Annotated in this window: 51 protein-coding genes, 1 pseudogene and 1 other annotated feature (1 of these 53 only partly in view); of the genes and pseudogenes, 41 read left to right on the forward strand and 11 right to left on the reverse strand. The window is 26.9% G+C overall.

Translation table 11 applies throughout. The features are described from left to right. Positions 1–54: 54 nt before the first annotated feature. The 9 genes from KGF45_RS00250 to KGF45_RS00290 all read left to right on the forward strand — a co-directional run bounded on the left by KGF45_RS00250 (position 55) and on the right by KGF45_RS00290 (position 12,277). Complete coding sequence (locus KGF45_RS00250) at positions 55–684, forward strand: endonuclease/exonuclease/phosphatase family protein (protein WP_227829516.1); 630 nt, start codon at positions 55–57, stop codon at positions 682–684. Positions 685–921: 237 nt separating this feature from the next. Then, the gene (locus KGF45_RS00255; protein WP_227829515.1) at positions 922–2,181 is read left to right on the forward strand and encodes a VanW family protein; all 1,260 of its coding nucleotides are present in this window, start codon (positions 922–924) and stop codon (positions 2,179–2,181) included. A 183-nt stretch (positions 2,182–2,364) separates the two neighbouring features. Next, on the forward strand, positions 2,365–3,342 hold the full coding sequence (locus tag KGF45_RS00260) for a protein kinase domain-containing protein (RefSeq protein WP_227829565.1): 978 nt from the start codon (positions 2,365–2,367) through the stop codon (positions 3,340–3,342). A 251-nt stretch (positions 3,343–3,593) separates the two neighbouring features. Beyond that, positions 3,594–4,661, forward strand: coding sequence for an RNA ligase RtcB family protein (locus KGF45_RS00265; RefSeq protein ID WP_227841575.1), 1,068 nt, complete (start codon positions 3,594–3,596; stop codon positions 4,659–4,661). A gap of 512 nt (positions 4,662–5,173) precedes the next feature. Next, on the forward strand, positions 5,174–7,090 hold the full coding sequence (locus KGF45_RS00270) for an endonuclease MutS2 (protein ID WP_227829513.1): 1,917 nt from the start codon (positions 5,174–5,176) through the stop codon (positions 7,088–7,090). Between the two features lie 150 nt (positions 7,091–7,240). Continuing rightward, the gene (locus KGF45_RS00275) at positions 7,241–7,990 is read left to right on the forward strand and encodes an ABC transporter ATP-binding protein (protein WP_227829512.1); all 750 of its coding nucleotides are present in this window, start codon (positions 7,241–7,243) and stop codon (positions 7,988–7,990) included. A gap of 25 nt (positions 7,991–8,015) precedes the next feature. Further along, a complete protein-coding gene (locus tag KGF45_RS00280) occupies positions 8,016–9,995 on the forward strand; it encodes an FtsX-like permease family protein (protein WP_227841576.1) in 1,980 nt (659 codons plus the stop codon). A 112-nt stretch (positions 9,996–10,107) separates the two neighbouring features. Continuing rightward, a complete protein-coding gene (locus tag KGF45_RS00285) occupies positions 10,108–11,694 on the forward strand; it encodes an ATP-binding protein (protein ID WP_227841577.1) in 1,587 nt (528 codons plus the stop codon). Positions 11,695–11,698: 4 nt separating this feature from the next. After that, positions 11,699–12,277, forward strand: coding sequence for a response regulator transcription factor (locus KGF45_RS00290; protein WP_304521140.1), 579 nt, complete (start codon positions 11,699–11,701; stop codon positions 12,275–12,277). 138 nt (positions 12,278–12,415) lie between these two features. Here KGF45_RS00290 and ytaF read toward each other — a convergent pair whose 3' ends face one another. Next, a complete protein-coding gene (ytaF, locus tag KGF45_RS00295; protein WP_227829509.1) occupies positions 12,416–13,039 on the reverse strand; it encodes a sporulation membrane protein YtaF in 624 nt (207 codons plus the stop codon). 183 nt (positions 13,040–13,222) lie between these two features. Here ytaF and KGF45_RS00300 point away from each other — a divergent pair, with 183 nt between their 5' ends. The 20 genes and pseudogenes from KGF45_RS00300 (at position 13,223) to KGF45_RS00395 (ending at position 32,952) form a co-directional block, all read left to right on the forward strand. Further along, positions 13,223–13,870 (forward strand): helix-turn-helix domain-containing protein, encoded by a 648-nt coding sequence (locus KGF45_RS00300; protein ID WP_227829508.1) that lies wholly within the window; start codon positions 13,223–13,225, stop codon positions 13,868–13,870. 204 nt (positions 13,871–14,074) lie between these two features. Next, positions 14,075–15,133 carry a potassium channel family protein gene (locus KGF45_RS00305; RefSeq protein ID WP_227829507.1) on the forward strand — a complete coding sequence of 353 codons (1,059 nt, stop codon included), beginning with the start codon at positions 14,075–14,077 and terminating at the stop codon, positions 15,131–15,133. 103 nt (positions 15,134–15,236) lie between these two features. Next, the gene (locus KGF45_RS00310) at positions 15,237–16,421 is read left to right on the forward strand and encodes a D-alanyl-D-alanine carboxypeptidase family protein (protein ID WP_227840977.1); all 1,185 of its coding nucleotides are present in this window, start codon (positions 15,237–15,239) and stop codon (positions 16,419–16,421) included. 206 nt (positions 16,422–16,627) lie between these two features. Next, complete coding sequence (rpsB, locus tag KGF45_RS00315) at positions 16,628–17,341, forward strand: 30S ribosomal protein S2 (protein ID WP_003424537.1); 714 nt, start codon at positions 16,628–16,630, stop codon at positions 17,339–17,341. A gap of 78 nt (positions 17,342–17,419) precedes the next feature. Next, the gene (gene tsf / locus KGF45_RS00320) at positions 17,420–18,331 is read left to right on the forward strand and encodes a translation elongation factor Ts (RefSeq protein ID WP_021384993.1); all 912 of its coding nucleotides are present in this window, start codon (positions 17,420–17,422) and stop codon (positions 18,329–18,331) included. 83 nt (positions 18,332–18,414) lie between these two features. Beyond that, positions 18,415–19,119: a UMP kinase gene (gene pyrH, locus KGF45_RS00325; RefSeq protein WP_227829506.1), complete on the forward strand. Its 705-nt coding sequence runs from the start codon at positions 18,415–18,417 to the stop codon at positions 19,117–19,119. 25 nt (positions 19,120–19,144) lie between these two features. Next, positions 19,145–19,702, forward strand: coding sequence for a ribosome recycling factor (gene frr, locus KGF45_RS00330; RefSeq protein WP_227829505.1), 558 nt, complete (start codon positions 19,145–19,147; stop codon positions 19,700–19,702). A gap of 2 nt (positions 19,703–19,704) precedes the next feature. Further along, positions 19,705–19,908 (forward strand): hypothetical protein, encoded by a 204-nt coding sequence (locus KGF45_RS00335; protein ID WP_227829504.1) that lies wholly within the window; start codon positions 19,705–19,707, stop codon positions 19,906–19,908. 28 nt (positions 19,909–19,936) lie between these two features. Next, the gene (locus tag KGF45_RS00340) at positions 19,937–20,671 is read left to right on the forward strand and encodes an isoprenyl transferase (RefSeq protein ID WP_227434789.1); all 735 of its coding nucleotides are present in this window, start codon (positions 19,937–19,939) and stop codon (positions 20,669–20,671) included. A 12-nt stretch (positions 20,672–20,683) separates the two neighbouring features. Beyond that, a complete protein-coding gene (locus KGF45_RS00345) occupies positions 20,684–21,463 on the forward strand; it encodes a phosphatidate cytidylyltransferase (protein WP_227434788.1) in 780 nt (259 codons plus the stop codon). A 618-nt stretch (positions 21,464–22,081) separates the two neighbouring features. Next, on the forward strand, positions 22,082–25,117 hold the full coding sequence (locus KGF45_RS00350; protein ID WP_227841578.1) for a diguanylate cyclase domain-containing protein: 3,036 nt from the start codon (positions 22,082–22,084) through the stop codon (positions 25,115–25,117). A gap of 119 nt (positions 25,118–25,236) precedes the next feature. After that, positions 25,237–25,556 (forward strand): annotated as a pseudogene (locus tag KGF45_RS20345) (EAL domain-containing protein); the annotation flags it as partial. 487 nt (positions 25,557–26,043) lie between these two features. Beyond that, complete coding sequence (locus KGF45_RS00360) at positions 26,044–26,619, forward strand: TetR/AcrR family transcriptional regulator (protein ID WP_227841580.1); 576 nt, start codon at positions 26,044–26,046, stop codon at positions 26,617–26,619. 1 nt (position 26,620) lies between these two features. Then, a complete protein-coding gene (locus tag KGF45_RS00365; protein ID WP_227841581.1) occupies positions 26,621–27,724 on the forward strand; it encodes a 4Fe-4S dicluster domain-containing protein in 1,104 nt (367 codons plus the stop codon). A gap of 192 nt (positions 27,725–27,916) precedes the next feature. After that, positions 27,917–28,120 carry a helix-turn-helix domain-containing protein gene (locus tag KGF45_RS00370; protein WP_227830419.1) on the forward strand — a complete coding sequence of 68 codons (204 nt, stop codon included), beginning with the start codon at positions 27,917–27,919 and terminating at the stop codon, positions 28,118–28,120. A gap of 258 nt (positions 28,121–28,378) precedes the next feature. After that, positions 28,379–29,533 carry a 1-deoxy-D-xylulose-5-phosphate reductoisomerase gene (locus tag KGF45_RS00375; protein ID WP_227841582.1) on the forward strand — a complete coding sequence of 385 codons (1,155 nt, stop codon included), beginning with the start codon at positions 28,379–28,381 and terminating at the stop codon, positions 29,531–29,533. Between the two features lie 12 nt (positions 29,534–29,545). Next, positions 29,546–30,550 carry an RIP metalloprotease RseP gene (gene rseP / locus KGF45_RS00380; protein WP_227841583.1) on the forward strand — a complete coding sequence of 335 codons (1,005 nt, stop codon included), beginning with the start codon at positions 29,546–29,548 and terminating at the stop codon, positions 30,548–30,550. 177 nt (positions 30,551–30,727) lie between these two features. After that, on the forward strand, positions 30,728–31,783 hold the full coding sequence (ispG, locus tag KGF45_RS00385; protein ID WP_227841584.1) for a flavodoxin-dependent (E)-4-hydroxy-3-methylbut-2-enyl-diphosphate synthase: 1,056 nt from the start codon (positions 30,728–30,730) through the stop codon (positions 31,781–31,783). Between the two features lie 345 nt (positions 31,784–32,128). After that, positions 32,129–32,281 carry a hypothetical protein gene (locus KGF45_RS00390; protein WP_227841585.1) on the forward strand — a complete coding sequence of 51 codons (153 nt, stop codon included), beginning with the start codon at positions 32,129–32,131 and terminating at the stop codon, positions 32,279–32,281. A gap of 140 nt (positions 32,282–32,421) precedes the next feature. Then, entirely contained in the window at positions 32,422–32,952 is a 531-nt protein-coding gene (locus KGF45_RS00395; protein ID WP_255647156.1) for a DUF5780 domain-containing protein, read from the forward strand. Between the two features lie 394 nt (positions 32,953–33,346). Here the strand turns inward: KGF45_RS00395 and KGF45_RS00400 are convergent, their stop codons facing one another. Further along, complete coding sequence (locus KGF45_RS00400) at positions 33,347–34,471, reverse strand: DUF3810 domain-containing protein (RefSeq protein ID WP_227829434.1); 1,125 nt, start codon at positions 34,469–34,471, stop codon at positions 33,347–33,349. Positions 34,472–34,668: 197 nt separating this feature from the next. On the opposite strand from KGF45_RS00400, the gene KGF45_RS00405 reads away from it, so the two are divergent. Together KGF45_RS00405 and KGF45_RS00410 are read left to right on the forward strand one after the other, a co-directional pair. Then, positions 34,669–34,893 carry a hypothetical protein gene (locus tag KGF45_RS00405; RefSeq protein WP_227829433.1) on the forward strand — a complete coding sequence of 75 codons (225 nt, stop codon included), beginning with the start codon at positions 34,669–34,671 and terminating at the stop codon, positions 34,891–34,893. 49 nt (positions 34,894–34,942) lie between these two features. Next, positions 34,943–35,467, forward strand: coding sequence for a GNAT family N-acetyltransferase (locus KGF45_RS00410; protein WP_227829432.1), 525 nt, complete (start codon positions 34,943–34,945; stop codon positions 35,465–35,467). Positions 35,468–35,582: 115 nt separating this feature from the next. On the opposite strand, the gene KGF45_RS00415 is transcribed toward KGF45_RS00410, so the two are convergent. Both KGF45_RS00415 and KGF45_RS00420 read right to left on the reverse strand, forming a co-directional pair. Then, positions 35,583–35,729 carry a hypothetical protein gene (locus tag KGF45_RS00415; protein WP_227829431.1) on the reverse strand — a complete coding sequence of 49 codons (147 nt, stop codon included), beginning with the start codon at positions 35,727–35,729 and terminating at the stop codon, positions 35,583–35,585. Positions 35,730–35,867: 138 nt separating this feature from the next. Continuing rightward, a complete protein-coding gene (locus KGF45_RS00420; RefSeq protein ID WP_227829430.1) occupies positions 35,868–36,794 on the reverse strand; it encodes an AEC family transporter in 927 nt (308 codons plus the stop codon). Between the two features lie 192 nt (positions 36,795–36,986). Between KGF45_RS00420 and KGF45_RS00425 the strand changes: the two genes are divergently transcribed. Next, complete coding sequence (locus KGF45_RS00425) at positions 36,987–38,858, forward strand: tetratricopeptide repeat protein (protein ID WP_227829429.1); 1,872 nt, start codon at positions 36,987–36,989, stop codon at positions 38,856–38,858. A 92-nt stretch (positions 38,859–38,950) separates the two neighbouring features. Here the strand turns inward: KGF45_RS00425 and KGF45_RS00430 are convergent, their stop codons facing one another. Then, positions 38,951–39,886 carry a magnesium transporter CorA family protein gene (locus KGF45_RS00430; RefSeq protein WP_227434774.1) on the reverse strand — a complete coding sequence of 312 codons (936 nt, stop codon included), beginning with the start codon at positions 39,884–39,886 and terminating at the stop codon, positions 38,951–38,953. 518 nt (positions 39,887–40,404) lie between these two features. On the opposite strand from KGF45_RS00430, the gene KGF45_RS00435 reads away from it, so the two are divergent. Beyond that, positions 40,405–40,917 (forward strand): flavin reductase family protein, encoded by a 513-nt coding sequence (locus KGF45_RS00435; protein ID WP_227829428.1) that lies wholly within the window; start codon positions 40,405–40,407, stop codon positions 40,915–40,917. Positions 40,918–41,223: 306 nt separating this feature from the next. Here the strand turns inward: KGF45_RS00435 and KGF45_RS00440 are convergent, their stop codons facing one another. The 3 genes from KGF45_RS00440 to thrC all read right to left on the reverse strand — a co-directional run bounded on the left by KGF45_RS00440 (position 41,224) and on the right by thrC (position 44,793). After that, positions 41,224–42,282: an NAD(P)H-dependent flavin oxidoreductase gene (locus KGF45_RS00440; protein WP_413840491.1), complete on the reverse strand. Its 1,059-nt coding sequence runs from the start codon at positions 42,280–42,282 to the stop codon at positions 41,224–41,226. A 126-nt stretch (positions 42,283–42,408) separates the two neighbouring features. Beyond that, positions 42,409–43,302, reverse strand: a complete 894-nt coding sequence (gene thrB / locus KGF45_RS00445) for a homoserine kinase (protein WP_227829427.1) — start codon at positions 43,300–43,302, stop codon at positions 42,409–42,411. A gap of 9 nt (positions 43,303–43,311) precedes the next feature. Next, positions 43,312–44,793, reverse strand: coding sequence for a threonine synthase (thrC, locus tag KGF45_RS00450; RefSeq protein WP_227841586.1), 1,482 nt, complete (start codon positions 44,791–44,793; stop codon positions 43,312–43,314). A 106-nt stretch (positions 44,794–44,899) separates the two neighbouring features. Continuing rightward, positions 44,900–45,129 (reverse strand) — a binding site (T-box leader). An 855-nt stretch (positions 45,130–45,984) separates the two neighbouring features. Here thrC and trxB point away from each other — a divergent pair. After that, positions 45,985–46,893: a thioredoxin-disulfide reductase gene (gene trxB / locus KGF45_RS00455; protein WP_227829425.1), complete on the forward strand. Its 909-nt coding sequence runs from the start codon at positions 45,985–45,987 to the stop codon at positions 46,891–46,893. 93 nt (positions 46,894–46,986) lie between these two features. Here the strand turns inward: trxB and typA are convergent, their stop codons facing one another. Continuing rightward, positions 46,987–48,810, reverse strand: coding sequence for a translational GTPase TypA (typA, locus tag KGF45_RS00460; protein ID WP_227829424.1), 1,824 nt, complete (start codon positions 48,808–48,810; stop codon positions 46,987–46,989). Between the two features lie 214 nt (positions 48,811–49,024). Between typA and KGF45_RS00465 the strand changes: the two genes are divergently transcribed. The 6 genes from KGF45_RS00465 to KGF45_RS00490 all read left to right on the forward strand — a co-directional run bounded on the left by KGF45_RS00465 (position 49,025) and on the right by KGF45_RS00490 (position 55,084). Further along, positions 49,025–49,267 (forward strand): hypothetical protein, encoded by a 243-nt coding sequence (locus KGF45_RS00465; RefSeq protein ID WP_227829423.1) that lies wholly within the window; start codon positions 49,025–49,027, stop codon positions 49,265–49,267. Between the two features lie 118 nt (positions 49,268–49,385). Beyond that, complete coding sequence (locus tag KGF45_RS00470) at positions 49,386–49,577, forward strand: DUF1450 domain-containing protein (protein WP_227829422.1); 192 nt, start codon at positions 49,386–49,388, stop codon at positions 49,575–49,577. Between the two features lie 310 nt (positions 49,578–49,887). Next, complete coding sequence (locus KGF45_RS00475; RefSeq protein WP_227829421.1) at positions 49,888–52,386, forward strand: heavy metal translocating P-type ATPase; 2,499 nt, start codon at positions 49,888–49,890, stop codon at positions 52,384–52,386. A 155-nt stretch (positions 52,387–52,541) separates the two neighbouring features. Then, a complete protein-coding gene (locus tag KGF45_RS00480; RefSeq protein WP_227434765.1) occupies positions 52,542–53,210 on the forward strand; it encodes a response regulator transcription factor in 669 nt (222 codons plus the stop codon). Further along, on the forward strand, positions 53,194–54,471 hold the full coding sequence (locus KGF45_RS00485; RefSeq protein ID WP_227829420.1) for a sensor histidine kinase: 1,278 nt from the start codon (positions 53,194–53,196) through the stop codon (positions 54,469–54,471). Before KGF45_RS00480 ends, KGF45_RS00485 begins: the two co-directional genes overlap by 17 nt. Positions 54,472–54,862: 391 nt before the next feature. Continuing rightward, complete coding sequence (locus KGF45_RS00490) at positions 54,863–55,084, forward strand: hypothetical protein (RefSeq protein ID WP_227434761.1); 222 nt, start codon at positions 54,863–54,865, stop codon at positions 55,082–55,084. 273 nt (positions 55,085–55,357) lie between these two features. On the opposite strand, the gene KGF45_RS00495 is transcribed toward KGF45_RS00490, so the two are convergent. Further along, positions 55,358–56,122 (reverse strand): DeoR/GlpR family DNA-binding transcription regulator, encoded by a 765-nt coding sequence (locus tag KGF45_RS00495; RefSeq protein WP_227829419.1) that lies wholly within the window; start codon positions 56,120–56,122, stop codon positions 55,358–55,360. Between the two features lie 286 nt (positions 56,123–56,408). Here KGF45_RS00495 and fsa point away from each other — a divergent pair, with 286 nt between their 5' ends. Beyond that, positions 56,409–57,083, forward strand: coding sequence for a fructose-6-phosphate aldolase (gene fsa, locus KGF45_RS00500; RefSeq protein ID WP_227829418.1), 675 nt, complete (start codon positions 56,409–56,411; stop codon positions 57,081–57,083). Positions 57,084–57,212: 129 nt separating this feature from the next. On the opposite strand, the gene KGF45_RS00505 is transcribed toward fsa, so the two are convergent. Next, positions 57,213–57,671, reverse strand: partial view of an SLC13 family permease gene (locus KGF45_RS00505; protein WP_227829417.1) — the 3' end only. The gene runs 936 nt beyond the window's last position; only the last 459 of its 1,395 coding nucleotides appear in the window; its start codon lies off the right edge, out of view; its stop codon occupies positions 57,213–57,215.

The following is a 57,671-nucleotide window of genomic DNA, read 5'->3' on the forward strand; positions in this document are numbered from 1 at the left end:
AAAATAAATGAGTTTAAATCTCAAGGGCATAATACTGCATAAGAGGTGATATTAATGAAAATAGTAACCTACAATATTCATAAAGGTATGGATTCAAATAATAAATTGACATTACCTAAAATGGGAATGTATTTAAAACAATTAAATTGTGATGTGGTTTGTTTGCAGGAAGTACTATACCCTCAATTTTTAGCTTTAAAGGCTGTTTTAAATATGGATGGTGTATTTGCCACAAATGTAAAAAAGGTAAATATGATATATGGAATTTGTACATTTACAAAATTAAAAATATTAAACAATAATCATTTTTTTTTAACTAGTAAAAAAGAACAGCGAGGAGCACTTTGTATAACTGTAGATGATTATGGAGGAATTATAAATATTATAAACACACACTTAGGTTTAGATAGAGAAGAGAGGACAAAGCAACTAGATGAAATAATAGACTACAGAAATAGATTAGTAGGGGCTGTTGTTTTATGTGGTGATTTCAATGAAAAAAATATCTCTTTAGATATGTTTAATGATATGGCTGTTTGTTTAAATAAATCTCACTTAGCAACCTTTGAAAAGTCAAATTCTAGGATAGATTATATTTTTGCTGATAGAAAAACTAAACTAAAAGGATATATAGTAGAAAAGATTTATTTATCAGACCATTATCCAGTAATAGGATATATTTAATTTTTAATGTAGATTAATCAATATTCGTAAATAAGGGGTAAATTTTTTATTAAGGTATAATTAAAAAGTGTCAAAAAGAAATCTAATTATAAGACATAAATTTACAATAAAGTTACATTTGCTTAAATGCCTTGTTTAAAAAAAGCTATTCAAATATAATCTAAAGTAGTTTTGAAAGGGAAACTTTAATAAGCAAAATTAAGATAAATTAAGTTAGTGTTAAAATGAGGTGAATTTATGAGCAGAAGTACAACAAGGGTTTCAAAATTAGGAAAAGAAAAAAAACGAACTTTCATAATAGTATTAGCAGTTTTAGCTGTAGCAATAGGTGTGTCTACTTATTTTTTTAACAACAAATTTCTATATAATGGGAAAATAGCTAAAAATGTATATATAGAAGATATAAATGTATCTGATATGACCAAAGAAGAAGCATTAAAAGCTATAACAGATAAGTATACTCCAGAAGACCTGAATCTTACTTATGATGGAAAAGATTATAAAATATCTCCAAATGATATTGATTTAAAATATAACACAGAAGAAGTTGTAAAAAATGCTTATGAGAGTACAAAAAAAGGTTCTTACTTTCAAAACTTAAAGAAGTATATCGATATAAGAATAAATAAGCTAGCCCTAAAAATAGAATCTGGATATGATGAGGCAAAACTTAGTGCTCAAGTATCTTCAGTAGCTGATAGTATCAATGTTAAAATGAAAAATGCTTCAATTAGTGTTGGAAGTGGTGGATTAAATTACACAGAGTCTGTTGTAGGTAGAGAATTTGACTTGGCATCAAATAAAGAATCTATATACAACATGATAAAAAATAAAGAGTACAAGTCTTTAGAACTAAAAGTAAATCTTCAAAAACCAGATATAACAACAGAACAAGTAAAATCTGTGAATTCTGTTATAGGCCAATATTCAACAACATATTCTCAATCTGTATCAGGTAGAGCATATAATGTGGCATTGTCAGCAAGAAAAACTAGTGATGTTTTACTAATGCCAGGTGAAGAATTTTCATATAATAAACTTACAGGGCCTAGCAATAAAGCTAATGGTTACAAAGATGCACCAGTTATAGTTTATGGGAAATTAGAGCAATCAGCAGGTGGAGGTGTTTGTCAAACATCTTCAACAGTTTATAATGCAGCTCTCCTTTCAGGTATGGAAATAACACAAGTTACAAATCACTCATCTGCATCTACTTATGTGCCAAGAGGTAGAGATGCTACAGTAAGTGATGGAGGATTAAATTTAAAATTTAAAAATCCATATAACCATCCCGTATATATTAAAAATTATGCAGGTGGAGGAAGTGTATCATCTATAGTATATGGCAATTCTGGTGACAAACCAAATATATCTATAGAAGTAAAAAACACTGGAAAAGATAAATATTCTACATATAGAGTGTATAAAGACTCAAGTGGGAAAGTCATAAAAAGAGAACATATATCAAATAGTTCTTATAAAGAATTGAAAAAATAGATTATTTTTTAGATTAATATTGAATTGATACAAAAAACAAGAGAGTTGAGAACTCTCTTGTTTTTTGTATAAGAGTAGACTTATTAATTGTCGTTTTGATATTAGAATCATTAATATATAGAAAATATTCCTATATATTGGTATAATTATAAATAGATTTAGTTATATAAAATGTATGAGGAGGTGACAGGGTTGAATTTTATAGGCAATAGGTATGAGGTAGTAAATTCTGATGACGTTTTAGAAATTAACAAAATCTATAAGGCTAGGGATGTTTTTTACAGAAAAAATGTGTTGATAAAAGTTATAAAACACAATAACTATATTTGTGAAGATTTTGTATCAAATTTAATTGATGAAAGTACTGCTTTAGATGAAATAAACTCTCCTTATATACTAAAAATAATTGATGTTGGGATTCATTGTACAGAAGAAACAACATTGTATTATATTGTAAGCGAAGACTTTGATGGTATTGGCCTAGATGAATTAATTCTAGGTAATTATCTTCATCTAGAAGCAATTATAAATATAATGATACAAGTTTTAAAGGCTTTAGAAATGATACATAGAAATTATTCATATCATGGCAGTTTAAAATCAAGTAGTATAATGGTGAATACAGAATATAATATTAAAATTTGTGATTTTGGAATTACAAGAGCAAATAATGGGGTTAATACAAGAAGCTATGGAAATAGAAAGTATTTATGCCCACATCAACTATGTATAAACTATACTGATAGAGAGAGTGATTTTTTCGCAACAGGTCTTATTTTGTTTGAGTCTATATTTAAGAAATTACCTTTTGGAGAAGCAAATTCAGAAGAAAAGATGTTACAATTGATTGATAAAGGACTAGACTGGAATAGTATAAGAGCAATTAATGGAAATATAGAACTTATAAATGTTATAAAAAGGCTGCTTGGTAGAAATAATAAGTATACTAGAGCTAATGATATTATTGTTGACCTTAGCAAGGTAATGTATGAAAAAGCATATATAGAGGTTGAAGATAAAGTAGAAGAAGAACCAAAAAAAATTGTTCAGGTCAAAAAAGAAGATAAAAGTAAAGTGAGAAGAAAATTACATAAAAAAATTGTTGTTGCTGGTTTAGCAATAGTTATGATTTCAATGATTATTATAGGTTCTATAATATAAAAATTATATATTGTACATTTTAAAATAAATGTCTATAAATAATATACATATAGATTAAAATTTTAGTATTGTTTTAATTATGAGAGGAAGTGGTTATTATGTTAGCAAAAAATGATGAGGTATTAAACGTTTAAGAGTATTTTAACAAATAGCCACCTGCTTTTGTAGTTTAAAAATAAAAAAGCTGTGGCTAAAAGTCACAGCTTTTTGCTACTTTTTAAAGGCAGGAGTATATTAAAAAGGAGCAAAGTATGAGTGAAATAAAAGTAATAGCAAATAACAAGTGTTGGATTGAAGATATAGCAAAGAGACAACTTGAAGATATTTCAAAATTAAATGGAATTTTAAGAATAGTAGGATTGCCTGATTTACATGCAGGTAAAATACCTGTGGGTCTAGCAGTTGAAACTGAAGGTATTATCTATCCACATATAATTGGAAATGATATAGGTTGTGGAATGACTTTATTTAAAACTGGAATCTCCAAAAAGAAATTTAAAAAAGATAGATGGATTAAACGTCTTTCTGAAATTAAAGATTTATCTGATATAAAAATAATGAATCCACATGAAGAGGAATGTCCAATATCAAATTTGGGAACTATTGGAAGTGGAAATCATTTTATAGAATTTCAATGTGTAAATGAAATTCACAATAAAGAAAAATTTGAGCAATTAAGATTTTCATCTGATGACATAATGATGTTAGTTCATTGTGGGTCAAGAAATTATGGAGAAACTATACTTAAAAAGTTCTACAACAAAAATGGTATTGAAGTTGGAAGTGAAAAAGAAAGAGATTATATGATAAATCATGATAAAGCTTTAATCTGGTCAGAGCGCAATCGTGAAATTGTTAGCAAAAAAATTATGCAATCAATAGGTATATCTGGAAATATTGAAAAAATATTATCTATAAATCATAATTTTATAGAAAAAAGAGAAGATAAATTCATACATAGAAAAGGTGCTGTTTCAAGTGAAAGAGGAGCTGTAATTATACCTGGTTCAAGAGGAAGTCTATCATATATAGTTATGCCTACTGAAAATACAGAACAGTCTTTATATTCTCTATCACATGGAGCTGGTAGAAAATGGTCTCGTTCAATTTGTAAATCTCGTCTTAAAAACAAGTATAATAAAGACACTATAAAACAAACTAAATTTAAAAGCTATATTCTATGTAATGATATAAATTTATTATTTCAAGAAGCTCCAGAAGCATATAAAAATATAGAACAAATTATTGAAAGTTTGATAGAATATAAACTTATTCAAGTAGTGGCAACTATGAAACCACTAATTACTTATAAAGGGTAATTTTAAAAATTAAAAATATATTAAATTAAAAATAGCTGATTTTGTTAAAGCATATAAGAATGTTTTGATACTATCAGCTGTTTTTTATATTTTTTTAGGTATGATAATTTAAAGAGATGAACTCTATGATGTGTAATCTTTATAAAATTAGACTCTATAAGAAATTATGGATATAAATGAAAGAATAAGCATTATTTTTGTTTTAATAGTGAGCATTATAGGGTTTTTTATTATGTTAAAAGATAAATAAATTTATTTATATTGACACTAGGATATAATTTATGAAATAATGTTAAAGTGACTAAAATAGTTAATTGAAAATAGAAAAGGAGCAGTGTTTTATGAAAAAAAATACTAACATTAGTGAGTCCGGGGTTAGACTTCTTAATAAATAAGGAGTTTAATGCATAATAATTCCTTATTTATTAAGTCGATTACAAATAATTATTATAAAAGTAAGTGGAATAGTTATTTAAAATTCATGACTTATAAATAAAGGAGAAAGTAAAATAATGAATAGTAATACAATTGAAAGACTACAATTAAATGAAGTTAAAGAATTAATAAAAATACATTGTGTAAGTTCACTTGGAAGAAATCTAATAGACAAATTAACTCCTAGTGGAAATATTGAAGTAGTAAGAAGAAAATTAAAAGAAAATAAAGAAGCTAGAAAAATAATTGAAAACAGTAATCATATACCACTTGAAGGATTGTTTAATGCAGGTTCTACAATAGATAAAATTGAAAAAGGAATGATAATAGAACCTATTGAACTTGTAAATATAGAGGATTTTTTAAGAGGTTGTAGGAAGATGAAAGCTTTTATGTTAGACAAAGAATTTTATTCGCCTACATTAAGTTCTTATGCTTTAAATATAACAGAATGTAAAAACATAGAGGAAGAGATAAACTACTGCATAAAATCAAACAAAGTTGATTCTAATGCAAGTAAAGAATTAAAAAAGGTAAGAAGAAATATAGAAATTACAGAAGGAAAAATAAAAGATAGATTAAATAAGTTTATAACATCAAGTATAAACAAAAAGTATATACAAGAGTTTATAATAAGTAAAAGAAATGATAGATATGTAATACCGATTAAATCTTCTTATAAAAATGAAGTTGATGGTACTATATTAGATACTTCATCAAAAGGAAATACTGTATTCGTTGAACCAATAAGTGTGTCAAATTTAAGTACAGAATTGACTATGTTAAAAGCCGATGAGACTATTGAAGAATACAAGATATTATCTTATTTAACAGAGCTTATATTTGATAAAATAGTTCAGATAAAGTTAAATATAGAAATACTTTCTGAATATGATATGGTATTTGCAAAAGCTAAATATAGCCAAAAAATAAATGGTATTACTCCAAAAATAAACAACAATGGATATATAAAAATAATCAAAGGTAAGCACCCACTTTTAACAGGAGATGTAGTACCTTTAGATTTTGAAATAGGTAAAAATTATAGAAGTCTTGTAATAACAGGACCTAATGCAGGTGGAAAAACTGTAACTCTTAAGACTGTTGGTCTATTAACTTTGATGGTTCAATGTGGACTTGATATTTCTGCTAAAGAAGACAGTGAACTAAGTGTATTTGAAAAAGTATTTGTAGATATAGGAGATAATCAAAGTATTGAAAATGCTCTAAGTACTTTTTCATCACACATAAAAAATATTGCAGAAATTATGAACTCATCAAATAATTCTACACTTGTTTTATTTGATGAGATAGGTAGTGGAACTGAACCTAATGAAGGAGCAGGACTAGCAATATCATTACTAGAAGAGTTTTATAGTATGGGATGTATAACAATAGCATCAACTCATTATGGTGAGATAAAAAAGTTTGCTAACTTGCATCCAGAATTTGAAAATGCAGGTATGATGTTTGATAAAGAAACTTTAGAACCATTATATAAGTTAACAATAGGAAAATCTGAGGATAGTAATGCTCTTTTTATTTCTAAAAAAATGGGAATAAAAAATAAGGTATTAAGTAGAGCTAAAGAATATATAACTGATAGAAACTACAATTTAGATTTAGTTAAGAGAAGTAAATTACAATCCAATACTGAAAATAAAGATAATATTGAATTTATTTCCCATTATACAGAGTATGATACAGGTGATAAAGTAAAATTATTGGATGAAAATGACTTTGGAGTTGTGTATAAACCTAGAGATAAGTTTAATAATGTAGAAGTATTATTTAAAGACAATTTTGTATTAGTAAATATAAAAAGATTAGAACTTAGTATAAAAGCAGAAGAGTTATATCCTGAAGGATATGATTTAAATTCATTGTTTACTAGTTTTAAAGATAGAAAATTGGAAAAAGACATTCAGAGAGGTTCAAAAAAAGCTCTTAAACAGATTCAAAAAGAAATTAAAGAAAATAGAAAACAAATATAAAAACACAAATGACTATTTAAAATGTAAATAATTATTTTACAAAACATGAGTAATAAATGCGATTATTTTTGCGTATTTTACTCATGTTTTTTTGTGTGTAAAAATTTATACTTTAAACATAGATGAAATAATATTAAAGGAGGTATAAATATGGATGTTCTATTATCTGTAAAAGATGTAACAAAGATTTATAGTAAAAATAAAAAGCCAAGTTTGAATCATGTTTCATTTGAGGTGAATTGTGGTGAATTTGTTGGAATTATGGGGGCGTCAGGTTCTGGAAAAACAACTTTACTAAACGTATTATCTACAATAGATAGTGTAAGTAGTGGTGAGATAGTAATTAATGGTGTAAATTTAAAAGAATTAAATAATAACTCTACTGCAGATTTTATAAAGGATAATATTGGATTTATATTTCAAGAATACTTTTTGATTGACAGTTTGAATGTTTTTGAAAATATAGCTGTACCACTTACTTTAAAACATATGCAACCAAGTGAAATTGAAGATTCTATCAAGTTATTGACAAAACGATTTGGAATAGATTCAATTTTGTATAAATATCCAAATGAGTTATCTGGTGGTCAATGTCAAAGGGTTGCTGCAGCAAGAGCGATTATAAAAAAACCATCTATAATACTTGCAGATGAACCAACTGGAGCACTTGACTCAGTATCAGCAAATGAGTTACTAAAAACACTAAGTGATGTAAATCGAGAATTAAAAACTACTATATTGATGGTAACGCATGATGCTTATGTAGCTAGTTTTTGTAATAGAATTTTGATTTTTAGAGATGGTAAAATTATAGATGAACTTCAAAAAAATGAAAAAAATCATAAAGATTTCTTTGAAGCTATAGTTAGTAAGACCACTAAACTAGAAGAAATATATTAATATACATTAAAAGGAGGTAATAAAAATGAATATATATAACATTGCTAAAAAGAATCTTAAGAAAAACTTTTCGTTTTATTCATTGTATTTGTTTTCTGTAGCTTTTATACTCATGATATTTTTTAGTTTTGTATCTTTTTCTATGAATGATATTATAATGAATAAAATTTCATCTGATGGAAGAGTCGAAACTATGACAAAAACTATTTCAATTTTTATAATTTCATTTGTATTGTTCTATATGCTTTACTCAAATAGATTTTTTATAAGACGTAGAATGAGAGAGCTTGGCATATACACCTTGATGGGATATAGAAAATCAAATATATTAAAATTAGTTATGATAGAAAATGTATTTATTTGTATAATTGCTTTTATTATAGGTATTTTAACTGGCTCATTATTACATAAGTTTATTATATATATAATAGTGTATTCATTAAATTTAAATATAGATAGTTCAAAGATACTCTTTTTTAATAAAAATGCTATTATTTCTAGTCTATTATTTTTAATTGTTATATTACTTGTACTATATTTTTCAAATTGGAAATTGATTCGAAGAAATTCTCTTCTTAATTTAGTAAAAATAGAGCAAAATGAAGAAAAACAGATTAGAATAAGACCTTTGATAGCTTTTATAGGTATTTTTATGCTTGTATTAGGATATGTACTAGCTTTTGATATGACTAGAGGAAAGGATTCTGTTTGGTATAGTATTGGATTTTCTCCAATTGCTATATTGACCTTACTTTGCGTAGTTGTTGGAACTATTTTTTTTATAAATTCATTTTTACCTTATATTATTAGAATATTAAAGACTAAAAAAAATCATTTTTATAGAGAAATACAGATTATTACAATTCCTAAGTTTATTTACTCCATACGTTCTAATGCAAAAACATTAATTTTATTAACTTTACTGTCAGCAGGAACATTATGTATATTTGCGTCTACTGTTTTATCAATTTATTATCCTGTAGTAGCAGTTTCTCGTATAGTACCTTCTGCTATCGAATTTAAGGTAGAAGAAAAAATTAATGTTGATAAAATTATTAATGCTGTAAGAGATTATGAACTAGTAGAAAATTTTAAATACAATGAAACAAATATTATAAAGGTAAATTCTTCATCAAAGAATTTACCGATTGAGTATTCTATTGGCAAAGATAAAGGAAGAATCTCTGGATTTGATTGTATATCAGAGTCTGATTATATAGAATTAATTAAACAACAAGGGAAAAAACTTGATTTTAAACCTCTAGATTATAATGAAAGTATATTAGTAAAATATAGACCAAGTAAAAAAAATGTGGACAAAGGGAAAATCCTTAATTTAGATTTATATTCAGATAAAAAAGCAGATGTAGTTATAAAAGATACTACATTGAATAATCCAATTAGTTTCTCTAATAGTATTGGGACATTAATAGTGTCAGATAAATTATACAATGAAATATCTAGATATAATAATCTATCAAGAAATTCTATCATAAGTATTGATGGAAAAGGTATGAGAGATAATAAAGAAATTTATGAAAAACTTAAAAATTTATTAAAGGATAATCCATATTTTATAAGTGCTTACCAAAGAAAATTTGAAATTGTGCATGAGAGTAGTTCGACTTTTTTATTGATTAGCTTTCTTTCTGTTATATTTTTTATTGCTACAGGAAGTATGTTGTATTTTCACAGTATTTCTAATGCCATTTATGATAGAAACAGTTTTAATATATTGAGTAAAATAGGATATAGTCAAAAAAATATAAAGAAAATAATTAAGAATCAGATTTTAGTGTTTTTTTCTATACCATATATATTAGGGATGTTACATAGTATCTTTGGATTAATTGCTTACAAGTCTGCTTTAATAGATAATATATTAGGAAGTAATACACCTGTAATAATTCCAATAGTATTTGCAATTGTAATATTTACACTCGTATATGTAGGATATTATGTCTTGACGAAGTATTCTTGTTATAAAATAGTACTTAAAAAATAGTATTAAAAATTTTATAAAATATTTGGAAAATAGAAGATAAGCATCGTATGTATAAATTAATTTACAAGTTATGTAATGTTATCATATAATTAATTATCAGAAAGGAGTTAATATGTTCAAAGGCAGTTATAATAAAAGAAAGATTTTTATATTAATAAATCAATTATTGATAGTATTATTTCTAATTTATGAATTTTTTAATGATAAAAATATTAAAAGTATTTCCATTTTCACTCTTTTACTTGTATCTATTATAGTTGTTGATATAATGTACATTGAATTAATTAATTTGAAACAAAATAGAGTGCTTGTACAATTTACAAACTTGCTTGTTTTGATTTCTTGGTACTTTTTATTTTTACTTGATAACAATAAAATATCTTCTGAATTAATTTTTTTTCTAAGTCCCATTATTGTTTTTGAAAGTGTAAGATTCTTATTTGTATTTTTCTTTCAAGATTACAAATACAACTACCAGAAAAGCTTAGAATTTATATTGAAACTTATGTGTGTTTTGACAGTCGTTTCAAAATTTATTGATAATCATCTGTTTGCACTACTTTATTTATTACAAATAATTATAAGTTTTATAAGCTTTATATTCTTAATTATCTTATATAAAAAGACTGTGATACTTGTTTTAAAGTGTGAGAAAAGAAATTTTATATATTCAGCTATTTTATTATTTATATTTCTTGTATATGCTATAGTTTTTGCTAAAAAACAGGAATATGTTGAGAATCTAGGAATGTATTTAATTGTATCATTAGCCATATTTAGTATCCATAATATTGCTATAAAGGATAAGGGTGATATAAAACAAACTACTATGCTAAATGGTAAAAAAAGATTGATTTTTATTTCTCTAATAAGTGTATTTTTTGTTGGAATTGGAAAACTATTAGACCTTAATATAATTACATGTTTTATAATAATACATTGTATATTTTGGTTTACTTTACTTTATTTTATTTTAATTTGCACAAATATTGATGATATCATCTGCAATAAAAATTCAGTAGAAAAATTTAATGTACAAGAAAGTAATTTAATAAATAATCTAATGCAGATATATAATGAGGAAGAACTTAAAAAGGATTTTTCCAATTATTTACATGACGAAATATTACAAGATTTACTGTCAATTAAAAATATGATGAAAAAATCTGAAAAGCCAGATGTCAAATATATAATCGTAAGTACATTAGAAAAATTAAATTTATCTATTCGTGACCAAATGCAAAATTATCATCCAATATTATTAAAAACACTTACATTAAAAGAAAATATAGAAAATATGTTTGTTATGATTAGAGGCAATTATTTATCTAAAAATATAGAAATTTGTTTTACATGTGAAGATAATATATTTTTGGCTGAGCCATATAATTTTATTATATACCGTATATTAAAAGAGTTAGTAACAAATGCTTTTAAACATTCAAATTGTTCTAAAATCGAAATTTCACTAATTCAAAAAAATAAAGATATAATTCTTTCGGTATTAGATAATGGAGTAGGAGTGGAAAGTGAATATGATTTAATAAGACATCAAAATAATGGGCTATCATCTATTCAAGAACAATTACATAGGTTAAATGGCGTTCTTAATATTGATAAGACAGCTTCTGGATTGAGTATTAGTGTAAAAATTCCTATGGAAGGAGAGAACTATTATAAATATTTTATTAATAGATGACCATGTGTTATTTGCAAAAAGCTTAGAAATTGCATTGGAAGATTATACTGAAATAGAAAAATTTATTTATATTAAAGATATTTCCCAGGTAATTTCAATAATTAAAAATGAAAAACCCGATATAATTCTTATTGATATTAATTTAGGAAAGATTGATAATGATGGGTTGTCTCTAGCAAAAGACATTATAAGAATGATACCTAAAGTAAATATAGTCATGTTAACGGGTTATGATTTACCTGTATATAAGTATGAAGCTCAAAAAATGGGTACTAAAGGCTTTATAAATAAAAATATCGAGCCAGATAAATTTATTGAAATATTAAATCAGATTCAAAATGGATATAATTATTTTCCAGATGAAATAAAATATATTGAAGAGCTAACGGATAGAGAAAAATTAATATTGCAATTTCTATATAATGGAGTTAAGAGAAAAGATATAGCAAGTCAATTATATTTAAGTGAGCGAACAGTGTCTAATCATATCCAAAATATTTTTGATAAACTAAATGTATCTTCTTCATTAGAAGCTGTCACAAAGGGAGTTCAGCTTGGATATATTAAACTTAATATGCAATAAGAAAAGTTTGTAATTTAGTAAAGGTATTTGATTGTCAATTTTTATCTAATATAATAATTAAATTTAAATAGAAGTTTTTATCTTTTAAAATATATATAAAAAGGCTATCTAAAATAAAATTTTAAGATAGCCTTTTTGTTAACATATTTTCATAAATCCAATAATTAGTAAAATCAAACCACTTAACCAAGATAAATTTAGATTTATATTTTTAACAAATACATTTCCTAGTAAACAACCAAATGATACTGCTATTACATTTGAAATTAGAGAAAACAAGATAACTTGTATATAATTTACACCTACAAGACCACTCCCAAATCCAATAGCTAATCCATCTAAGCTTAAAGCAAGTGCAAGTGTAAATGCTTCAGCAGATTTAAGAATTTTAGATTTATTTGTATCTAAAGTATCAGGTTCAACACTGACATTAAAATTTAATTTAAGGTCTAGCATATTAAATTTGTAATCTTTTGAATGTATGGATTTTTTCTTAAAATAAGATTTAAAGAAACTCTCAACTAATCGAGCACTTCCTAATAAAAATAAAATTAAAAAACATATTAACATTGTTATATTTTGAGGTAAGAAGTCTCTGGCTATTGTACCTGCAAAAAGTGAAATTGCCAAAATTGCTGAACAAACCACACTAATAATTATATTCGAATATAAAGGAACTTTAACTTTATTTACGCCATATCCAAAACTTGTTACGAAGGCATCTATACAAAGAGAAGTCACTAATAAAATTGATTCAATCACAGTAGATTAACATCCTTTCTCTTAAATTTTGTACTTATATATTTATAGTATTGTAAAAAGAGATAAATTGTTACAGATAAACCAATAGAGTGTTGATAAAATTTCAACATTTTGCAACACCTAAAAAACAAAAAACTCATATTATATAATATAAAACCAAACATAATAAAGCAGGTGAAAATAATGGAGCAACATAGTGAGGTTGAGAATTTTGGTAATCTATTGAAGACGTTATTAAAAGAAAAGTCAACATCAATGGGAGAATTGAGCAAAAAAAGCGGAATTGATAAATCTACTATATCTCGAATAGCAAATAATAAACAAAAACCAAATATAAATCACCTAGAAAAGATTGCAATACACTTAAATGTAAACTTAGAAGAGCTATTAAAAGCATCAGGATATGAATTTAAAAACAGTAATAATAAACAAATTTTTAATATAGATAGCGATTTTAGTAACTTTGATGATGTACTAGGATTTGCAAATTTAATTAATGATAAAAATTTCAACGGAAATATTGAGAAAGAGTTAAGTAAATGCAAGTTATATGTTCAAACAGATGAAGGGAAAAAATTACTTTTTGATAATTTTAGTAAAAAAATAGATTCCATAGAAAAACAAGGTCAATTTACAGATAGGCTGAGAGATATGTATGCTGAATTTTGTACAGGAAAATTAGGAATAAAGAAATATTTATTAATTGGAAGTATGTTGCTTTACTTTGTTATATCAACAGATGTTATTCCAGACTTTGTATTTCCAATAGGATTTATGGATGACTTAGTAGCATTAAATATGGTTACAAAACTACTTAGAAAAGATAAGTAGTTTTGTAATTATACTACTTTAATGAAGATGACAAGCAAAGGTGTTGAGTATAGATAAATTTTACTGTTCATCTAATGAGAAATAACTTGAAAATTTTAAAATAAACAATTTAATATATATTTTGTATGTATTTAAGTATATAAAATAAAATAATATCCAAACTAATACAAAATAGTGATAATTTTTTTGTACTGGAGGATATTTATGAATTGCAAATGGATATCTAAAATAGATGAAAGAAAAAAATGTCATAGAGAAGCAGATTCTTCTGGATATTGTATTTTTCATAAAGAAAATAAATCTAGTGAAGATATAAAACTAATGATGGACAATATATATAAGGAAGAAATAAATGAATTTAATGGCTTTATATTTGAAAATAAATTTAATGCAGAAGAAATATTAACTTATGACTATAAATTATTAAATTTTTCTGAAACAATATTTAAACAAGAAGCAAATTTTAGAAAATATCTTTTTAAAAAAAATGTTATTTTTAATTATACAGATTTTAGGGGTCAGGTATTTTTTAATGCTTGTGTATTTTTAGAAAATTGTGATTTTAATAAAACAAAGTTTAATAAGGTATATATAAATGATAAGATATTTGAAAAAGTAAAATTTAAAGGGCCTGATTTAGTAGTTAATAAGGTAGAAAATTTTCCAAGAATGGATGGAATAATTTTTAGTATGTGTACAAAATTTATACTTAAAAATGTGGAGTATGGAAAAAGTGAATGCAAGCATGGAAAAATAAATTATAGAATAGCTAGAAATCAAGCTACAAAAATTGGAGATTATGAGATGATAGGACCTTACTATTATAAGGAAAGAATTTATAGTAGTAAAATGATAAAACGCTCTGATTATCCAACTCTCAGCAGTTATTTAGTTGAAAAGTTTTTTGACCAAATAGCGCACTATACTACAGGTTATGGAGAAAAACCATGGAATATATTATTTGTGATTATAGCTATAATAAGTAGTTTTGCCCTATTATATCTATTTGTAGGTATAGAAAGTTCAAACAGTACACTTATAACTTTAAATATAAATAACTTAGGTAATTATTCAGCAAGTGAAATTTTTAAAACGTATATAGATTTGTGGTATTTTAGTATGGCTACATTTAGTACAGTAGGATACGGAGATATGGTTGCTACAAGTTTGATTGGTAAAGCTTTAGCAGGTATAGAAGTATTTTTAGGAGTTACAATAGGAGCAATTTGGGCATCTGTGATTATTAAGAGAATGATAAGATAATATCTGTGTAAATATGGATAGGTATTAATTACTAGATATAAATTGGACTAAAGAGGGAAAATTTAAATATAAATATACTTAATAATCCAAGAAGGTGAAAAAATTGAAAAACGGAATAAAAAAAATTTTAACATTAACTCTGATTCTAGCATTTATAATACCAAATTATTCATATGCTGATGAAAAATCCGTAGACAAATACTCAAAAACATCTATACTTATAGACCAAGAAACAGGTAGAGTCTTGTATGGTAAAGAACCTGATATGAAGGTACCTTTAGCAAGTTTAAGTAAGATGATGACTTTTTTACTTGCAATAGAGGCTATTGAAAATAAAGAAGTAAAAGAAACTGACATAATAAAGATAGACAAGTCCATTGCTTCAGTGAAAGGTTCAAGCTATAAACTAAAAGTTGGTGAAGAAGTGCCACTTATAGAACTTATGAGAGGTCTTATGATTGTATCAGGAAATGATGCCGCAATTGCTATAGCAAAACATATTTGCAAATCTAAAGAAGCATTTGTAGATAGGATGAACAAAAAAGCAAAAGAAATAGGAATGACTAATACCCATTTTTTAAATCCAAATGGTCTTCCAATATATGATTTAAGTAATCCAAAAAAACCAGCAAAAGAAAATATATCTACTGCAAGAGATATATCTATTCTTGGAAAATACATGTTTGACCATTATGAAAAGCAAGTAACAGCTATAACTGATATGGAAACCTATACAAACTCAGATAGAAGCTTTGAAAAAAGCAATACAAATGCACTATTGAGAATTATACCTGAAGTTGATGGTATAAAAACAGGGTACACTGGGAATGCTGGTTATTGTTTATCATTTTCTATGATTGTTAATAAGAATGATAAAAATGAGAAAAAACGTAGAGTAATAGGCGTTGTATTAGGTGCTAATCATAAAGATAAAAGAATATCTTCTTCTTTGGCCATGTTAAAATATGGAAAAGAGAATTTTAATATGAAAAAAGTAATTGATAAAGATAGCTTTATTGGTAAGAGATATATAAAAGGAATGAAAGAATTAGAGGTTACTTTAAAAGCCAAAAATGAACTTTATACAATATTAAAAAATGATGAAAATATAAAATCCGAAGTAAAGATTAAAAATATGGAATATCCTGTTAAAAAAGGTGATACTATGGGTACTATAAAATATTACACTAGCTCAGGTGATTTACTTGGAAGTGTAGATATAGTCAGTGATAATAGTGTTGATAATATACCATTAAAAACAAAATTAAAAATGAAATTTGCAAATTAAATTCAAAAAAATGGTATAAAATATACAAAAAAATATAAAAATAGAAAATATGGAAAAAATATTGTTATTTTTTCACCTCTATGATATACTACTAGAGGTGAAAAAATAAAATAAATCACACACAGCATTGGGATCCTTAAAAGGTGCCTATTACATGGTTTTTTAGGGAGAAGATCAAGCTGGAGGTATAAAACCAGGAGGTAAATATGTCAGTAATATCAATGAAACAATTATTAGAAGCAGGTGTTCACTTCGGTCACCAAACAAGAAGATGGAACCCTAAAATGGCTAAGTATATATTCACAGAAAGAAATGGAATATATATAATCGACTTACAAAAAACAGTTAAAAAAGTTGAAGAAGCTTACAAGTTCACTAAAGAAGTAGCTGAAACAGGAAAGCCAATCTTATTCGTAGGAACTAAGAAACAAGCTCAAGATGCGATAAAAGATGAAGCTGAAAGATGCGGAATGTACTTTGTTAATGAAAGATGGTTAGGTGGAATGTTAACAAACCACAAAACTATAAAAACTAGAATAAATAAATTAAGAGAATTAGAAAAAATGGAAGAAGAAGGCGTATTTAACGTTCTTCCTAAAAAAGAAGTTATAAAATTAAGAGCTGAAAAAGAAAAACTAGAAAAGTACTTAGGTGGAATAAAAGACATGCCTGAATTACCAGGTGCAATGTTCGTAGTTGACCCAAGAAAAGAAAACATAGCTATTCAAGAAGCTCACAGATTAGGTATACCAGTAGTTGGTATAGTTGATACAAACTGTGATCCAGAACAATTAGACTTTGCTATACCAGGAAATGATGATGCAATAAGAGCCGTAAAATTAATAACTGGTGCTATGGCAACAGCTGTAATTGAAGGTAGACAAGGTGCTGAAGAAGAAGTAGCTGAAGACCAAGAATAATAATTTGACAATTAAATGGTAAGGGTTGCCCTTACCATTTATAATATGGAATAGAATAAGTAGGAGGAAACTTAAAAAATGGCTAATATAACTGCTCAAATGGTAAAAGAGTTAAGAGAAAGTACAGGCGCAGGAATGATGGACTGCAAGAAAGCTTTACAAGAAGCTGAAGGAAATATGGAAAAAGCAGTAGATTTATTAAGAGAAAAAGGATTATCAAAAGCTGCTAAAAAAGCTGGTAGAGTTGCTGCTGAAGGTCTAGTTGCAATAGAAATGAACGATGATAACACAGTTGCTTCTATGGTAGAAGTTAACTCAGAAACAGATTTCGTTGCTAAAAATGAAGACTTCAAAGTGTTCGTTAAAGATGCTGCTTGTATGGCATTAGCTACTGATAAAGAAGATATCGCTTCTTTATTAGGTGAAACTCATAGAGAAGGAATAACTTTACAAGAAGTTTTAAATAATAGAGTTGCAAAAATAGGTGAAAAATTAGACTTTAGAAGATTTGCTAAAGTTGTAACTAATGGACAAGTTGCTGGATATATCCACGGTGGTGGAAAAATAGGTGTTCTTGTTGAAATGGAAACAGAAGCTAGAGATGCTAAAGTTTTAGAATTAGGTAAAGATGTAGCTATGCAAGTTGCTGCTATGAATCCTAAATACGTTTCAAGAGATGAAGTAGATGCTGAATACATAGCACATGAAACAGAAGTATTAACTCAACAAGCATTAAATGAAGGAAAGCCAGCTAATATAGTTGAAAAAATGGTTAAAGGAAGATTAGAAAAAGAATTAAAAGAGGTTTGTTTATTAGAGCAAACTTTCGTTAAAAATCCAGATATAACTGTTAAACAATTAGTAGCTGATGTTGCTAAAGCAGTAGGTTCTGATATAAAAGTTGTTAAAGTTGTGAGATTCGAAGTTGGTGAAGGTATACAAAAGAGAGAAGAAAACTTTGCAGAAGAAGTTGCTAAGCAACTTAAATAATAACCAAAGAGAGAACACGCAGGTGTTCTCTTTTTTAAAAAATAGAAAAAATGGATATGAAGGATTGAAATAGGAGGTTTCTGATGGATAAACCAATGTACAAAAGGGTATTGTTAAAATTAAGTGGAGAAGCATTAGCGGGAGCAAGAGGTTTTGGTATAAATAATGATGTAGTTAATGATATTGCTATTGCTATTAAAAAAATACAAGAAATAGGTGTTGAAGTGGCTGTAGTTGTAGGTGGTGGAAACTTCTGGAGAGGTAGAACTAGCGAAGGAATGGATAGAACTACTGCTGACTATATAGGTATGTTAGCTACAGTTATGAATGCAATGGCATTACAAGATGCACTAGAAAATATAGACGTTGCTACAAGAGTTCAAACTGCTATAGACATGAGACAAATTGCAGAACCATATATAAGAAGAAGAGCAGTTAGACATTTAGAAAAGGAAAGAGTTGTTATATTTGGTGCAGGAACTGGAAACCCTTACTTTACAACAGATACAACTGCTGCTTTACGTGCTGCTGAAATGGAAGCAGAAGTTATCTTGTTAGCTAAAAATGTTGATGCAGTATATGACAAGGATCCAAAAGTACATGCAGATGCTAAGAAATTTACAGAGTTAAGTCATATGGAAGTTATACAAAAAGAGTTAAAAGTTATGGATTCTACAGCTACATCTTTATGTATGGATAATAAGATTCCAATAAAGGTATTTGAGCTTACAACAGAGAATATAATAAGAGCAGTAAAAGGTGAAAATATAGGAACTACTGTAAAATAATGAAGAATGAAGGAGGAGTAAAATTATGAAACTAGAAATACATAAGCAATTAGAAGAGAAAATGAATGGGACAATTGATGCTTTAAAGTTCGAATTTGGAACTATAAGAGCAGGAAGAGCTAATGCACAAATGTTAGACAAAATAAGAGTTGATTATTATGGAACTCCAACTCCAATAAATCAAATTGGTGCTATATCTGTACCCGAGCCAAGAATATTAATGATATCTCCTTGGGACAAATCTGCTATGCACGAAATAGAAAAAGCTATAGCTAACTCAGATTTAGGATTAAATCCATCAAATGATGGTGAAGTTATAAGACTTTCTGTACCTGCTTTAACAGAAGAAAGAAGAAAAGAATTAGCTAAAAAAGCTAGTAAAGCTTCAGAAGAATTTAAAGTTAGAATAAGAAATGAAAGAAGAGACGCCAATGAAAAAATTAAGAAAATGGAAAAAGGCGGAGAAATAACAGAAGATGAATTAAAGAAAGCACAAGATGAAGTTCAAAAAATGACTGATAAATTTATAAAAGAAATAGATGCATTATTAGCTAAAAAAGAAAAGGATATAATGGAGGTATAATATTGAAAAAATATTATAACCTTTTAGGTCTTCATATAGATGAGGTAAAACAATATTTTGATGAACGAAATGTAGCTTATACCATAAAATCTATTGAAGGTAAAAAGGATAAAGATAAACTTGTAGTTCCTAGAGTTATAAAAATATCTGAGATAGGTGATAGTGTAGAACTAATAATCACATACTTTTCTGACTCCTTAATTTAAGGAGTCAGAACAATATTGGAGGCAAAATATGAATAACAACATCATGTATGACATAGACTTAAATAACATACCTACTCATATTGCTATTATAATGGATGGGAATGGAAGATGGGCAAAATCCAGATTTCTTCCAAGAACTGCAGGACATAAGGCTGGAGTAGAAACTATAAGAGATATAGTTAAAGAATGTTCAAATTTAGGTGTTAAGCACTTGACACTATATGCATTTTCAACAGAAAATTGGAAAAGACCAAAACTTGAAGTTGATACACTTATGAACTTATTATCTACATACTTAAGAAATGAAATAGCTGAACTGCATCAAAACAATGTAAAAGTAACAGCTATAGGAGAGATAAGTGCTTTACCAAAAACTTGTATAAGAGAATTAAATTCAGCTAAGGAAATGACAAAAGACAATACAGGAGTTAACTTAAATTTAGCATTGAACTATGGAAGTAGAGCAGATATAAAAAATGCTCTTATAGATATAGTAAAAAATTGTGAAAGTGGTAAAATAGATATAAACAATATTGATGAAGATATTATAAAAAACTATTTAAGCACAAAGTCTATACCAGATCCAGACTTGGTCATAAGAACAAGTGGAGAACAAAGATTGAGTAACTTTTTACTTTGGGAAGTTGCTTATTCTGAGTTTTACTTTACTGATATACATTGGCCTGATTTCAATAAAGAAGAATTACAAAAGGCTATATATTTATATCAAAAAAGAGATAGAAGATTTGGAGGACTTAAGTAAGGAGATTATTTTATGCTTACAAGAATTATTGCTTCACTAGCTCTGGTTCCATTATTTCTATTTGTTGTATATGGAGGGATACCTCTTTATATAGCTGAGATGGCAATAGTTTATATTGCATTACATGAATTTTATAAAGCATTTAAAATAAAAGATATACATCCAATATTTATTATAGGGTATATATTTTCTATTTATTTAGCTGTAAAAAATATTTTTAACTTACCATTGGAATATACTTATGCAGTGCTTTTCATTTTATTTTTAGCAAGTATAATTTATATGTTGATGGGCAAAAGCAATGTTATAGATGTTTCGATTACATTTTTAGGAGTTTTTTATATAGGAGTATTTTTAGATTTTATAGTTATAACTATAAATAGCTTTGAAAGAGGAAATATCTATGTATGGCTTATATTTGTAATATCTTTTATGACAGATATATTTGCATATTTTAGTGGCTATTTACTTGGCAAACATAAGTTAATTCCTAAAGTGAGTCCTAAAAAGACTGTAGAAGGAGCTATTGGAGGAATAATAGGAAGTACACTTTGTTGTATTTTATTTGGGTATTTATTTGGTATTGATTTGCTTCAATTGGCTATAATAGGAAGCATAGGAAGTATAATAGCTCAATTGGGAGATTTATTTGCATCTTCAATAAAGAGATATGTAGGGATAAAGGATTATGGAAAGATAATACCTGGTCATGGGGGTATATTAGATAGATTCGATAGTGTTATATTAGTAGCGCCTTTTGTATATAATACTATTAAATTTTTTATTAGATAAAGATTGGTTGGTTTTAAAAAGGCAGTCTATAATTGCTAGTAATGAAAATAGCTATGTAACTTTTAAAAAGCAGAAGAATTCTGTGAGTATTTAGTTACATGGCTATTTTCATTTTTTTTATAATTTAGAAAATATTGTAAAAAATCTTTTTTTATTTAATAATTTCGACATTTTTAAATATATTATCTTTTTATAAGCTATATATCTAAATATAACTGATTTATTCTCAATTTATAAATTTTATTTTTATATATAATTAATCAGTAATAAGTATATTATTGATTTTATTTGATAAGTAGGGGTATAATTTAAGTGATATCTCAAAATAAAGGAAAATATTTCCAAAATATGATAAAATAGATTCAAATAGTTAAATTCTCAATAAATAATATATTTTAATTGTTTATTGAAATATATTAGGTACTCCATCTTCAATATCATCAAGTTGATGATGTAATTTAAAGTATACCAGTATAAAAATAACTTTTGAATTAGGTAAGGATTTATTATGCATATAAAAATTTTCAGAACTAGAAAATATGATTGGAATTAAAAAAATAATAGAGAAATGTTTATTTCAAAAAGTTAAAGTAATTTAAGGAGGATGGATTAATAGACATGTTAACTAATAATATTATAGACAAATTAACAAATTTAAAGGGAAATTACAATTTTAGAATGATGCTTTCAAGTTTAGAAACTCAGAAAAAGCCATATGGTATTATGTTTATTGGAATTGATGATTTCGAACAGATTAATAACTTATATTCTTATTCATTTGGAGATAGGGTTTTGAAAAAATTTTCTAAATCTATTTTACCTTTTTTACCTGAAAACATAAGTTTATATAGATTAGATGGAAATGGTTTTGGAATTTTGTATCCAAATGGAGATTGTTATGAATTAACAAAACTCTTTAATAGATTTCAAGATATAGCACAATGTATAAAACAGATTAATGGACATGCTATTTCATTCACGATATCAGGAAGTATTTGCTTTTATCCAAAAGATGGTATAGATTGTGATACATTGTATCAAAATGCACGTGTTACATTTGAAAGAGCAAAAAAGCAAGGCAAAAGAACATTAATTGTCTATTCAAAAGATGAGCTAACTTTTTCGCAGTATTCTATACAGTTGATAGAGTATCTAAGAGAAAGTGTCTTAAATAATTTTAAAGGATTTTATTTAAATTATCAACCACTTATTTTTACTAATAGCAAGAAACTGTATGGATGCGAAGTATTACTTCGCTGGAAAAATCCTAATTTTGAAATGAAACTTGGACCAACTGAATTTATACCTTTTTTAGAGTCTTCTGGTCTTATGGATAAAGTTAGCCAATGGGTGATTAAAACAGCTTTAAAACAATTAAAAATATGGATAAAGTATATGCCAAATTTCAAGATGAATATAAATGTGTCATATCAGCAGCTTGAAGAACCTAGCTTCAAGTTTTTTATTTTAGATACTATAAAGGAAGAGGGTATATCTCCATCTCTAATTACATTGGAATTAACAGAAAATGATAACATAAAAAAAATAGAAGAAATAAGGAATTCTTTTGACTTTCTTCGCAGTCAAGGTATTAGGATTACATTTGACAGTTTTGGAGCAAAACATTCATCTTTAGAAATTTTTCGTGAGTTAAGTGCTGATTCTTTGAAAATTAATCATACTCTTTTAAATCGTATTACATATGATGTAATAGACCAAAAAATTGTATCTCAAATTATTAATTTATGTCATAGTATGAATATGTCAGTTTATGTTGAAGGAATTGAAAATAAAGAAACTTTAAAAATAATTGAACAGATGAGACCAGAAATATTGCAGGGATTTTATTATAATGAGCCTATAAATGCAAGTGAATTTTATGAGTATTACTTTAAAAAAAATTTTGAGTCTCTTAATTATCAAGAAGATATTATATCAAAAGACATCTCTATAGAAAAAGAAAAAAGTATGGTATATTCTGTATTTACTCCAACACATCCAATGAATATAAAGGAATTGGTTGATAATGCCTATGCAGGCATATTTCAAGTAGGAATGGACCCTGAATTTACTTTTCTTACATGTAATGAAGGCTATAGAAGGATGTTAGGTTATACTGTCAAAGAGATGGAAGAAAAATTTAAAAATCAAGCATTAGGATTTGTCCACCCAGAGGATATAGAATATGTGAATTATGAAATTAGAAGGCAACTTGGAATTAGTGATATAGTTACAATTGAATTTAGGGTAGTAAAATCTGATGGAACTCCTATATGGATACTTGGAACAGGCAATGTAGTAAAAGGTAAGCAGGGTTCTAAAAGTTTAATTGTAGTCATAATAGAAAATGATAGGCTTAAGAAAAGGTCTTTAGAGATGGAAGAATCATATTGGAAATACAGAAGAGTTTTGGATAATATTCCTGCTTGTGTAAAATGTATTCGTTTTGATGAAAATTTTACTTTAGATTATATTTCTCCTAGCTTTGTATCATTGATAGGTTATACAGAAAAAGAAATTAAAAGTAAGTTTGATGGAAAGTATATCAATTTAATTATTGAAGAAGATAGAAAAATTGTACTTGGCGATGTGATAAGTCAAGTTAATTCTGAAGATATAGTTACACTTCACTATCGTATTAGATGTAAAGATAATCGTTTAATTTATTTAGAAACCATTTCTAGGTTATGTAAAAGTGATAAAGATGGAAAGAAGTACTTTTATTCAAGTATTGTAGATGTAACAGATGCAACTTGTGAAAAAAGTGATAAAAAATCTAATAGACTGGTCAATCGTTATCAGAGGGCTTTAAAACAGTGGGGTGATGTTTTATTTGAATATAGTTTTAAGTATGATACAATAACATTTTCTGATAATTATTATAGTATATTTGGGATAGAACCAAGAGGAACAATTGATGAACAGTTATCAAATATTTATGAAGAAGATCATAAGATTTTACTTGATGCTTTAGAAGAAGCACATGTTGGTAACAAACCAGAAGAAATAGAGATACGTATACGTTCTAAAGGTGATATACATCTATGGTGTTCTATAGTGTTCAATGAACCTGATAAGATTGGGGATACTACTATATCAATACTAGGGAAAATAAGAAATATTGATGAAGAAAAGAGAGAGTACAATAAGTTAATTGAACAATCTCAAAATGATTTAATGACTGGGTTACTAAATAAAAGTACTACTGAGGAGAAGATAAGACATATGTTGCTATCATGTGATGAAAATAAGAACTATGCTTTATTTATGATTGATGTAGATAATTTTAAGGATGTTAATGATACTATGGGACATGTATTTGGAGATAAAATCTTAATTGAGTTAGCGAAATGTTTGAAAAGTAACTTTAGGACAACAGATATTGTTGGCCGTGTTGGAGGCGATGAATTTATAGCATTTATGGAGTATAATGGAGAAAAAGAAAGCCTACAAAAAAAAGGTCATGATATATTAAAAAGATTAGATACTACGTTTACATATGATGAGTTAAGTTTTGAAATAAGTGTAAGTATAGGTATTTCTATATATCCAGAAGATGGTAAACAGTTTTATGAGTTATATCATCGTGCAGATGGTGCTTTATATAGAGCAAAAGAAGAAGGTAAAAATACATATTGTATGTTTTCTATCTAAAAGTATAATCAATATTCTCAAGAATTGGGTTTATTTTAGTATAAAAATGATGGAACTATTTAAGACAAACACATATAACTACAAAGTATTCTAGCCACCTTTAATAAGTGATTAGTTATTATAGATACATTATAATTGAGGTAACTAAAAATGCTTTTAATGAAATATCAGAACCAGTTAATTCAATTTTAGAAAAGCTTAAAGCATTAATAAAAGCTTACTTAAAGAAACCTTTAATCGTGAAAAAGTCTACAGTATTATTTAGTGTATTATTGAAATGTCACATCGTATAGATATGTCTGTTGTATGTGAAGGAATTGAAACTAAGAAAGACTTAGGGTTTTTAAAGACTATTAAATGTGATGTGGGACAAGGGTTTTATTTTTCTAAACCAATAGAAGAAAAAGAATTTTTTAACAAATATGTGACTGAAAAATAATATAAATATTGTAAAAGTATAATAAGTAGATAGCATGTTAGAAGAATTAAAAAATTTGTAATCGAAATTAGCAATAGATAAAAGCATTAGTAAGGGAGCTAATGCTTTTTCTTAGTGGTTTTATTTATATTAATAATCGTAAGAATAAAATGTTTATATAATAACTAAGTTGATTTCAATTTGATTTTAACATATTTATATAAAATAGTAACATTGATGTTTTTTATTTTTTGGAATGTTATATTAACTTGGGCTAATGATTATGTAAATTTATAATCAGAAGAAATTACTTCTATCATTACTTAAAGCTAATAAATAATAAGTATAATTTTCTGTAAAGCTTTTTAAGTAGATACAGATTATTTTAAGACATATTTTTGAAAACTTAAAACAGTATAAAGTAAAAAACTATTGACAAGGTGAGCGATTGGTTACTATAATAAAAGTGAGCAATTGCTCACCTTATTTTGCGAAGAGGAGTTAAATTATGAATACAAAGGAAAAAATATTAAATGAATCTATGAAATTATTTTCAGTAAAGGGTTTTGATGCAGTGTCTATAAGAAGTATAGCGGATGCTGTTGGTGTAAGTAATAGTGCCTTGTATAAACATTACCCAAGTAAGCAAGCTATATTTGATGCTATTGTAGAAAAATCTAAGGCACATTTTTTAAAACAGTGTGACTATGCACAAAATTCTATGTGTGTTAACATGGAAAGCTTTGTTCAAATGTGTCTTTCAATGTTTGATTTTCAAATTAACGATGATTGGATTGTGATGTTTCGTAGAGTTCTTCTTATTGAGCAATTCAAAAACGAGAAAATGGCTCAAATTTTTAATGATTTTTTTATTGAATTTCCAATAACTTCTCAGAAACTAACTTTTGAAAAATTAATAGAAGATGGGATAATGATTTCAAAAAATCCAGAAGTACTTGCAATGGAATTATATGCTCCATTTTTTCTATACCACACAGCAAAGTATGATGTAGAAAAATTAATGGAATTATTTAGGATGCATGTTGAATATTTTTACTTAGAAAATTTTAAGGAGGAAGAATAGTATGCACAGTCAATCTCTTATAAATAAGAAAATAGTTAAAAATAATTATAAATTAAAGACAACTCAAAAGAAAGAAAAACAAAAATATGGAAAGGGTAATAGGAAAATCGTAAAAAATTATCTAGGTAAGGTTGTTGCTCTATCTTCACCTGAGTTAATTGGAAAAGAATTAAGAATGTCAGATTTTACAACAAATATTACAAGAGATGAATTGATTGGAGAACTTGAGAAAGTAAAGATTACTGGTATGAGTGGAAATAGTTTTTTTATATCAGAAAAAATCAAAAAGTTTTGTTCATTAGAATTAGACAAGAAGATATTATTGATTAATGCTGTTGAATGTGACCCTGGGCTTGTCCATGATGAATGGATATTGGAAAATAGATATTCAGAGATAGTTCATTCTATTTATTATTTAAAAGAAGCACTTGGTTTGCAAGATGTAATTATGGTATCTAAAAATAAAAGATTAGAAACGGATGGTAGTTTTTCTCTTAAAATAGTTTCATCACGATATCCTATGGGAGAAGAGCATTTCCTTATAAAACAGGTACTTGGTATAAGTTTAGAGAAAAATGAATTTCCAGTAAATAATGGTATTTTAGTATTAAATCTTCAAAGTGTATATCAAATATGTAAAATTATAAATAAATGTTATGATACAGGACGTTTTATTACTATAGCTGACTTATCCAATGGAAGTGCTAGAGTAGCATACGTATATCCAACAGATAATATCTCAAATATTTTAAAAAGTACATTTAAAGAAAATGAAGATAAATTATTATATAAAGGTAATGGAGTAATGTCCTGTTTTGAAGCAACAGAAAAAGATGATTTTTCGTATTTTGGAAATTTTGCTGCATATTCTAAACCATCAAACATAAGCAACAAAAATAAATGTAAAAAATGTGGTGTGTGTACAAGAAAATGTCCTGCAAAAGTCAATATATCAAAAATTGTACAAATGATAGATAATAATTATGATGTTTTATTATCTTCGTATCATCCTGAAAGATGTATACATTGTGGAAGCTGTACATACTATTGTAAAGCATCAAAGAATGTCTCTGAATATGTTATGGAAGATTATCAAATTGATTAATAAATTTAAATATTAAATAGCACCTGATTTTTGATAGGTGCTATTTATTGTTATATGAAAATGAATTTATTTATCAATATTGAGAGAGCATGGTCTTAGCTGATTTTGAATAAGGGATTACTTATCGAAAAAGATGAAAATTTTTCAAAATAGATAAAATATGATAAAATAGATTTTAGAAGAGGTGATAAAATGATTTCATACACTCCATTGTGGAAATTGCTAATTGATAGAAAAATAAAAAAGATGGAATTTGTAAATATATCAGGTATAAGTATTTCTGTTTTAGGTAGATTAGGAAATGATAAGTCTGTTTCTATGGATACAATGGAAAAGATATGTTTAGCACTAGACTGTAAAATAGAAGATGTTGTAGAAATAAAAAAGGATGTTTAATGATGCTAAAATATTTTAATAATATTGTAAAAACACATAAAGAATAGCTAAGGTTTAATTTAATAGATAGAGCTTTACTGGATTAAAAATAAAAGTAACTATATGTGAATAAATTAAAATTAAAGAGTAATGCTATAATGTAAACTAAATATATTTTTCCAGTAATTATATGAAGTTTTTGTGAATAGTAAAAATAATTGTTTTAGTAGTGTTATAATGTTTTGGTAGGGTATATTTATTATTAGAAAGGATTATCATATGAAAAAAATATCAATTTTAGGTTCTACAGGCTCTATAGGTAAGCAAACTTTAGATGTAGTTAGAGAAAATAGAGACAAGTTTGAAGTAGTTGCAATATCAGCTAATAGTAGTATTGAATTACTACTTGAACAAATTGTAGAATTTAGACCTAAATATGTAACAGTTTTTGAGGAAAGTAAAGCATTAAAATTAAAGGAAATATTGCCACAAAATATAGAGGTAGAAGTTTTAACAGGGATGGAAGGATTAAAAATAATATCATCATTAGATGAAATTGATGTACTTTTAACTGCTGTTGTGGGAATGATAGGATTAGTTCCAACACTTTGCGCTATAAAAAAGGGAATTGACATAGCATTAGCGAATAAAGAGACATTAGTAACTGCTGGTGAGCTTGTAATGGCAGAGGCAAAAAAATATAATGTAAATATTCTTCCTGTTGATAGTGAACATAGTGCTATATTTCAGTGTTTAAATGGAGAGAATAATAAAAATATAGAAAAAATAATACTTACAGCTTCTGGTGGACCGTTCAGAGGAAAGAAAAAAGAAGAACTTTTAAATATAACTAAAAATGAAGCTTTAAAGCATCCAAACTGGAGTATGGGTAGAAAAATAAGCATTGATTCTTCAACGCTTATGAATAAAGGACTAGAAGTAATAGAAGCTAGATGGCTATTTGGAGTAAAACAAGAAAATATAGATGTAGTGGTTCATCCGCAAAGTATAATTCACTCAATGGTACAGTATACAGATAGTTCTATAATTGCACAATTAGGATGTCCAGATATGAGGTTGCCTATACAATATGCTCTTACATATCCAGATAGAATGGAAAGTAATTTTGAAAGAATGAATTTTTCAAAATTTAGTACTTTAACCTTTGAAGAACCAGACTTAGAGACTTTTCCATGTTTAAAATTAGCTTATGAATGTCTAAAGATGGGTGGAACTTATTCTTCTGTTTTAAATTCCGCAAATGAAGTTTTGGTAAGTGAATTTTTAGAGGATAAAATTGGTTTCTATGACATACCATATTACATAGAGAAAACTTTAGAGGTTCATAAAAGCATAAGCAAACCAACGTTAGAACAAATTTTGGAAACAGATAGATGGAGTAGAGCTTATGTTGAAAATCTGATAAAAAAATAGGAAGGTGAATTTATGACTATAATAGCTGCATTAATACTATTTAGTATAATTGTATTAATACATGAATTAGGACATTTTATATTTGCAAAAAGAAGTGGGATTAAGGTAAATGAGTTTTCTATAGGTATGGGACCTAAGATATATAGTGTAAAAAAAGATACAGAGTATTCCATAAGAGCTCTTCCAATTGGTGGATATGTAAGTATGGAGGGTGAAGACGAAGAACAAATAAGTCTAAATTCTTTTGGAAATAAATCTATATTACAAAGATTTAGTACTATTGTAGCAGGACCAATATTTAATATAATATTGGCAGCAGTACTTTTAGTACCAGTGTTTTTGTATATAGGTTCTCCAACTACTACACTTGGGAAAATAATGCCCAATACTCCTGCACAAACAGTAGGACTTCAAGAAGGAGATAAGATAAATAAAATAAATGGTAATTCTGTTAAGACTTGGGATGAAGTTGCAAATATGATAAATACTTCTTCTGGTGGAGAATTGAAGCTTAGTATAACTAGGGATGGAAGCGATAAAGTTGTAAATGTAACTCCTAAGGATAACAATGGAAAGTATGAAATAGGAATTCAGCCACAAAGAGAAAAAGATTTCTTTGGCTCAATAGTGAATGCATGTAAAACTACTGTGGATATGACAAAACAGATGTTAACATTCTTAGGTCAAATGGTTACAGGACGTGTACCAGGAGGAATTGGTAATGCTGTTGCAGGACCAGTAGGCGTTATTGGTATGGTATCAGACGCAGCTCAAACAGGTATTATAAATGTAGTATATTTGGCAGCTGTAATAAGTTTAAATTTAGGTATAGTAAACTTACTACCAATACCAGCTCTTGATGGTTGGAGAATACTTATGTTATTATTAGAAGCTGTTAGAGGTGGTAAAAAACTTGACCCAAATAAAGAAGGTATGATAAATGTAGTTGGATTTGGCGCCTTAATGTTATTTATGCTTTTTATAACATATAAAGATATATTAAGGTTATTTCAATAATTATAAAGTTTAAAAAAGGCTATGTAGTTTTAAGTGAGAATAGATTAGTTTTAAAAGATTAAATTTATTCTTAGCTGTTTAACTATATAGCTTTTTAATTTATAATATATATGTAGTTTGTAGTATTTTTTAAGATATTGAATGATTTTAATATAAAATAATATATAGAGGTGAAATATGAGTTACGAGAGAAGAAAGACAAGAGAAGTTAGCGTTGGGAATGTAAAAATAGGAGGAGAAAATCCTATAAGCATACAATCTATGACAAACACTGATACAAGAGATGCAGAGGCTACAATAGCTCAAATAAAAAGATTAGAAGAAGCTGGTTGTGATATAGTTAGAGTTGCTGTTCCTGATATGGAAGCAGCTAAAAATATAAGAAAGATAAAATCTAGTGTAAATATACCTGTTATTGCTGATATACATTTTGATTATAAATTAGCACTTGAAGCTATAGAACAAGGTGTAGATGGTGTTAGAATAAATCCTGGTAATATCGGGAACATAGAAAGAGTTAGAATGGTTGTTGAGAAATGCAAGGAAAAAAATTTAAAAATTAGAATTGGAGTTAATGGGGGCTCTCTAGAAAAAGAAATTTTAAAAAAATATGGCTCTGCAACTGCTGAAGCATTAGTTGAAAGTGCAATGGGGCATATTAAGATTCTTGAAGATTTAGGTTTTTATAATATAGTTATTTCTCTAAAATCATCTGATATTTATAAAACTGTTGATGCATATGAATTAATATCAAAGAAAGTTGATTACCCTCTTCATGTTGGAATTACTGAATCTGGAAGTATTCATAAGGGAACAATAAAGTCTTCTATAGGTGTGGGAGCACTTCTTCTTAAAGGAATTGGAGATACTGTCAGAATATCTTTGACAGGTGACCCTGTTGAAGAGGTTGTTGTTGGTAAACAGATTTTAAGAAGTTTGGGTCTTTTAAATGATAAGATTAAAGTTATATCATGTCCTACATGTGGTAGATGTAATATAGATTTAATTAGTGTTGTAAATGAAGTTGAAGATAAGATTGGTAGTATGGAAAAAGATATTACTGTTGCAATTATGGGTTGTGCTGTAAACGGACCTGGTGAAGCTAGAGAAGCTGATATAGGTATTGCTGGTGGTAAGGGTGAAGGTCTTTTATTTAAAAAAGGCGAAATTGTAAGAATGATTAATGGTGATAAATTGGTTGATGAGTTACTGGATGAAATTGATAAGTTATAGTATACAATCAATAGATATAAAATAGCTAGATATTCAAATACTTTTAGAATAAAGTTTATTCATGGTATTTAATTATCTAGCTATTTTTAATTAAATAAATTTGAAGCGATATAAGAAATCTATATTCTAATTCAATCATATAAGTGAGTACAAAAATCTATTTTATATATATTATAATAAAATTGTGTTTAGTAAAATGAAAATTACAACAGTAGTATTATAATATGATTACTATTTATGGTAGTACTTAGTTACTAAAGCTATTGATGTATTCTGTTAACATAGATATTAACGCATTTTATAAAATGTTTTAGTAAAAATTAATGTAAGAAAGGAGAAAAAACTATGGGATATAAAAAAATATCTAGCTTGCCCATTTTGGTTATTGCTTTATTGGTTACTGGCACGACAACAGCCTTTTCTCTTAATACAACCAATTCAGACAAAGCAAGTGTATACTTAGCAAACGCAAAAATACTACAACACAAAAAGTTTTAGACACTTCAAACAGCAAAGGTATTGCCAATAATAAAAATCTTCCACTAGCCATAAACAATAGCAAAATACAATTTGATGATAGTCCATATCATTGGCCTAGCAATGTTATAAGTTTTAAGAACAACAGTAAAAAGGCAATCATGGATTATGAAATTGTGTGTCTTGCATATGATAAAAACGGAAAACCACTTGAACTATATTGGGATGCTCAAAATGTTGCGACAAATGGAGAGGTAGGAAGTGTTGGATTTAGTACAGATGGTGTAGATTATGGTATTGTGGCAGGAATATCTCCTGTATCTAAGAAAGCATATGCACATACTTATAGAAGAATACAACAATCACCACCAAAGGATATAATAAGTATGTTTGAAAAGCAACAAGGTAAAGCATGGGTAGAAAAATGGTTGAAAGAGTGGCAGCAAATGGAGAAAGAATATGCAAAGCAAAATGCAATAGTTCCAAATAAGACACAAAATAATGAAAATCTATTATTTGATAAATGGAACCAATCAACTGGAAAGCATGATGTGAAGTATATCATATCATGTGTAAAACAAGTAACATTTAGTGATGGCAGTGTATGGAAAAATTCAGAATATGAGAGTTGGGCGAAAGATTTTCAAGGAAAATCAGTTTCTACTAGTGTATTAGAAAATTACTATAAGTAATATTTAAAACTAATAAGATAAATTTAGGTATACACTTAGTTGGTTCTAAGAAAGTTAAATACTTATTTTTATAATGTAAATAGATATTTTTACAGAGGTATTTTAATTGTGAAAATAAATATTATAGACAGATATACATAAGATTATAGGTATATATCAGACTTTGGTATATGCTTTTTTTTAGATAAAAAGATAATGAATGATACTTAATTTAGAATATACTTAAGAATATATACTATAAATTTTCCTTGTATTATAAGTATACATATAGTAAATACTTAAGAAGAGTTTATTTTTTTATAATGAATTTATAAAAAAATAAACTATTAAATAATAGAAAATTAGATAATAAATAACAATGTTTTATCAATTTTAGTATTCTTTATGAGTATCTTTAATTATATGGATATAATTCATAATAAGTTAGCAATAAATCAACCATTTTGCCATAACTTTGAGTTCCTTCAGAGATACCATTAGCTTTTAAATAAGAATTATTAAATCCATTGGAAATTTTATTAATTTTACCTTCATATCTTTGCCAAAATTCACTCTCATTTTTTAAATCCCTTCGAACCAGCTCTGAAATGCCAGCAGAAATATCAACATAAGCATTATAATCAACTTTACTTAAAGCAGAAGCTGTATAATTTAAGGCCAAAACATAGCCAGAATAATTAAAATCAATATCAGGGTGTTTTATGGAAGCAAGATAACCTATAAAGTTAGCTTCATCTTCACTAGCAAATCCTCTCTGATGTGCCATTTCATGACCAACTGTACAAGGAATATATAAGTCAGGGATTGCAATATTAACATTTGCCTCACCTGTAAATGGAAAATATATACCAGTTATTCCTGTATAGCACATAAGATGTGATGAAATAACATACTTTGGCTTAGAGTAACTACCACTAACACTAGGTAAAATATCTGAAATTTTATCATATCCTAATTGAGCTCTATTTATGACACCTTTATAATCTGTATTAGACTTTACAACTCCATTTTTATCTTGTAGTGTAAGTTTTCTAGTTTCATTTGCTTTAGTTACCAAAAATTTATATAATTCAGAAAGTTCTTTAGTACTATGTTGCTTTGATTGGGCAGAATCGTTGTTTTTTAAATTATATTGGTTGATAAGGGTGCTCTCAAGTGGAACTCTATCGTAGTTTATACCCCAAAGTACTACGAAAAGAAAATAAACTATTGATAAAATAGATAATATGTTTAAAATAGAATTCTTTAAAAATGTCTTTAAATTTCTATTCTTCTTGAAAATTGTAAATACGATAGAACATAAAAATAAAAAAATAGATATAACTATTATGTACATTGTAATTTCGTAGATAGAAAATGGAAATATTCCTGAAACTTTACTTAATAGTTGTACAATTTTTTTATCTATGCCTTGAGAGTAATATTTTTCAACAATATTTGGAATTTTACTTGCTATGAAATTTAAAAATAAAGCAATCGGAAAAAGGATTAAAGAAAAATATTTTACTTTTTTACTCATATTTCACCTCACAGACTTTAATTTATATAAATATATTATATATCAATTAAAGTTAGATTGTAAAATAGGTATAGTTATTTATATTTATGGCTTTATACTAAATAAATGATAAGTTATAATATATTCATATGAATAAACAATTTATGTATAACTAATAATAATTAAAAATATTAATTGTATAAGGAGTAAAAAATATTATGATAATAAAGCTTACTAAAGATAATTTTAATTTTAGATTTAAACAATATGAAGGGATGTTTTTTCATGCTGAAGTAAACGAAGGAGAAGAATCAATTAAATACAAAATAACTAAAGATAAAGAAGGCACTGAACTAAAAGAGTTTGGAAGTACACATATAAAAGATAATATGATATATATACCTCAGATAGAAGCATACATAGATTTAAGCAGTATAAAATAAAAATTATAAAGTATTAATTTAAAATGAGGGATATAAGGGGGAATCCAGTATGAGTAAAGCATTAGATATAATAATAAGACCAGTAAGAAGGGAAGATGCACAATCGATTAATGAAATGAGAAGAGCATATAATGTTATGAGAAATACACTAGCATTAATGAGTGATAGACTGGATAAAACTATAGCTATGCTAGATTCTCTAGGTGAAAATGATTATATGCTTGTGGCTGAAATTGATAATGATGGAGAAAAAAATGTAATAGGTTTTGCTGGTTTACATGTGAATCCATCTCCAAGATTAAGACATAGTGCAGAACTAGGAATAACTGTTGATGAAAAGTATCATGGTATGGGAGTAGGTCAAAAGCTTATGGAACAACTTTTAGACATAGCAGACAATTGGATTAAGTTGATGAGAGTAGGATTAGAGGTAATTGTAGACAATGAAAAGGGGCTAAATTTATACAAAAAACTGGGATTTGAAATAGAAGGAACTAAAAAATATGCTGTAATTAGAGATGGAAAATTTGAAGATGTTTATATGATGGGAAGATATAATAAAGATTTAATTTAACTCATTCCAATAAAAATAGAGAAGTGTAGTAGATTATCTATTAATAAAGAATTTTCATTAAAGATAATTTAATATTACTTCTCTATTGTATTTTAAAAACTTTATTATCGAAAATTTATAAAAACATTCTATATACAAATAGAATTATTAGCAATATCAAAGCTACCTTAAAAGCTAGACTAGCAACGGTTTTTATAATTTTTACAGAAACGCCTATAGCAACTATAGCAAATACTACTTTAAAGATTAAATCTATATCCATATTTAAGCCTCCTATTCTATCATACATATAGATATTATTGACAAATATCTAGGAAAAAATTCCATCAATATACTATAATAAATTGTTTATATTTGTAATTTATTGAGTCTATTATTATATAATACATAAAAGAATAAATCAAGATAGTAAAAAAATACTTATAAAAGGTATTGATATAATTGAAAATAATGTCGTAAAAAATACACATTGTGAGGCTAATGTTACATTAGAGTTATATTGATTAGCAAATATAGCAGTATTTGCAGCAGCAGGCATAGAAGAAATTACTACTGGTATAGCTAAAATCATTTTATCATTAACCCACCCTTTTAGAATAAAGTATATAATCACAGGAAGTACTAATAATCTTACAATAGTAACTAGATATAATCTTTTATTTACAAAACAATCTATTGCTGAAGAATTAGCAAGCAAACTACCAATAATAATCATCGATATTGGTGTAGTCATGTTTCCTAACATCTTAAGTGGATCATTTATAAACTGAGGTAATCTAAGTCCTGTTATAAATAAAAATAAACCAATAACTACTGCTATTGTAGCAGGGCTTATAAGTGATTTCATTGAAAATCCTTTAGTGGTGCTCCCTTTAGATAATAAGTAAATTCCCAAAGTAAAAGAAAACAAGTTAAATGGTAGATTAAAAATAGCAGTGTAGAATATAGCCTCATGGCCTAGAACTGCTTCAATTACAGGATAACCCATGAAAGCTACATTTGAAAAAACGACTATATACTGATATATCCCCAGGTCTTTTGCATCTTCACATTTTAAAATGTATTTTAACAAAAAAGCAATTATAATAGAAACTATATACATAACTAAAGATATAAATAATAATAGTAGTATTTTTTGTATCATTTTATTATCAAAGTTAATCTGCATAGAACTAATTATCATAGATGGTAAAAAAATAGTCATTGTCAAATTTGAAAGTTTAGATGTACAGTGTTCATCTAATAAGTTGAATTTTCTGACAAAATATCCTACTAAAATAATTATAAATAAAACTGCAACTTGAATAAAAATATTGCTGAAATTCATAAAATGTCCCCCCCCCTATATATACATTATATACCAACTCAATAATAAAATCTAATGATTATAAAATTTAAAATTCAATATTACAATATAGTGACAAAAGGTAAAAATTCAATATTATAGCATTAATTATGGTTTATAATGTATAATAATGTTTGAGAGAATATATTTTATAAAATGGGTAGGTAGCGAATAATGAAAAACACAAAATTTTCTATAAGAAAAATAAAAAATATATCTAGTGACCCAAAAGTTATACATACTAAGGGAGCTCTTTTTGAAAAGATGGGAAAGACAGAAAGTGCAATAGAATTATATAAAAGTGCAGCATTAGATAATTATGTAAAATCTCAATATACTTTGGGAAATATATATGAAAATAAAAAGCAATTTAAAGAAGCAGAAAAATGGTATTCAATGGCATATAAGAATGGAAGTGAAGATGCTGCATTTGATTTAGGTAATATGTATTATAGATTAGATGGATATGAGTATGCTATATACTGGTATGAGAAAATAGCTACTATAGGATACTTACAAGCACAAAATAATTTAGGTGTATGTCATTTTAAAATGAAAGATTTTATAAGATGCGAAAAGTGGTTAAAAGAAGCAGCAGATAATAATCTTGGGAAAGCTTGTTTTAACCTAGGAGTATTGTATACATTTTTAGAAAAAGATGATGAGGCATATGAATATTATAAAAAAGGTTCTGTACTTTTAGATGATGATGCGAAATATAATCTAGCAATATTAAATGGAAAGAAGAAGGACAATAAGTCCACAGTAAGTCTATATAAGCAATTGTATAAGTCAGGTCATATGAAGGGTTGTTTTAACTTAGGTATGATTATGGAAATCAATGATAATTTGGAAGAAGCAGAGAGATATTATAAAAAGAGTGCAGATAGAGAAGATGTAAAATCTGAGTATAGACTTGCATATGTATATGATAGAAAAGAAGAATTAGGAGACGCAATTTATTATTATGAAAAAGCAATAGAAAAAAATCACACACTTTCTAAATATAGACTTGCAAATTTATATAATAGAGAAAATGAGATAGAAAAAGCAAAGACTTATTATAAAATGGCAGCAGAAGATGATATAACAGAAGCTAAAAACAATTTAGCAGGTATATATTTTGAAGAAAAAGATTATGAAAATGCTATAAAGTACTATGAAGATGCTATAGCTGTTGGATGTAAAAGTTCTCTTGAGAATCTTGGAGACTTATATTATCAAAATCAAGATATAGAAAAAGCAGTTTCGTATTATTCTAGAATTCCAAATAATGTATCTTGTCAAATAAAATTAGGGAATATATATGAAGATTTAAATAACATAGAAGAAGCTATAAGTTGGTATAAAAAAGCATCTGAAAATGGAGATACCAAATCTAGCTATAGATTGGGATGTATATATGAGAGTTTAGGAAATACTAAAAATGCTAGAAAGTACTTTGAGATGGCAAGTAGTAAAAATCATATGAATGCACGTATACATTTAGGTAGAATTTATTTTAGAGAAGGAAAACTAGAAGAATCTAAAATGATGCTTGACGCACCTGCTAATGAAAATAATGTATATGCTCAACACATGGTAGGACTTATTTATGATATGTTTTACAAAGATTATGTTAATTCTAAATACTGGTATGAGAAGGCTAGAGCACAAGGTTGTGTCGAATCAATATATAATTTAGGGCAAATTTATTTAAAATTAAATGATGATGCAGAAGCTGAAAAATATTATAAAGAAGGTATTAAATTTGGGAGTAAGAAGTGTGAATATATGCTTGCAGGACTTTACTACAAAAAAAGTTTAGATATGTATATTTCTCTAGCAGATGAAGAATATGATAACTGTGGAGAAATAATAGAAGATTTCCCTAAACTAAATATAAACTTTGATGAAGTATTAATTCCACCATTTAAATTACAAGAAGAAATAGTTGATGAAGAAGAGTATGTTCCAATTTATATATTGAATATAAAAGAAAGCTTAGATTCAATGCTAGAAGGTCTTGAAACTGAAATGAGTATAGATGAAGAATATGATAATTAAAAAACCTGATAAAAAGAGTGTTTTTAAAATAAATAAAAGCCATTGGAGTAAATGTAAATTAATTAACTCTAATGGCTTTCTCTTATTAATTTTTATAATAGCTTGTTTCTTGACATAAAAAATGTAATTATTATGCATATTATAGAAGTAATGAGCATAATTATCCAAAATCCATTTGGGTTATCAGAAAATGGCATATTGATAACATTCATACCAAAGAATCCTGATATTATTGTAGGTATTGAGAAAATTAGTGTAACTACTGTTAAAAATTGCATAACATTATTTTGATTATTACTTATAATTGCACTGAAAGCATCCATAATTCTACTCAATATATCTCCATATATTTTAGCCATATCAAGAGCCTGTCTATTTTCGACTATAACATCTTCTAAGAGGTCTTCATCATCTGGATATTTCTTTATACCAGCAGTTCTAACCATCTTGTTTAAGACCAACTCATTGGATTTTAAAGAGGTAGAGAAGTATACCAAAGACTTTTCTAATTCCAATAGTTGTACTAGTTCTTTGTTTTTCATAGATTTGTAAATTTCTCGCTCTATTATGATTGTCATTTTATTTATTTTTCTTAAGTAATGCAAGTAATAAGCTGCATTTTTGTGAAGAATTTGAAGCAAGAAGCGAGTTTTTTTAAATGTAAAAAAATCTTTAATATGACCAACTATAAAGTCATTTAAAATCTTAGTCTGTGCATTACAAACTGTTATAATAGCTTCTTGAGTTATTATAATACCTAAAGGTATTGTAGTATAATGAGAAGAATTAGAGTCACTTTCGTCTACTGGTATATCTATAAGTATAAGAGTATGATTGTCTTCAACATCTATTCTTGAGCGCTCTTCTTCATCTAGTGCAGATTCTATACTTTCTACATCTATATTTAATAAATTAGAAATTTCGTTGATTTCACTATGATTAGGTTCAACAAGATTTATCCAACAGCCATCTTCAAAAAAACTAAGTTTCTCTAATTTTGAATCTATAGTTTTGTAATATCTTATCATGGCAACACATCCTTTATTCAGTTTTATATAAATCTCATCATTTAATAGTATCTATTAATTAACTAATTTATATAACTGAATATCGTATTAGTTTTAAATTTAGATATTATTAAGTGATGAAATTGTAAAAAATTCTCTCCGCAACGGACTAGTATCCATTGCTCATCACTCTCCTTATTTATTATTTTATACATGCCTATATACAAAAGAAGTATTTTAAGCACTCTTTAATATAATACCTTTTCCAGGTATATAAATCAAGTTTTGATTTAGTTAAATGATATTTTTGACATAATTTACATGTAAAACGTAATAGTCATATTTAGACTATATAAAGTATATATATATTCTGAGTGAAAATATTAAATATATTAGAAAATGAATAGGCATCTATATCCTTACTCCTTTATAATATATTTTAATAGAAGATACTTTATTTTCCAAAGTAAATTCTAGTAATAATTTATGATGAAAATAAAAGTATTATCAATATAAGAGAATGAGAGGTTATTAGAGATATGAGTGAATTTAAAGAGATTATGTCAGAGGAAATTAAAAGCAATCCATTTAAGTTGATAGGTAAAGACTGGACATTGATAACAGCTGAAAAAGAAGGTAAAGTAAATACAATGACTGCTAGTTGGGGTGGACTTGGAGTTATGTGGGGTAAAAATGTTGCTTTTGTAGTAATAAGACCACAACGTTATACTAAAGAATTTATAGATAGTACAGATACATTTTCTCTTACTTTTTTTGACGAAGATTTTCGTAAAGAACTTTCTTATTGTGGTAAAGTGTCTGGTAGAGAAGAGGATAAAATATCTAAAACAGGATTTAATGTAGAACATTTAAATGATACACCTTATTTTAAAGAGGCAAAGTTGGCTATTATATGTAAAAAAATGCACTGCCAAAAAATTGACCCACAATGTTTTATTGATGAAGAGATAGATGGAAGATGGTATCCAAAAAAAGATTATCATACTCTATATGTAGCTGAGATAACAAATGTACTTGTAAAAGAAGATTAAATAATATGTAATGATAGGATTATATCAGTAATTAGTATTATAGAAAGCAAAGAAAATTTAATTATGATATGTAAGTGATTGAGTTTTTATAGATGAGATTTTCTACAGTTGATGGAAAATAAATTGAGTAAGAGCAAGTGAAATTTTTAAATACAATATTAATAATGGTGTAAATTATATTTATATAGTATCTAATAAAGATGAGAATATAAAGAAGCTAAGGATATAAATATGTTAATATAGATTGATTAGTAACATATTTAAAAATCCTTAGCTTGATAAAATTTTAATTTGTAAGTTTTCAAATTATAATTCAGAAATTAATTCATTGATAACATCTTCAACAGAGCTTAACTTATTAATTTTATACGCATTATTTCCACAGAATAAAAGTGAATTTTCCACATCTCCTTTAACAGCATTAATTAATGCTTGAGAAATACAGTATGGTGTTTCTTTTGGATTGCAAGGAATCAAACAGTTGTAACATTTTTTTATCTCTGGACGATTTGTTTTAACTTCTTCTATAAATTTATTTCTTATAGCACGTCCAGGAAGACCTACAGGGCTTTTAACTATGTGTACATCTTCTTCTGTAGCATTTATATATGCCATTTTAAAGTTTTCATGTGCATCACATTCATAAGTAGCAACAAATCTTGTACCAACTTGTACACCACTTGCTCCCATATCGATATATTTTTTTACATCACTACTAGAAGTTATACCACCAGCAGCAACAACTGGAATGTTCTTACCAAATTTTTCTCCATAATTATTTGCAACTTTTAATATCTCAACAAATTCCTTATCATAGTCTATAGAATCTATGTTATCAAGCTCCTCATTAGAGTATCCAAGATGACCACCAGCTTTTGGACCTTCAACAACTATTAAGTCAGCAGTAGTTTTCTCTTTTCTATCCCACATTTTTAAGATTACACTAGCAGCTTTTGCAGTAGAAACTATAGGTGCTATTTTTACATTACTTCCTTTTACTAAAGATGGTAGTTTATTAGGAAGTCCAGCCCCAGATATTATAAGGTCTACACCAGCTTTAACAGCTTCTTTTACATATGTTTCATATTCTTTCATAGCTACCATGAAATTAATGCCAATAATGCCACCATTTGAAATTTCTTTCGCTCTGGAAATATGTTTTTTTATAGCTCTTAAATTTGCATTTATAGTGTTAGTCTCAAAATCTTCCTCATCATAACCAATTTGAACTCCAGAAACTACACCAACACCACCAAGCTTAGCAACAGCACCAGCAAGTGATGATCTAGATATACCAACGCCCATTCCACCTTGAATTATAGGAACTTTTGCAACTAAATCTCCAATTATTAACTCTTTTATGATAATCCCTCCTCAATGTAAACATGTTTAAAGAACTAGATTATAATACTTAATATTATTACCTAGTCCTAATTATTATACTACAAATTATAATAAAAGAGTAGTTATATTTTATATGTGAGACAATAATTATAGAATATTTAAAACTGCTCCTTTAGAATCACAACACAACTCTTTTATTTCCCAATTAGAGTTTAAGTTTGATAGATAATCTCTCATATTATGCACGAAATTATCATCATTTTCTTTTATTAAAGCCATTATAGTAGGTCCAGCTCCACTTAAGAATACGCCAATACTATTTAATTGTTCAGATTTTTTAACAATATCACTGTAGTTTTCAATTAAAGTACCCCTATAATCTTGATGCAATTTATCTTGACAAGCTACTTTAAGAAGGTCAAAGTTTTTGTTTAACAGAGCAGACACGAGTAAAGCGACTCTACTAACATTAAACACTCCATCAGAATATGGTATTTCTTTTGGTAAAACACCTCTAGCTTTTTCAGTTGACAGTTTGAAATTAGGTATCATTGCACAAAATTTGAGTTCATTAGGGATTTCTATAATATCGTAGTGTATATTGTCATTATCAGTAACAGAAACAACCATATTACCTAAAATAGCAGGAGCAACATTATCTGGATGTCCCTCTATTTCTGAAGCTATATTTAACAACTGGCATTTATCTAAATTAGCATTTGATAGAGCATTTGCAGCTATAACACCAGCAACTATACAAGAGGCACTACTACCAAGACCTCTACATATAGGGACATCACTTTGGATTTTTATTTTGATACCAGCAGGTATTTTAGCTGGCTTAACTCTATCAAAGAAGTATTTCATAGATGTATAAACTAAATTATTTTCATTTTTGTAGGCATCTTCACAACCTTCTATTTCAAGACCGCTTTCAATTTCTTCAACATAAAATTTATTATATATATTTAAAGCAATTCCAAGACAATCAAATCCTGGACCTATATTTGCACTTGTTGCAGGAACTATAATTTCTAACATAATAATCACCTATACCTTTAAGAATTTTGCTATAGCTATTTTTAATTCATCCTTTTCATAAATATCTTTATGTAGTATTTCTGCATTTTGAAGATTTCTAATAGGTTTTGGTATATCTACCTTAGCAATACTTGATAATCTATCTATTATGGCGAAATCATCAAGATTTCCAAAATTGGAGTCTATAGATTTTAAAACATCTTCAGAAAACTTAAATGGGCTTGCAGTACTTACAACAACAGTTTTTGTGTCATCAGAAGTTTCTTTTTTGTATTTTTCATAACAATTATATGCAACAGCAGTATGAGTATCGATTAAATAATTGTAATTTTTAAAGACATTATTTATCGTGTTTTTAACTTCTTCCTCATTAGAATATTCACCATAGAATGAAGTCAGATTCTTTTTCATATCTTCATTTATTTTATAAACTCCATCGTCATTAAGGTCAGATAGAAGTCTGCTTACAATTTCAGTATTTCTATTTGATATTTCAAATAATAATCTTTCTAAATTACTTGAAATTAATATATCCATAGAAGGTGAAGAAGTCAATTTCAATGCTCTATTCTTATCATATATACCAGTTTTAAAGAAATCATAAAGCACATTGTTGTCATTTGATGCACATATCAATTTATTTATTGGAAGCCCCATTTGTTTAGCATAATATCCAGCTAAAATATTACCAAAGTTACCAGTTGGGACTACAAAATTTATTTTGTCATTTAACTTTATTTCATCACTATCTACCAATTTCATATATGAATAAAAATAGTATGCAACTTGAGGAAGAAGTCTTCCTATGTTAATTGAATTAGCAGAAGATAAGATATAATTACTATCTAATAGTTTTTCATTAAATTCCTTATCAGAGAAAATTCTCTTTACACCAGATTGTGCATCGTCAAAATTTCCTTTTATGCCAACTACATATGTATTTTTTCCAGTTTGAGTCTTCATCTGAAGTTTTTGCACTGCACTTACACCATCTTCTGGAAAGAATACAATTATTTTTATCTTGTCTATGTCTTTAAAACCTTCAAGTGCTGCTTTTCCTGTATCTCCAGATGTAGCAGTAAGAATTACAACATCTTTTTCTAAATTATCTTTTTTAATAGATGTTTTAAGAAGATGAGGCATTATAGTAAGTGCCATATCCTTAAATGCTAAAGTTGGACCATGATATAATTCCAAGAAATAAGCATCATTTACTTTATTTAATGGAGCTATACTAGTACAATCAAATTTTTCGTCATATGCATTTGTTATACAATCCTTAATCTCAGATTCAGTAAAATCGCATAAAAATTTGCTAAGTACAAAAAATGCTATTTGGGAATAAGTTAAATTTACTAAATCTATAAGTTCATTTTTTACATTTGGAAATTCACTTGGAACATAAAGACCACCATCGTTTGAAATTCCTTTTATTATTGCTTGTGATGCAGTTACTTTTTCTTTGGTGCCTCTTGTACTTGAATAATACATTTCTATAATCCTCCATATATTTTAAATTTTTAATTAGCTAATTAAACTAGATACAGAATATTTTAAAAACTGAATTTAGGTAATAAAAAAAGACCCTCATCCCTAAAAAAGGGACGAGAATCTGTTTCCCGCGGTTCCACCCAAATTGATTTTAAAAAATCCACTTGATACTTTAACGTAAGTAGTAAAACGTCTATTCCTACTAAAATCATAAGATAACTTCAGATAGAAGCTCCTAGGTAGTTTTCAATCTTTCTAGTTAAAGAAACTTTTCAGCTAATAGTTTCCTTCTCTGGTAACCGATTCAGATTTACTCTTCCTAATCAAAGCCTTTCAATATTCTTAATATTATTAATTATTCTAGAATATAAAACAGACAAAGTCAAGTATTAATATAAAAATTTGGAAAAATTATTTTTTAAAATGTAAAAAAATTGTAATCAAATTGACTTTTAATGGGATATTTTTTTAACCTTTTTAAATCTATAAAAACTTGGATTTTCATAGAAATGAAGGGGATTTTAATAAAAACTAATTAGAAGATAAGAGTTACATATCTGTAATATTACAATTTCATACTACACTATATTACAAAAAAAGTTTACAAAACTTTAATTTGAAAAATGTAATTATATGGTATATCATATAAATATAGATGAATAGCGTTAATATTTAAACAATTAATTGTAATTGACTTAATCAAAGTATATAATTTTTAATTTGAAAAAAATACTATTGTAAAATTACAAATATGTTCAAATTAAATTCACAAGTATTTCACATAATAAGAGTATACTGTAAACAAAAGGAGGTATTAAATATGGGAATAGTACTTATAACAGCAGCATTAGTTTTGGTTATGTATGGACTTTCAATTCTATCATATATATCAGAAAGCAATATATTAGAAGACACTGTAAATGATAACCAATAAGGTTTTAAATTATATAAATAAGTAGAACTGTAAGTAAAAATTACTTTTTATTTACAGTTTTTTTATATATTTATTAAATAAAGTTAATATATAAAAAATGATGTTTTATTTATAGCTATCAGTTTTCAAATTAATCTTTTCTATAAACTAACAAAAAATAATGTTTTGTTTATAGTATATATGGATAATAATAGTAAAGTATAATAATAATGAGAATAATATATAAGAAATAATAATATAAAGAGAGGTAAATTGTCATGGTAGATATTATTGTAATTGGTGCTGGACCAGCAGGTTTAACTTCAGCAATTTATGCTATGAGATCTGGTTTAAGTGTAACAGTCTTTGAAAAAAATATTTATGGAGGTCAAGTTGCAAGTACATCTGAGGTAGAAAATTATCCAGCAGTTCAAAAAATTTCTGGTATAGAGTTTTCTACTAACATATATAATCAAGCAGTCGCTCAGGGTGTTGATATTCAGTTTGATGAAGTAGAAGAGATAAATTTAGAAGGTAAAGTAAAAATTGTTAAAACAGCATCAGGAGAGCATAAAGCAAAGGCTGTTATCCTTGCAAATGGAGTCGAAAGACGTAAATTAGGATGTGTTGGAGAAAAAGAGTTTACAGGTAGAGGAGTATCTTATTGTGCAACATGTGATGGAGCCTTTTTTAAGAATAAAGAAGTTGCAATAGTTGGTGGAGGAAATACTGCATTAGAAGATGCTTTATTTTTAGCTAATAATTGTACAAAAGTGTACTTAATTCACAGAAGAGATGATTTTAGAGGTGAAGAAGTATTAGAAAAGTCAGTAAAGGCAAGAAAAAATATTGAGATACTTTACAGTCATGGTGTAGAAAAAATAGAAGGTGAAAAGACAGTATCAAGAATAGAAGTAAAAGACTTAAAAACTGAGGAGAAAAGAACTATAGATGTAAGTGGTATTTTCATTGCTATAGGACTTAAGCCTAACAATAAAATGTTTGAAAATGTTCTTGAGTTAGATGAAGGTGGGTATATAGTTTCAGATGAATCTTGTACAACATCAGTTGAAGGTGTATATGTAGCAGGAGATAGTAGAACTAAGTTTTTACGTCAAATAATAACAGCAGCCTCAGATGGTGCTATTGCAGCTGTTCAAGCTGCTAACTATATAAATATTGAATAAATATAGCTTTTAAATAAAAATAGCCATATAACACTATAAAGAAAATATATCTTTAAGTATTATATGGCCATTTTAGTAAATAGATATTATAATTTATTTACCTTGTCTAGACTTATTATATCTCAATCTATCATGTTCATTTAATAATCTTTTTCTAAGTCTTATAGAATCTGGTGTAATTTCAACTAATTCATCATCTTCTATAAATTCTAATGCTTCCTCAAGAGTGAATATTCTAGGAGGTGATAATTTTATAGCATCATCTGAACCAGAAGCACGTACGTTACTCATTTTCTTGTTTTTACAAGGATTAACTACCATGTCATCTTTTCTAGAATTCATACCAATTATCATACCTTCATAAACTTCTACACCAGGGTCTACAAACATCGTAGCTCTATCACTTAAAGCATTAAGAGAATATCCCATAGTAACACCAGGTCCTTGTGCTATTAAGACACCATTTCCTCTTGAAGGTATTTCACCCTTAAATTCTTCAAATTTTTCGAATGAACGAACTAGAGTACCTTCTCCACGAGTAGCATTTATAAACTCACTTCTATATCCTAAAAGACCACGAGTAGGAGCTAAGAATTCTATTTTTACATAGTCTCCTTCTATTGACATAGACTCCATCATACCTTTTCTCATGTTCAATTCATTTATAATAGTACCTGAATAAACTTCTGGACAGTTTACAATAACTCTTTCTACTGGTTCCATTAATTTTCCATCTTCTTTATGCATTAAAACTTCAGGCTTAGAAACACCAACTTCATAACCTTCACGTCTCATATTTTCAAGAAGTATAGATAAGTGAAGTTCTCCACGTCCAGAAACTTTATACCCATCAGTAGTATCAAGAGGTTCAACTTTAAGTCCTACATTTACTTCAAGTTCTTTTTCAAGTCTGTCTTTTAAATGTCTAGTTGTAACGAATTTTCCGCTTTTTCCAACAAATGGAGAATCATTTACTAAGAAGTTCATAGAAAGAGTAGGTTCTTCTATTTTTATCATTTCCATAGGAAGTGGATTATCTAAATCACATAGAGTTTCTCCTATAGATATATCAGGAATACCAGATATAACAACTATTTCTCCGCTAGTAGCTTCATTCACTTCAACTTGTTTTAAACCTTCATATACAGAAAGTCTTGATACTTTTCCTCTAGATACAACAGAACCTTCTCTACAAATAGCAACTTGTTCATTGTTTTTAAGTGTTCCTTTATAGATTCTACCTATACCAAGTCTACCTACATAATCATCATATGCAAGAGCTGATATTTGGAATTGTAGAGATTCATTGTCGTAATCAGGATAAGCTTCAACATGATTTACAATAGTTTTAAATAGTGGAGATAGGTCTTCACTGTCATCATCCATTTCAAGTTTAGCTATACCTTGTTTAGCTATTCCATATATTATAGGGAACTCACATTGTTCGTCTGTTGCATTTAAGTCTACAAATAAATCGAAAACTTCATTAACTACTTCTTCCGCTCTTTGGTCTTTTTTATCAATCTTATTGATAAATAGTATTGGTTTTAAACCGAACTCTAAAGATTTTTGTAAAACAAATCTAGTTTGAGGCATTGGGCCTTCGCTTGCATCAACTAGTAAAATAACTGTGTCAACAGTTTTCATAACACGTTCAACTTCAGAAGAAAAGTCGCTATGTCCTGGTGTATCAACTATATTTATTTTATAGTCTTGATAGTTTATTGCACAGTTTTTTGAATATATAGTTATGCCTCTTTCTTTCTCAAGGTCGTTACTGTCCATAACGCAGTCTTTAACTACTTCATTTTCTCTAAAAACACCACTTTGAGAAAGGAAAGCATCAACTAGTGTTGATTTTCCTGCATCAACGTGGGCAATAACTGCGATATTTATAATTTTATGTTTTTGTGACATTTTTGTTGCTCCCTTCGATTAAAATAACTTATTAATTATATCACAATATATTATTAGGTACAAGGAAAAATAGATTAAAATGCATTAATATAATTCAAATTAGGTAAAAATGTTGATTTCAAATATATAAATTTATTTTGTTTAAAAAATTTTTTTAGACAAATAATAAATTTATAAATGAAAATACTAATTTAAAAGTAGAGGATGATATATATTGGAAGTAACTAAAATAATCATTAAATATTTTAACAGTGAAAGTGATACTTTCATAAAAGAAGAAGTAGATAATTTTGATGAACTTTTAAGATGGTCTAAAAAGTTTATTGAGGGTAAAAAAATAGAAGAAGATGTTTTATATATAAAATCTAAAGAAAACTATAAAGTAAATGTAGTTAAGCTTATAGAAGTTAAAGAATTGGAGATAGTAAGAAAACAACAGATACCTCCATACATGTAATAATAAAATTGATATAAATTGGAATACATGGAAATAATTTATTATAAAAAAAAATTTATAAAACTTATATTTGGGTATAACAGTATTAATTAGACATTAATTAAGGAGGAACTTAAATATGATAAGAGTATGTCCAAACTGTTCAAATGTGGATGTAAATAAGTTAAAAACTTTAGTTGGAGAAGAAAATGTGAAGACTGGTTGTATAGGTCAATGTAGAGCATTTAAAAAGGAAGCTGTAGGAATAATAGATAATGAGCTTGAAATAAAAGAAACAGAGGAAGAATTTTTTGAAGCATGTAAGAAATAAAATATACATGTAAGAAAAAACTACAGTAGAAAATAAATTATATAAAAGAGAGCATATAAATTGAGTAAGTATTTAGCAATTTATGTGCTCTCTTTTTATGTATATATTTAATTATGAGTATACTTTTCTATTAAATACAAATAAATATAACTAAATTAAATTTATTTATTAAAAAAATATTGATTAAATATACCTATAGGGGGTATAATAAATACTATAGATTTCCAAATAAAGAATTTATCAATATTACATATCAAGATAAAACATACAAATTAATTGAAAATATATTGAAAGAGAGGAAGAGTTTATTATGAGTTCAAATAAAATAGTAGAAAATTATAAAATCACAGGTATGACATGTGCAGCTTGTGCAAAGGCGGTAGAAAGAGTAACTAAGAAATTAGATGGAGTATATGACCAAAGCGTAAATATAGCTACTGAAAAACTTAAGATAGAATATGATAATTCTAAAGTTAGCTTTGATGATATAAAACAAGTTGTAGAAAAAGCTGGATATGGAATTATAAAGGAAGAAAGTAATAAAAAAATTGATATGAAAATTGATGGAATGACATGTGCAGCTTGTGCAAAAGCTGTAGAGAGAGTAGTAAAAAAATTGGATGGAGTAGAAAGTATTAGTGTAAATATTGCAACAGATAAAGCTAATATAGACTATAATCCATCAAAAGTAAAATTATCTCAGATAAAAGCAGCTATAGAAAAAGCTGGTTATAAACCAATAGAAGAAGTAAAAAACAAAGTTGATGTAGATGAAGATAAAGTAAGAAAAGAAAAAGAAATGAATACTTTATTTATTAAATTCATAGTTGCAATAGTATTTGCAGTACCTTTGTTTTATATAGCAATGGGTCCTATGATAATAAAACCTATAGGACCATGGCCTTTACCAGAAATTCTAAATCCCATGACAAATACTCTAAATTATGCGTTAGCCCAATTGATTTTAGTAATACCAGTAATGATAGCTGGATATAAATTTTATATAAATGGCTTTAAAGCACTTTTTTCTTTAAGTCCTAATATGGATTCTTTAGTTGCAATTGGTACATTGGCAGCATTTTTATATAGTCTATACACAACAATACAAATAGCAAATGGACAAATTCAGGGTATGCACCATCATCAGTTGTATTATGAAAGCGCAGGAATAATAATAGCACTTATATTACTTGGTAAATATTTAGAATCAAAATCAAAAGGAAAAACATCAGAAGCAATTAAAAAACTTATGGGGCTACAACCTAAAACTGCAATAGTAATAGTTGATGGTAAAGAAATAGAGACTCCTATAGAAGAAGTTGAAATAGGAGATATAATACTAGTAAAACCAGGGACTAAAATACCAGTAGATGGAGTTGTAATAGAGGGATATACATCAGTTGATGAATCTATGCTTACAGGTGAAAGTATACCAGTAGAAAAAAATATTGGAAGTAAAGTTACAGGTGCTAGTATAAATAAAAATGGTGTTATTAAATTTAAAGCTGAAAAAATTGGTGGAGATACAGCTCTTGCTCAAATAATAAAATTAGTTGAAGATGCACAGGGGACAAAAGCACCTATTGCTAAACTTGCTGATACTGTTTCTGGATATTTTGTACCAATAGTAATTGCAATAGCTATAGTCTCATCATTACTGTGGTTTTTAGTGGGTGGAAAAGACATAGTATTTGTACTTACTATATTCATATCAATACTTGTAATTGCTTGCCCTTGTGCATTAGGATTGGCTACACCAACTGCTATAATGGTTGGAACTGGAAAAGGTGCAGAAAATGGGATACTGATAAAAGGTGGGGAAGCACTAGAATCTGCTCACAAAGTAAATACAGTAATATTTGATAAAACAGGTACAATAACAGAAGGAAAACCAAAAGTAACAGATATTGTGTTAAATAATGTGAAAGAAGAATACCTAATTAAGATTGCTTCAAGTGCAGAGAAAGGTTCAGAACATCCTCTAGGAGAAGCAATAGTTAGATATGGGGAAGATAAAAATATACAGATTGAAAAAGTTGATAACTTTAAAGCTATACCAGGTGCTGGTATACAAGTTACTATAAATAATGAAAATATATTACTTGGAAATAGAAAACTTATGAACGACAATAATATCAACCTTAAAGATTTAGAGGAAAAATCTAATATACTGGCAAGTCAAGGTAAGACACCTATGTATATTGCTGTAGATGGAAATTTATCAGGAATAATTGCAGTTGCAGATGTGGTTAAAGAAAGTAGTAAAAAGGCAATAGATATTCTTCATAATATGGGAATAAAAGTTGCGATGGTAACTGGAGATAATGTTAAGACTGCAAATGCTATAGCAAGTCAAGTAGGTATAGATATGGTATTAGCAGAGGTTTTACCAGAAGATAAGTCAAAAGAAGTTGAAAAATTGCAAAATCAAGGTAAGTTTGTTGCAATGGTAGGAGATGGAATAAATGATGCACCAGCTCTTGCAAAAGCTGATATAGGCATAGCAATAGGAAGTGGAACAGATGTAGCAATTGAGTCTGCAGATATAGTGCTTATGAAGAGTGATTTGATGGATGTTCCAACTGCGATTAAACTTAGTAATGAAACTATAAAAAATATAAAGCAAAACCTATTTTGGGCATTTGGATATAATACAATTGGTATACCTGTAGCAGCAGGATTATTGTATATCTTTGGAGGACCTCTTTTAAATCCAATGATTGCAGCAGCAGCTATGAGTTTAAGTTCAGTTTCAGTGGTTTCAAATGCACTTAGACTTAAAAATTTCAAAGCATATAAAAAAAATTAGAACAATAAATTAAGCAAAAATGTATTTAAAAGAGCTATCTTTAATTAAAAGGATTAATTTACAAATTAAGATAGCTCTTTTTTCATGTAAAATTCACAACAATGAGATAAAATATAAGTAATATAGGAAATTTTAAAATAGAAAGGATTGATAGGATGAACTCGTCAATACTTGTAATCGAAGACGATTCAAACATACAAGAATTAATATCAGAGTTTTTAAGTGCAGAAGGCTATCAGGTCGAGTCAGCAAATGATGGATTAGAAGGTATACAAAAATTTAAGCAAGGAAGTTATGACTTAGTAATATTAGATATAATGATGCCAAACTTAGATGGTTATGGAGTTTGTAAAATGATAAGAAAATCATCAAGTGTTCCAATTATATTTTTGACTGCTTTAAACGATGAAGGAGATCAACTTAAGGGATTTGATTTAGAATGCGATGATTATATAACAAAACCATTTTCATTTAATCTTCTCATTAAAAGAGTAGAAGCTATCTTGAGAAGAAGCAACAAAACGATAAATGATAAGTTTATAGTTTTTGAAAAATTAAAGTTAGATTTAAACACATATATTGCTGAGATAGATGGAGAGCCTATAGAACTTACATTAAAAGAATTTAATATATTGAAAGCTTTGATAGAAAAATATCCACAGGTTATAACTAGGGAAGGTCTTTTAGATAGTATATGGGGTTATGATTATTATGGAGATACTAGAATTGTTGATGCACATATAAAAAATATAAGAAAAAAAATATCATTACCATATATTAAAACTGTAAAAGGAATAGGATACACACTTGAGAAGGATATTTGATAAGTGGGAAAAATTAAGTATAAAGTATAAATTATTTTCCATAACAACATCATTATTAATAGCATTAGCTTTAATAATATATCTAATTTTATATTTTTTATTGCCATCATATTATCATGAGTATAAAATTGAGTCTCTTCAAGAAAGCTTAAAGTCTCTAGTAGATAGTTCAATTCACTTTGATACATATACTTTAGAAGAAAGACTTTATTATATGGCTAAAGACCAAAACCTTGCTATTTTATTAAAAGATAACCAAGGAAAAATTGTATATGGTAAAAATGAAGTAGTTATTTTAAGATATAGTAAGTATATGATTAATAGTATTGAAGATGAGTATAGAACATCTATACCTATATATACAAAAGACTCAAAAGACGGACCATATAGTTTAGAACTTGTTATGCCATTACAGCCAATTGATGAAGCAAATGAAGTCATAAGAAAGTTAATGCCATACATTATATCAATAGCGATATTAATAGCAATTATTGGAGCATATATATATTCAATCGTAATAACAAAACCTCTTATAAATATAATAGAGAGTGAAAGAGAACAGGAATATAGAAGAAAGGATTTTGTTGCAACTATATCACATGAATTAAAAACTCCAATAACCATAATAAGTGGTCAAATTGAAGGAATGATTTATAGTGTAGGTAAGTATAAAGATAGGGATACTTACTTGAAAAAATCATATGAATGTACACAAGAGCTAAAAGATTTAGTAAATGAGATGATAGAGGTTTCAAAATCAGAAATACTAGAAAAAGATTTAAAACTAGTATCTATAAATATAAGTGAACTTTTAAATAGATTGGTAAAAAGACAAGTATTTTTAATAGAAGAAAAACATATGAAAACTATTTTGCAAATAGAAGAAAACCTAGAAATTAAGGCAGACCAAGAGAGAATAACTAAAGCAATTAATAATATAATAAATAATGCTATAAAATATTCTCCTGAAGGCTCAGAGCTTATAATTAGACTTTATGATAAAAACAGTCGAATAAACAAAAAAACTTCTAATCAAAGAGTTATTTTAGAAATTGAAAATACTGGTGTAACTATAGAGAAACGTTACTTAGAAGAGATATTTAATCCATTTTATAGAATAGAAAAATCTCGTTCAAGAAAAACTGGAGGAAGTGGACTGGGTCTTTATATAGTCAGTCAAATTTTTAAAACTCATGGGTTTGAATATAGTATAAAAAATAAGGAAAACTCTGTAGTATTTACGGTTGAGTTCAAAAATTAGAAGTTTCAATAATAGTTCATTTCAAAATCACAAAAAATTCATACTAAAAATGTATTATGTAAATAGAAATAAAAAAATTTTAAACCATAAAATAACACCAAGCTATAATGATGATATAACTTAACATCCTCCAATTAAATCATCATTATAGTAATTCCCAACAATTAAATACAATGGATTTAAGAAATAACATTGAGCGTAAAGTATATATGCTTGATGTTATTTTTATTTTAAAACGAAAAATAGGGAATCTTTATTAAACGTTATATATTCAGATAGTCTTAAATTACTTTTAATAACTTAAAAATTATACTTGATAGAGTAAATAAATATATACATTTTGGGAAAAATAACTGTAGGAAGTATTATATTTACAGAGGAGGTAGTTTTGATGGATAGACTTAAAAGAGATATGAAAAACATGAAAGAAGATTTAAAAGAAGGTGCTAAAAAGACAGCTTATGTAATGAAAAATACTGCTGAAGACTTAAAAGATGATGCTCAAGGTGCTATGGTAAACCTAGAAATGAAGAAAGATGAAATGATGGAAAGATATGAGCAAAAGAAATTTGCAAAAGATTTAGAAAAGCAAATGAAAGATGAAATGAAATAAAGTTTTGTCTATAGATTTAGGTACTATTGTCAATAGTAGTTTTTAGATAAAAAAGACTATAAAAAGTTTTATAGAAGAAATAGACTTTCTAAAAATAACTGTATTATGTTTAGAAGGTCTATTTCAAATATATTATATTTAAATCATGTTAATTTTAAAATTTTAAATATTGAATTTGATTATTACTGTAATCATATATAATTAAGGTTTTTAAGGATATTTACAAAATAATAGTTTATCTCTTGAATCTATTTGCAAAATATATCATTAGGTTTATAAAACATTCACATTAAATTCTGATAAAGTATTTACTATATCAGAAGTAGGTGATTTTTCTGTAATTATAGAACTAATATCCTCTAAATGAGCAAACTTAAAGTTTCCATCAAGTTTAAATTTTTTATCTTCCATAACTATAAATACTCTTTTACTTGAATTTATTATAGCTTTTTTTGTAAGTCCATCTTCAATTTCAAATGTTGTAAGAGAAGAATTAAATACATCTACACCACAACTGCCCATAAACGTTTTATCAAATTTATATCTTGATATAAATTCTATTGTTGGAGTTCCAACAAATCCATCTAAGCTAAGATTTAATAAACCACCAGTAGAAATTACATTTAAATTATTGGGCTTTGAAGTAACTACATTTAGTATATCTAGCATATTTGTGACCAATGTTACTTTCTTATTGCTTTCAGCTAAAAGTTTAGCCAACAATATATTGATTGTAGATATATCTAAAAATATAGTTTCTCTATCTGTAATTAGATTAAATGCTTTTTCTGCTATTATTTTTTTTGTTGGTATATTAATTTCTTTTCTATCTTTTGTATCTTGGTTTTCAAGAGTTTCTCTGACTAGTACAGCTCCACCATAAATTCTTCGTATTGAAGAAATTTTTTCTATATTTTTTAAATCTTTTCTTATACAATCTTCTGTAACATTAAATTTTGAACTAAGTTCTTTTACAGTAACTCTTCCTTCTTTTTTTAGGATATTTAATATAGCCTGAATCCTTTCTTCTGCAAACATCTTTTACCTCTTTTCCTAAATATAGTATTATAGTAAATATTATAAGATAAAAGATAAAATATCAACTATTTTAATATAGAATACAAAATTAATTTAATATAAAAAGTATATTATTCTTAATAGTCTATTTAAAACTTAATAAATAAAGAAATTATAAAAATATACAACAAAATCAAACAATAAAAAAACAGAAAAAACAATAACAAAAAAGTTGAAAATAATACCAAACCAATATATAATAAGAATAAATAAAATAAAAAAATAAAGTTTAAAGGGGGATATTTTAATGCAACTAATCTTAGATACAGGTAACATAGAGGAGATTAAAGAGCTATGTACTTATTTACCAGTTGATGGTGTAACAACAAATCCAAGTATTGTTTCAAAAGAAAAAAAGAATTTTAAGCAACTTATAAGTGAGATTGGTGAAATTATAGGTGAGGATATGCCTATACATGCTCAAGTATTAAGTACAAAGTATGAAGATATATTAGAAGAAGCATTATATATAAGCAGTTTGAGAGAAAACATATATGTGAAAATACCTGTAACACAAGATGGTTTAAGAGCTATAAAAGACCTTCATAAAAAAGGAATAAAAATAACTGCTACTGCAATATTTACTGCTCATCAGGGATTTTTAGCTGCAAAAGCTGGGGCAAACTATGTTGCACCTTACGTAAACAGACTTGATAATATATCTGGTGATGGTGTATCTGTGGTTTCAGAGCTTGTAAAAATAATAGATACTTATAATATGGATACAAAGGTACTTGCTGCTAGTTTTAAAAATGCACAACAGGTTATAGAATTAATGAAGTGTGGAGTACACAGTGTTACAGTACCATATGATATTTGTAAATCCATGATGAATCACCCATTGACAGATTGGAGTGTTGATAAGTTTATAGAAGATTGGGAAAATACTTTTGGAAAAGGTAGCAAAACAAATAACATTTAATTTGAGAATAAAAAATTAGTTTTTATGAAATTTTATAAATAGATTTTTATAAAAAAGATGAAAATATGAATTAACTTAAGATAATAATATTCTAAATTATTAAAAAGAAAATTCATATTTTCATCTTTGTCAAACTTCTAGACCTATAAATCTCCACCAAGGGAATGTTATACAGATTATTATAAAATAGGTTAAAGGAATTAAGGTTAAACCATACTTAAAAATAACCTTACTATTATATAGATTCTCACCATGTCCAACCATTATTGTTGCATGATGAAAAGGCAGGATGTATTGTATACTTACTACAATATAAACAAAAAGGCAAAGAACAATACTATTTTCTTTTAATATATGTAAACTTCCAAGTAATGGTATCACCACAGAGGATGTAGTGACAGCACTTCCAAGGCATATATTCAATACTATTGTCAGGGTTATTAAAAATAATATTGAAATAGTTTTTGAAGAGTTTGGAATTAATTTTATTAAATAGTTTCCCATTATATCAACAACTCCAGAGTACTTTAGCACTCCTCCAATAGAAAACGCTGCTATAAAAAAAATAAGAACTTTCCAATTTATTTC

It is taken from the genome of Clostridioides sp. ZZV14-6154 (genome assembly GCF_020657785.1).
Lineage (GTDB): Bacteria > Bacillota > Clostridia > Peptostreptococcales > Peptostreptococcaceae > Clostridioides.

Excerpts from the sequence above, each read along its gene's own strand:
- KGF45_RS00250 (WP_227829516.1), top strand. The coding sequence starts at position 55 with ATGAAAATAGTAACCTACAATATTCATAAAGGTATGGATTCAAATAAT.
- KGF45_RS00255 (WP_227829515.1), top strand. The coding sequence starts at position 922 with ATGAGCAGAAGTACAACAAGGGTTTCAAAATTAGGAAAAGAAAAAAAA.
- KGF45_RS00265 (WP_227841575.1), top strand. The coding sequence starts at position 3,594 with ATGAGTGAAATAAAAGTAATAGCAAATAACAAGTGTTGGATTGAAGAT.
- KGF45_RS00270 (WP_227829513.1), top strand. The coding sequence starts at position 5,174 with ATGAATAGTAATACAATTGAAAGACTACAATTAAATGAAGTTAAAGAA.
- KGF45_RS00275 (WP_227829512.1), top strand. The coding sequence starts at position 7,241 with ATGGATGTTCTATTATCTGTAAAAGATGTAACAAAGATTTATAGTAAA.
- KGF45_RS00280 (WP_227841576.1), top strand. The coding sequence starts at position 8,016 with ATGAATATATATAACATTGCTAAAAAGAATCTTAAGAAAAACTTTTCG.
- KGF45_RS00285 (WP_227841577.1), top strand. The coding sequence starts at position 10,108 with ATGTTCAAAGGCAGTTATAATAAAAGAAAGATTTTTATATTAATAAAT.
- KGF45_RS00300 (WP_227829508.1), top strand. The coding sequence starts at position 13,223 with ATGGAGCAACATAGTGAGGTTGAGAATTTTGGTAATCTATTGAAGACG.
- KGF45_RS00305 (WP_227829507.1), top strand. The coding sequence starts at position 14,075 with ATGAATTGCAAATGGATATCTAAAATAGATGAAAGAAAAAAATGTCAT.
- rpsB (WP_003424537.1), top strand. The coding sequence starts at position 16,628 with ATGTCAGTAATATCAATGAAACAATTATTAGAAGCAGGTGTTCACTTC.
- tsf (WP_021384993.1), top strand. The coding sequence starts at position 17,420 with ATGGCTAATATAACTGCTCAAATGGTAAAAGAGTTAAGAGAAAGTACA.
- pyrH (WP_227829506.1), top strand. The coding sequence starts at position 18,415 with ATGGATAAACCAATGTACAAAAGGGTATTGTTAAAATTAAGTGGAGAA.
- frr (WP_227829505.1), top strand. The coding sequence starts at position 19,145 with ATGAAACTAGAAATACATAAGCAATTAGAAGAGAAAATGAATGGGACA.
- KGF45_RS00340 (WP_227434789.1), top strand. The coding sequence starts at position 19,937 with ATGAATAACAACATCATGTATGACATAGACTTAAATAACATACCTACT.
- KGF45_RS00345 (WP_227434788.1), top strand. The coding sequence starts at position 20,684 with ATGCTTACAAGAATTATTGCTTCACTAGCTCTGGTTCCATTATTTCTA.
- KGF45_RS00350 (WP_227841578.1), top strand. The coding sequence starts at position 22,082 with ATGTTAACTAATAATATTATAGACAAATTAACAAATTTAAAGGGAAAT.
- KGF45_RS00360 (WP_227841580.1), top strand. The coding sequence starts at position 26,044 with ATGAATACAAAGGAAAAAATATTAAATGAATCTATGAAATTATTTTCA.
- KGF45_RS00365 (WP_227841581.1), top strand. The coding sequence starts at position 26,621 with ATGCACAGTCAATCTCTTATAAATAAGAAAATAGTTAAAAATAATTAT.
- KGF45_RS00370 (WP_227830419.1), top strand. The coding sequence starts at position 27,917 with ATGATTTCATACACTCCATTGTGGAAATTGCTAATTGATAGAAAAATA.
- KGF45_RS00375 (WP_227841582.1), top strand. The coding sequence starts at position 28,379 with ATGAAAAAAATATCAATTTTAGGTTCTACAGGCTCTATAGGTAAGCAA.
- rseP (WP_227841583.1), top strand. The coding sequence starts at position 29,546 with ATGACTATAATAGCTGCATTAATACTATTTAGTATAATTGTATTAATA.
- ispG (WP_227841584.1), top strand. The coding sequence starts at position 30,728 with ATGAGTTACGAGAGAAGAAAGACAAGAGAAGTTAGCGTTGGGAATGTA.
- KGF45_RS00390 (WP_227841585.1), top strand. The coding sequence starts at position 32,129 with ATGGGATATAAAAAAATATCTAGCTTGCCCATTTTGGTTATTGCTTTA.
- KGF45_RS00395 (WP_255647156.1), top strand. The coding sequence starts at position 32,422 with ATGGATTATGAAATTGTGTGTCTTGCATATGATAAAAACGGAAAACCA.
- KGF45_RS00400 (WP_227829434.1), bottom strand. The coding sequence starts at position 34,471 with ATGAGTAAAAAAGTAAAATATTTTTCTTTAATCCTTTTTCCGATTGCT.
- KGF45_RS00405 (WP_227829433.1), top strand. The coding sequence starts at position 34,669 with ATGATAATAAAGCTTACTAAAGATAATTTTAATTTTAGATTTAAACAA.
- KGF45_RS00410 (WP_227829432.1), top strand. The coding sequence starts at position 34,943 with ATGAGTAAAGCATTAGATATAATAATAAGACCAGTAAGAAGGGAAGAT.
- KGF45_RS00415 (WP_227829431.1), bottom strand. The coding sequence starts at position 35,729 with ATGGATATAGATTTAATCTTTAAAGTAGTATTTGCTATAGTTGCTATA.
- KGF45_RS00420 (WP_227829430.1), bottom strand. The coding sequence starts at position 36,794 with ATGAATTTCAGCAATATTTTTATTCAAGTTGCAGTTTTATTTATAATT.
- KGF45_RS00425 (WP_227829429.1), top strand. The coding sequence starts at position 36,987 with ATGAAAAACACAAAATTTTCTATAAGAAAAATAAAAAATATATCTAGT.
- KGF45_RS00430 (WP_227434774.1), bottom strand. The coding sequence starts at position 39,886 with ATGATAAGATATTACAAAACTATAGATTCAAAATTAGAGAAACTTAGT.
- KGF45_RS00435 (WP_227829428.1), top strand. The coding sequence starts at position 40,405 with ATGAGTGAATTTAAAGAGATTATGTCAGAGGAAATTAAAAGCAATCCA.
- thrB (WP_227829427.1), bottom strand. The coding sequence starts at position 43,302 with ATGTTAGAAATTATAGTTCCTGCAACAAGTGCAAATATAGGTCCAGGA.
- thrC (WP_227841586.1), bottom strand. The coding sequence starts at position 44,793 with ATGTATTATTCAAGTACAAGAGGCACCAAAGAAAAAGTAACTGCATCA.
- trxB (WP_227829425.1), top strand. The coding sequence starts at position 45,985 with ATGGTAGATATTATTGTAATTGGTGCTGGACCAGCAGGTTTAACTTCA.
- typA (WP_227829424.1), bottom strand. The coding sequence starts at position 48,810 with ATGTCACAAAAACATAAAATTATAAATATCGCAGTTATTGCCCACGTT.
- KGF45_RS00470 (WP_227829422.1), top strand. The coding sequence starts at position 49,386 with ATGATAAGAGTATGTCCAAACTGTTCAAATGTGGATGTAAATAAGTTA.
- KGF45_RS00475 (WP_227829421.1), top strand. The coding sequence starts at position 49,888 with ATGAGTTCAAATAAAATAGTAGAAAATTATAAAATCACAGGTATGACA.
- KGF45_RS00480 (WP_227434765.1), top strand. The coding sequence starts at position 52,542 with ATGAACTCGTCAATACTTGTAATCGAAGACGATTCAAACATACAAGAA.
- KGF45_RS00490 (WP_227434761.1), top strand. The coding sequence starts at position 54,863 with ATGGATAGACTTAAAAGAGATATGAAAAACATGAAAGAAGATTTAAAA.
- KGF45_RS00495 (WP_227829419.1), bottom strand. The coding sequence starts at position 56,122 with ATGTTTGCAGAAGAAAGGATTCAGGCTATATTAAATATCCTAAAAAAA.
- fsa (WP_227829418.1), top strand. The coding sequence starts at position 56,409 with ATGCAACTAATCTTAGATACAGGTAACATAGAGGAGATTAAAGAGCTA.